Origin of the sequence: Paenibacillus sp. JCM 10914, assembly GCF_001315105.1 — a bacterium.
Taxonomy (GTDB): domain Bacteria; phylum Bacillota; class Bacilli; order Paenibacillales; family Paenibacillaceae; genus Paenibacillus_AQ.
This window is the reverse complement of sequence record NZ_BAZR01000001.1, coordinates 1-57,671: the sequence shown is the minus strand read 5'-3', so window position 1 is coordinate 57,671 and position 57,671 is coordinate 1. Positions and strand designations below refer to the sequence as shown.

Sequence of the window (57,671 nt, the reverse complement as noted above, 5' to 3'; positions counted from 1 at the left end):
CAGTATTTCTGTCATTCCTGGTATTTCTCATTATCGAACCCTTATCCAAATTCCTGAATCGTAAGGGTCTCTCCAAGCCGTTAGCTGCAGCTATATCCGTATTCCTCTTTCTAATCGTGATTCTAGGGCTCTTATTCGGAGCTGGCGTGATTATCGTAACCCAGTTCTTGAACCTGCAGGAGAACTTGCCAACATATACCGCAACCATACAGAGACATTTCTCGGAGACCTTGTTATTTCTCCAAGGCCAGATCGATTCGCTGCCGCCTGATTTGGCATTTACGATCAATGGTTATTTTGAGAATATCACGAACCTTGCCGCACAAGCCGCCGAATCGTTTTTCCATTACATCATCAGCTTTATCGGGTTCATTGGGACCTTCTCGTCCTTCATTGCCAACTTCGGTATCGCCATTATTCTTGCTTTCTTCCTCAGCATAGAGATTGGAAGCTGGCGAAGAATCACGAAGGAAAAGACGCCTAAAACGATCAAAACGGCTTTTCGCTTTCTCAAAGATAATGTATTCAAGGCCATCGGTTCGTATTTAAAAGCCCAGATGAAGCTTGTCAGCATTACCTTTGCGATCGTGTTAATCGGACTGCTGATCTTAGGAACTGGCAATGCACTGGCGATTGCGCTCATTTGTGCTGTATTTGATATCCTGCCCTTATTGGGCGTTTCTGTTATTTTTATTCCGTGGATCATTTATTTGTTCATCGTTGGAAATACCGGACTTGCTATCGGTTTGATCGTACTGTGGGCCGTTATCGTCATCTCAAGACAATTCCTTGAACCGAAAATAACCGGTAATTCGATTGGCGTCTCATCGGCGTTTCTCATGCTGTCTTTCATGATGATCTCCTTATCGATCTTCGGTATTGCCGGATTGATTCTGGCTCCGATTTTGCTTATTCTAATCAAAGAACTGCTAACACAAGGCTATCTGCAACAGTGGATTCGCCTTCCGGTTGATGAATTTGATGTATCTCCTTGGGACATGTCTAATCATCAGTCAACGCCCAAAGCGGAACCAGGTCCGGAAGAAGATGACGCTAACAAATCCGCAACCTGACCGAAAATTTCTGTCGCTTGATTGTTACTGTTAGGACTCCTGTTCTCCACTAGCACAGCCACAGCATACTGTGGTTTTTCCACAGGGCCGTATCCGACAAACCATTGGTTATTTCGGTCACGGCCCTTTACTTTGACCTCAGCTGTACCGGATTTGCCGGCTAGCTCCCATTGCCTGCGAGCCAGACTTTTGCCAGTTCCCTTTCGTACAACGTCCCCCATCCATTCCAGCAAGATTGAAGCCGTTTCCCGGGAAATACCTTGCGCGCGATTTCGCTCGGCCAGCGGCTCCGTGTCCTGAAGCAACTGTCCGTTCGCGTAATGGACTTGCTGCAAGATACGCGGTTTGGTCTTAACGCCACCGTGCAGCAAGGTTACGATCGCATTGGCGGCTTGCAGCGGGGATACCGTCACATCCCGTTGGCCGATGCCGGTCTGGACTCGAACACCTGCATCAGTTCCGGCCTCAGCATTTGAGAAGATGCTGCCTTTCTCCTCCTGATCCAAAGGAGCAAATGCTCTAAGTCCCAGAAAATCATCTGATCTCCAGCCAACGGTTTGACCAAACCCTAACGCCGTGGCGGCGTCCAGCATCTCGTGGGCTGTTAGACGCTCGGCAAGCGTGGCAAATACAACATTGCACGACTCCGCGAACCCTTCACGCAGACCGATCATCCATGTCCGTCCGTTTTCCAGCATGACATGCCGTACTTGCCGTATTCGCCGCTGCAATGGAAGACCTCGTCCGGTGAACTCAAATTATTTTCCAGTGCGGCAGCCGCAGTCACCAGCTTGAAGATAGAACCGGGTGTCGCTGCCTTAATCGCGCGATTCTCCCATTGCCCCTCTAACGGATGAACCTGTTCAGGATTATAGAAGGGTCTGGATACCATCGCCACGATATCTGCATTGCGGACGTCCAGTACGACAACCGCCCCTTCTTTCATCCCCGCGGTCTCCGTTATCGATTCAATGCCATGCTGAATATTTGCATCAATGGTCGTCTTTACTTGCAATGGGTAATATGGGTTGTCCGGTGCTTTAACCATAGGCTTGATATCCTCAATCAACTGGTTGCTGCTGCTAACCGGATAATAGACGATCGTTGGACCTTCACCACGAATTAAGGTATCCATCGTCTTCTCTAATCCGCTGGTACCTGTTATGTTGGGACTCGCTTGATAATACAAGCTCTCCTTACGCTGGCCTGATACAAACCCGAGCCATTGCATACCAGACGAACGATTGCCATAACGCTGTTCATATGGAACTACCTTTAATCTAGGCATGTTTAATTGTTGTATCTGTCCGATCTGATCCTTCGTCAAGGAGAGCGGAATCAACGAATGTTGGCCATGCCATAACTGCGGCTCCGTTAGTTTTGCCCAGCTCTTCACCAATTGATCCTCATCGGTCTTAAGGATGTGGGCAAGTTCTGAAACCTGGGGCCCTACTGAATCCAGTTCTTCTTCGCTTACGGGAAATAATACAGCGGTCCAGATCAAGCGGCCGGTAAGCGGCTGACCTGTACGATCTGTAAAATGTCCGCGTCCTGAGTCCAGCACAATACCGCGCTCCCGCTGAGATACGGATGCTTCAACCATCGTATGACGACTACCGGCCATATGCTGATGTCTCATCACAAGCTGAACCCATGCCAGTCGAAGTGTCAGGATTGCGATTAGCAGTGTTAAGATCAACCATCCATATTTAATTCTCTGTTCTCGAATCAGCTTCATCCGTGATGCCCCCATAGCTATACTATATGACATCATTATTTCCATTCGCCTGATGAATCAATCAAGTCGTACATTCAGAAAAAGACCGCCAACTCCACGAATGATTGCGGAGTTGGCGGTCTTTTCTTATGTGGTACTAGAGTTGGAAACGAGACAATGTCTCTTTGAGTTTATTGGACACATTCTCAAGCTGCGTCGACAGATTAACCAATTGACTGCTGACGCTCTGCTGCTCTGTCGATAGTGAGGCCACTTCCTCCGATGTAGCAGAGGATTCTTCTGCCACTGCACTAACATTACTCATCGCTTCAGAGAGCACATTCTGCGATTCATTCAACTCATCAATCGAATGCGTTACGGAATCCAGACGGTTGATAAAGTCGACCATCTGCTGTTGAACCGATACAAAAATATCGTTGGTCTCCTTCACGGCATCCATCTGCCCTTTAAAGAGCGGATTGGCATCGAGCAGCACTTGGACGGTCTCGTTCATCTCTGTCATAATGCGGTCTGTAATCTGGCTAACCATATCAATCGATTGTCTGGATTGATCAGCCAACTGGCGTATCTCATCTGCCACTACCATGAATCCCCGACCGGCTGCGCCTGCGCGCGCTGCTCGATCGTTGCATTCAAGGAGAGAATATTCGTCTGTTTCGTAATATTCTGCAGGACATCCAACACTTTGACAACAGAGGATGTTGTCTCCTTCAAGCCATCCACCTTATGCATCATAGAACGGGTCATATCTTCGGTTTGATGTGTTTTATCAAGCAAGTCGCTCAGATGCTTCGTCCCCAGTTCACTCGAACTCTCAACATGCCTTGCCGATTTCCCCATCTCTTCATTGGCATTAACGACGATATTCATCTGTTTGGAGATGTTATTCGTCAGATCGCTTCCACGTTCAGCCTCGACAGCCAGACTGCTGGCACCGTTGGCGATTTCTTCGGTCGCTATGGCGATTTCCTTAGCCGATAGCGCCGTTTTCTTCGAAGCGTCACTTAGCTCCGAAGCCGTCTTCAGCACTTCCTGTGCCGTGTCATTCGTCTGCTGTACCAGATTCGTAATTTGCTCCATCATATCGTTGAAGCTGGCGGAGAGCTGACCGATTTCATCCTGACTTTTATGGTCTGTGCGAACGTTCAGATTTCCTTTTGCCCCTTGTTTCATCAATAGATTGAGCTTGCCGATCGGACGGGCAATCATTCTTACCATCCAAATTCCAATCAGGATAGCTACTATGACATCTATGGCAGCTACGACTAAGGTAATCGTAAGAATGCTTCTCGCATCTTTCGTTAACTCGCTGGTCTCTACAGCACCGACCAATCTCCAATCATTAACGCTCTGCGTGTTATAAACGGCCAGAATATCTCTGCCTTCCTCATCCTTAGTTCGCATGTTGTCGGTTTTGTTATCAGGATGAAGCTCCTGTGTAAATGCCCACGAGGTCTTGGAACCAACCAGGGAAACGTTACTGGAAGAAACAATCGTTCCATCCGGACTGATCAATTGCAACTCACCGTTCTCGCCTAGATCGATACCTTGCAATTGCGTATTCAAGACGGACGCATTAAGCTCAAACATGACGATATACGTTGAGGTCAAATCGTTCATGGAACCGAGTGAGCGAGCAATCGTAAAGTAAGGAGCACCGCTATTCTGCATCGTAGGTACCCAAACGACCTTTCTCTCCCCGTCCTTCAGATTCTGGTACCACTCTTGCTCATGGACGACTCTGGAGGATTCGGAGGATTGACCAGCCGCAATCATCTTCTCTGACTTGCTCGGAATCAAATAGATGGCTCGAATCGCATTGTCCGATGTGATCTGATTGGATAACTTCTCACGGATAGCACGTTCAACCGTAAATGCATCGTAATCGGATAACTGGGTTCCCGTATAATCTGTAAGCAACTTCTGCAGTTCAACATCATAAAAAATTTGTCTGCCGGCGTTCTCGTATTTATCAAGAATAATGTCGAGCTTCTCGGACGTCTGAATAATCGTCTGCTGATTGCCGGTGGCAGCATTACTCTCGATGGTGTTCTTGGCCTTATCGTAGGAGAGGTACCCGAGAACTACGACAAAGAACACAATGGCCGACAAAAAGATCAGAAACAACCGGATTCCGACCGATTTCATCGGATTCATCGGCATGCGGCTGATGGCCGTGCTCATGGATGAGATTGAAGATTTCAACTTTTGCATTCCTGATGATCCCGAAGATAATTTCTTGGTGCTCTTTTCTCCGGTCTTGCGTTCCTTCTTGGGCTTTTTGTCGCGTTGCTGGCTTTCTGACATTAGCTGTTCACCTACCACAATCGTAATATTATATGCTGATCATTCTCATGAAAAGTATGTATTACTTTTTATTTCGACAAATAGTCGTGTTTTCCTTTGGGTTTTCGCATAAAAACAGTTCTAATTACCTAGTTTCAACCAAAACAAAAAGAATCCGAAGTCCTTTTGCGGACTCGGATTCTCATTTGTGAAGTTCTATAGAACTATATTCTCTGTTCGTTTTTACGCTTTCTCATCATATCAAATGGGCGCACGGGTTGATCTACTTTCATGCGAATCAGTTGTAACGGATGTCTTGCGGCATCCAGTTCTTTCCCCTCCGCATCCTGAATGGAACCAACCGTCTGTTTGAAGAACGTCCCTTCCGGACCGAAAAATTCGATCTGGTCTCCAGCCTTGAAATAGTTCCGCTGCTGGACCATCGCGGTTCCGGCTGATTCGTCATACTCAAGCACAAGGCCGGCAAAATCATAGGGAACGGCTTTCTCTTCCGGTTCATAGATATGATCTTCATGATCCGGAGTATCATAGAAAAATCCGGTATTAAGCGGCCGATTGGCTGCTTTATGAATTTCTTCGATCCATTCCGGTTTCAATACATAGTTCGCAGGGTCAGCCATATAGGAATCGATAGCCTGTCTGTATACGTTGACGACGGTTGCGACGTAATGAATTGATTTCATGCGCCCTTCGATCTTGAAACTGTCGATTCCAACTTCGATCAGATCGGGTATGTGCTCAAGCATACATAAGTCTTTGGAGCCCATCGTGAAAGCATGGTCTTCGGACTGAAATAACGGTATTTGAGTGACGCCAGGTTTAAACGGCGATGGTGCCGCCGATGCCTGCTCCATGATCTGCTGTTCTTCCGAGATCCATTCGCTCTCTTCTCTGCCATCCTCAAACAAATCGTATTTCCATCGACACGACTGACAGCAGCCTCCCCGATTCGAATCACGATCCGTAAAGTGGTTGGAAAGTACACAACGCCCAGAAAATGAGGAACACATCGCGCCATGGATAAAAGCTTCGATTTCGATATCGACATGCTCTTTGATCGTTGCGATCTCTTCCATGCTCGTCTCACGGCCTAACACGACCCTTGGCAAGCCTTCTTCCTTCCAGAACTTCACGGCTTGCCAATTCAGCGTGGATTGCTGGGTGCTGAGGTGCACTTCAAGCTTGGGGGCAGCCCGCTTGGCGACTTCAATGATAGCCGGATCAGCCGCGATAATGGCTGCTATCCCTGCTTCCTCCAAATTCCTCAAGTAAGATTCAATGCCCTCGACATCCTCGTTATGCGCATAAATGTTGGTGGCTACAAATACCTTGGCACCGTATCTTGCTGCGAACTCAACACCTGCCTTCATTTCTTCAAAGGTAAAATTGTCGGCATTCGAACGAAGGCCATACTTCTGGCCTCCAATATAAACGGCATCGGCCCCGTAATGCACCGCAAACTTCAATTTTTCCAAATTGCCGGCAGGGGCGAGTAATTCCGGCTTGTCCAGGCGATGGCGATTGCCTTTGTATGTTGGCTGTGCCGTGGCTTCCATGCTGTCCACTCCTTAATAAACTTGTTCCTTGTAGAAAAATCCAAACGATAGCTCTCGTTCCGGATCCTGAATAGCCCGGATTTCATCCAACCATGTCTCTTGAAATGCATACGTCTTATGATCTGCTGCATACAGATCGATAGCTTGACGATAGATCCGCAGCACGAGTTCGTTATAATGTCTTGGTTTGAGCAGCGTTTCGACCTTGAAACTATCGATGTTGGCTGCCATTAATATATGCAAGTCCTCTAAGATGCAAATATCTTCGGAGCTCATAATATGCGTTCCGTTGACATCCTCGTATATCGGATACTTCTCTTCCAAGCGCTCTGCTTCGATGAGGAAGAGTCCCCGTTCCTTGCCAAGGCTTCCCTCATGTACCGGCCGGCTTGATGTGCCATATAACTATTAACCAGACGCCGCTTGGAATGATAAATGTTCGTCATGCCATGGACTTGAACCTGAGCTTCCACCTCAAGCAGCGGCTTCATCTCAGTAATCTCATCCATATTTAATTCACGGGCCAGAATGACACGGGATGCGCCTTTACCGCCCCAATAATTGGCCGTTGAATAGTTCGTCGCTGTCATTTCAGCGTTCCAGTGGAGCTTGACCTGCGGAGCCATTTCCTTCACGGTCATCAGCACGGAAGGATCGTTGAATTCAACAGCATCAACGCCCATCTCTCCAAGTGCCGTAACATAAGCAGGAAGATCCATCAATAAATCATTGGTCATCAGATTGTTCAAGCTCACGTATACTTTCCCACCGCATTCGTTTGCAAGCTGAGTCACCTGCCGTATATCCCCTACGCTTAAACTGCCTGGCAGGCGCATACCATATCGATCTTCGCCTACAATGAGCGCATCTGCGCCTGCCTCCAGATAGGAGACGGCATCCGGTATGGAGCCGGCCGTTACTACTAACTCAGGTTTCATACTCATGAGGATATCCTCCCTATTACTCTGCTGCTGTCTTCTTGCTGATTTCTATATTTTTCAAATGTTCCTGATACGTCTTGGCAAACAAATGCTCTTGTGTGCCATCCTTCTTCGTTACATAGAACAAATAATCCGACGGTTCCGGATTCAAAGCGGCTTTAATCGAATCGAGGCTCGGGCTTGAAATCGGTCCCGGCGGCAGCCCTTTCTGACGATACGTGTTATACGGACTCTTGACTTCTAGATCCTTGTACAACAGGCGCTCCTTAGGCTTATCGAGCAAATATTGGACCGTAGCATCGATTTCAAGCCTCATATCCTGCTCTAGTCTGTTGTATATAACACCGGCTACAAGCGCACGTTCTTGTTCTGCCACAACTTCCCGTTCAATCAGGGAAGCAATCGTCATTAGCTCATGAAAAGTAACTCCGCGATCTTCAAGTTGTGCCTGCCAGTCCGGGATTTCCGCCAGGCGCTTCTCCGTTTCCTTCAGCATCGTTTCCACGATGACGCTTGCTGATACATCCTTCTTCGGCAAGTTATAAGTGGCCGGAAATAAATACCCCTCCAATCGATGCCTCAGTTCTGACTCTACAGGGATTTCACCTACGATCGTCACATCGAAAGCATCAGGTTGATCCGCAAGCGCGAGAATCTCTTCCTGCTCAATGCCGCTCTCGCGAGCAATCGCTTCAGCCATTTGCCGTATGGTATATCCTTCCGGAATCGTAAAGCGAACCATCTCTTCCGGTTTCACTTCCCCATTATTCATCTTGGACAACAGATCCTCGATTGGAGTTCCCGGGTTAGCTTCATACGTACCAGCCATAAGCCTGCTACCTTCGTTGGTGAGCTTCAAATAACCCTTAAGTATGAGAGCATTCTTAATGAGCCCCTTCTCCTCCAGCAGGTCCGCTATGGAGGAGGTGCTCATACCAGGTTCAACCGTAAATTCGACGGGCGCATCTGCGGTGGGGACAGGCTGCAGAGCATTCCATACATAGAACAATGCACCTCCGGCAATAAGCATCAAAGCCAGCAGTACAAAAGCCAGTTTCTTCAATACACTCATCCCTTCGCACCAAAAGGGGCGGACTGCTCCGCCCCTTACTGAACTATCACTTGGAATTTCAATACAACTTATGTTTTACCGATGGGGAACGTCGATCCTAGTCTTCGTCACCTTCCGGAAACGTTAATTCATCATAGAGCTCGGACACGTTCTCCCATTCCTCGTCATCATCGATGGTAGCAAGCTCCAATCCGCCTTCTCCATCTATTACGATGCGAAGTACCTCGTACTCCTCATCCGTGCGGTCCGGTTGTACCAATATGGCATATCCCTGACCATCCACTTCAAATTCGGCGGCAATATCATATACCTCGATATGTCCTTTATCGTCTTCAAGCTCGACGGTCTCGCCGAATGCTTCCCTCAGCACTTGAGTCCAGACGATATTCTCTACCGAAAAATCCGTCATTACTCGTCTCTCCCATCCAGCTCCTCAACGAGCGTATTGAAGGTCTCCTCGACGATAGCCCATTCCTCATCATCCTCGATCATGAATAGCTTCAGATCGTCTCCGTCTTCCTCGTAGCGGAATGCATACACCTCATCGGTCTCTTCATCAGCCGCTTCTCTTGGAACAACCATCATATATTTCGCATCCGAGCCATCCACCTCGAATTTCATGATGACTTCAAATTCTTCTTCGTGACCCTCATCATCGGGAATATAAATAATTTCCGGTTCTTCTTCAATACCCATGTACTCATTAGCCATAGTTATCACCCTCACCTTTACCTTTTAGAATCCAAGTAGTTTTGCAAAATCAAGCTTGCCGCCATTTTATCCACAACCTGTTTTCGCTTCTTTCGGCTGACATCGGCTTCAAGCAATGTCCTTTCGGCGGATACTGTTGATAGCCGTTCATCCCAAAGGTGAACGGGTAAGGACAGGGATTCCCGCAATGTACTTGCGAATTCCATGCAGATTTCACCCCGTGGACCGATCGTGCCATTCATATTCTTGGGCAAGCCCACCACAACCTCACCAACCTCATGTTCCTTAACAAGTTCGGCGATCCGGTCAAGCTCACCTCCATCACGGCGGCGTTCGATAACTTCAAGCCCCTGGGCCGTCCATCCGAACACGTCGCTAATGGCAACACCGATTCTGCGGTCCCCGTAATCCAATCCCATGATTCTCTTCATCCCTGCATGCTCCTAACGGTGACTGGCTAAATAGAACCGGACCAGTTCTTCAATCAATTCATCTCGCTCTTTCTTCCGGATCAAACTTCTGGCATTGTTGTGCGAGGTATATAAGCTGGATCCCCAGACAACAAATACCCTACGATTTGATTAATCGGATTGTATTCCTTCTCTACTAGCGAATCATAAACCGACAGTAGAATGTCTTGGGCGGAAGCTCCTTCTCATCACCTTTTACATTGAACTTGACTGTCTTATCCATGGAGTCCATGTGTGACACACCTCGCTTCTTCAAAGAACATGTTTACCATGCTTCGTCGAATGAATATTTACCAGCTTGATCTAGTTATATCATACCATAACCCTCAGTCTCTACGGAAATCCAAAGCGAAATATTTAGAGAGTGTTCCAAAAAATTCAGAATAGCATACAGCAAACGCCTGGGCATCATCTGCTGTACACGATTCAGCAACACCTATTATACGCCTTTGGCTACCAGGTCCTCCGCATGTTGCAGCGCTTGGGCAAGCTTGGCAGCATCCTTACCGCCGGCCTGAGCCATATCCGGACGACCGCCTCCGCCTCCGCCGCATATCGAAGCCACTTCCTTCACCAGCTTGCCTGCATGGTAACCTTGCTTCACCAGTTCTTGCGGAACCGCCACAACGAAATTCACTTTATCCCCGGCTTTGGAGCCCAGTACCAGAATCGTGTCTGTCAGCTTCGCTTTCAGTTCATCTGCAATGCTGCGCAGGCCGTCCATGCTACCTGCCTGTACTTCCGCCGCAAGCAGCGAAACGTTGCCCACCTGCTTCACTTGGCCGGTTAATTGGCTTGCCTCGATCGCTCCAAGCTTACCTTGCAGTGACTCGTTCTCGCGTGCGAGTTCCTTGATCTGCTGATGAAGTCCCTCGATCCGCTTCGGTACGTCTTGCAGATTACTCTTAAGCAGGCTCGAAGCTTGCTTGAGCAGATCCAGTTGTCCTTCCACATAACCATAAGCGAAACGTCCCGTTACCGCTTCAATCCGTCGTACCCCGGAACCGATGCCGCTCTCGCCCAGCAATTTGAAGATGCCGATCTGGGACGTATTCTCTACATGGCAGCCGCCGCAAAGCTCAATGCTGTAGTCGCCGACCTGGACCACCCTAACCACATCCCCGTATTTCTCGCCGAAGAGTGCCATCGCGCCCATTGCCTTCGCTTCGTCAATGGCTTTACGCTCAATAACGACAGGTACGCTCTTCCACACCTGTTCATTCACGCGACGCTCAATATCGGCGAGCTCCTCTGGCGTGATGCTGCCAAAATGAGAGAAGTCAAACCGCAGACGCTGCGGCTCTACGAGCGAGCCTGCCTGGTTTACATGATCGCCCAGCACTTCTTTCAAAGCTTTGTGCAGGAGATGCGTCGCCGTATGGTTCTTCACGATATCAATGCGCATGCGAGCGTCTACTTGGGCCTGAACCGTATCGCCTACTTTCAGTTCCCCCAGCTCCACCGTTACGAAATGGACATGCTGACCATGGGGAGCCTTGAACAGCCCTTCCACTCGGGCACGAACACCCCCGCCTTCAAGTACCCCCTGATCGCTCACCTGACCGCCGCTTTCTGCATAGAACGGCGTCGCATCCAGGATGACCTGACAGGTCTCGCCTTCTCTGACGCTGTCGGCAAAGCTGTCGCCGCTAACAATGGCGAGCACTTTCGCCTCGCGGACGGTGTCATTATATCCAACAAATTCGCTTTTAACCGTATACTCGGATAGAACACCGCCTTGAATCTTCATACTTTCCGTCTCTTGACGTGCTGCACGTGCGCGTTCCCGCTGCTCCTTCATCGCGGCCTCAAAGCCATCGCGGTCTACCGTCAATCCATGTTCGGAAGCATAATCTTCCGTCAGATCGAACGGGAAGCCGTACGTATCATATAACTTAAACGCATGGCTGCCGCTGATAACTGACTGTCCTTGCTTTTTCGCTTCGGCACTCATATCGGCCAGGATGTTCAAACCATCCGACAGCGTCTTATGGAACTGCTCCTCTTCCGTGGCGATGACCTTCTCAATGAAGGCACGCTTCTCAACAACCTCTGGGTAATATACACCCATGATATCGCCAACCGTCTCTGTCAAAGAGTACATAAACGGTTTGTCCAGCCCAATCACCTTGCCGTAACGGACCGCACGGCGGAGCAAACGACGGATCACGTAACCGCGTCCTTCATTCGAAGGCAACACGCCATCGCCTACTGCAAATACTACGGTACGTATGTGGTCAGCAATGACCTTCAAGGCCACGTCATACTCGGCAGTCTCATTGTATTTCACACCGGCCAATTCAGCCGTTCTCTGAATAATAGGCTGGAATAAATCGGTATCAAAGTTAGAGGCTACATTTTGCAGAATCGATGCAAAGCGCTCAAGGCCAGCACCCGTATCGATATTTTTGTTGGGGAGCGGCGTATAACTGCCGTCCTTGTTCAGGTTGAACTGGGTAAATACGAGGTTCCATACTTCCAGCCAGCGCTCATTCTCTCCGCCAGGGAACATTTCGGATTCTGGTGCGCCCTTGCCGTACTCTTCGCCGCGATCATAGAAAATCTCCGTACACGGACCGCAAGGTCCTTCGCCGATCTCCCAAAAGTTGTCCTGCAACTTAATGATGCGACTCTCGGGCAGACCGATTTTTTCATTCCACAGCTTGAACGCTTCTTCATCCTCGGGGTATACCGTGACCGACAGCTTCTCAGGATCGAAGCCGATCCATTTCTTGTCCGTCAAGAACTCCCAAGCCCATGTAATGACTTCTTCCTTAAAATAATCACCGATCGAGAAATTGCCCATCATTTCAAAGAACGTGTGATGACGACGGGTTTTACCTACGTTCTCGATATCATTCGTACGAATGCATTTTTGCGAGTTGGCGATCCTTGGATTGTCCGGCTTCACGCGCCCGTCAAAGTAAGGCTTCAGCGGTGCCATTCCTGCATTAATCCATAACAGTGACGGATCATTATGCGGAACGAGCGAAGCACTCGACTCAATATTGTGGCCCTTCTCGGCAAAAAACGCCAGCCATTTGGAACGGATTTCACTAGCTTTCATCTCTACGATTCCTCCAGTCATAATATACGGATCAAATATCCGAACAACAAAAAAACGCCCCTGATCATGATCAGGGACGATTGTTCTCGCGGTACCACCCTGGTTATCGTCCACAGCTGGCTCCCAATTCAAATCGGGAATGCGCGGGCGATCGCCTCGTAATCGCTGATAACGGGGACGACCCGGTGAATTTGGTTCACTCTCAAAAATTAGCGTTCAGCTTGGGCACTTCCAGGTTCTCGCAGCCATACGGTCGATTACCGTAAGGAACCTGTTCTCTGGGCAAGGCACACGCAGCTTACTCGATTTTCTCATCGATTTACACGTATTCATGTAATATTTCAAGTATATCTAGGCTGAAATGATCTGTCAATGCACGGCCCGCTCCTGAGCAGATGAAGCTTAATTCGTCTTCCTCCGCACGAAATAATTAAAGAAATGCTGCAACAGTACCATAATGACCGCGAACACGGGGACCGCCAATATTAATCCCACCGTTCCTGCCAACTCTCCCCCTACCAGCAGCGCGAATATAATGAGCAATGGGTGCATGTGCAGTTTGCGTCCGACGACCTGTGGCGAGATGACGTTGCTCTCTAGCGTCTGACAGATCATGTTGACGACGGCGACCAGCAGCACCATTTTCCACGATATCGTAGAGGCCATGATCAGTGCCGGGGCAGCCCCAAGGAAGGGCCCCAGGTAAGGAATGATATTAAAGACTGCCACGATGCTGGCCAGCAACAGCGCATACGGCATGCCGATAATGATGTATCCCACATAAGCAAACACACCGATGATCAAACATACGAGGAATTGTCCCCGGACATAATTCCCGAGGGCCGTATCAATCTCCTTAAGCAGCGTTACGATCGATTTGCGATGGGTTCTGGGCAAATAAGAAACGGCCGTCCGCTGAAACACCTCGAAATCTTTTAATATGTAAAAGATCAGAAACGGAACGATTAGAATGTTAAACAGCACGTTGATTGTATTTCCGATATTGTCCATGAAAGCGGAGATGCCTCCGGCGAGTCTTCCTTCCATCTGAAAGAACCAATTATTCATGCCGGTCCGCACACCTGGTGGCAAAAGTCGGCTATCCAGATTGCTCATCAGACTCTGTGCATTCATGGTAAGCTCAGGCAAATGTTCATTCAACTCTTCAAGCTGGCGGATCAACATCGGGATCATATTGATCAATATCACGGCCAGCGATGTCAGAAAGACCGCATAGATCAGGAGAACCGCCATGCTGCGCGGTACTTTACGGTCGGAGAGCATGCATACAATCGGATTGAGCACATAAGATATGATCATAGCGATCAAGAAAGGTGCCAATATAGCCTTGAGAAACCGATAGACATCCATAAACAGCGGCCGCAGCAGCCAGATAAAATATAAACAGATTAGTCCAAGCATCAGCCAGACGAGAAATCGGAACCACTTGCTCTCCGTCAGCCGTTCCACAGGGAACCCTCCTTATTAGCAGACCTACCCTGTAGTATATGTACAAGCATGGAGATTTAAACTTAAATTTACCAACCTCATCGCACAAAAAAGACCCCCGCTTCTGCCTACGGGCAGCTGCAAGGAGTCATGTTACGTCTCAATATTATGTACGCGTACTTAAGAAGACGCGTGTATTTGAGGAAAATCCGACTGCATCTCGTCGCCGAAGAACAGATCGTCGAGCGAGCTGAGCGTGCCGTCCTCTTCTACTTGGTATACGGACATTTTCTCGCCGTTCACCGTCAATTCAATAAAGCATCCCCAGCAGTAAAATTGGTGGGAGCCGATCTTTCCGATATCTTTGGAACTACAGTTTGGACATTTCATCCTACCTCACCCTATCCGTTCACAGAATTAATGGCTTTTTCCAGACGCTGTTCGCTCATCGGGGGTACCATCACGGCATGTTCACCGATAGCCATTTCCGCTGTGCAAGGTAGCCATTTGCGACCTTCTATCAAATCCGATACAAAACCATCGGATATTTCGAGCCCTAGTATTGTATTGCCCTGTTCCTGCTCAAAATAAACATCGGAAATGCGCCCGAGTAGAATTCCGTCCTCTGTCAGGACCTGCATTTCCTTCAGTTTACGCTTGCCCAGCAAGTACGTAAGCGGTATTTCAGTGGCGCCCAGCTTGCGGACAGCCTCTTGACTGCGTATCATGACGGCATCTTCCCCATAAGCCACAATGTCCTCCCAAGCGACACTTTTGACATTGGAAGAAAACAGAGCTTTGCCGTCCAATTCCAGCCCAGTGATAACCCAGTGTTCATCTAGTATAAAATCGTGGATTTTACCAATTTCTTTACCGTTTTCCACGTCGAATACAGCCAGTCCAATCAATTCTTGAAGTTTCATATTACAGTGGACACCTCCTCATCCTTACCATAAATTAGAAATCAGGCAGAAGTCACGACAAGGTGACACCACTGATCCCTCCAGGATGAAATGGATGAACGCATACCCCCCGTCAGTAGAAGGAGAAATCCCTTAACATCTATTTACGTAACCGATTAAGGATGGTTCCAATTTTTTGGGCGGTGTACTCCATTTCTTGAGTAGTATTACCCAAACCGAAACTAAAACGAATCGCAGAGCGTAAAACAGGGTCTGAAAGTTTCATTGCCAGGAGTACATGGGATATTTCGAGAGATCCCGACGTGCAGGCGGATCCGCTTGCTGCCGCAATTCCTTCCATATCGAGGTTCATCAGCATCGTCTCTGTTGTGGTATCAGGAAAGCTGATATTGAGTATGTGAGGTAGGTAATGCTCCAAGTGTCCGTTGATTACAAAAGAATTCTCGCCAATCTCACGGCGCAGACCGTTCAAGAGCGCCGTTCTCAATTCGTCATAATGTTGTACACGTACTTGCCCTGCTGCGGCAGCCAGTTCGACCGCCTTCGCAAACCCCGCAATGCCTGCCATATTCTCCGTACCGGCACGTCGCTTCTTCTCCTGCACTCCCCCGAATAATCGAGGTGACAGGCTTATTCCTCGGCGAACGACAAGTGCGCCTACGCCTTGAGGGCCATTGATCTTGTGAGCGGAGAAGCTCCACAGATCTACAGGCATGTCTCGGCAAGAGACAGAAACCGAGCCGAGTGCCTGAACCGCATCAGTATGGAAAATGACGCCATGGCTGCGGCATAACTCTCCGATCTCGAATATGGGCTGAACAGTGCCAACCTCATTGTTCCCATACATAACCGTAACTAAGGCGGTGTTCTCTTGCATGGCATCTTCAATCGCCTTCAGGGAGACCCGCCCCATGGCATCCACCGGGATGTACGTTACCTCGCAGCCCTGCCGTTCGAGTTCATGGCAAGCATGAAGAACCGCATGATGCTCAATGGCGGAGGTTATGACATGACTGCCCTGCACCCCGATCTGTTCCATTACACCGAAAATGGCCAGATTATCGCTCTCGGTTCCGCCCCCGGTGAACACCAGCTCGTCCGGTTCACAGCCGAGCCAAGATGACAGTTGATCGCGTGAACCGTTTACGATGCGTTTGGCCTCCCGGCCGAATCCGTGCACGCTGGACGCGTTGCCGAACTGATGGGTCATCACACTCATCATACGCTCGGCTACTTCCGGATGGACCGGAGTTGAAGCTGCATGATCCAAATACACTGATCTCATGTTGTTCACCATTTAAATATAGAACATATAGTTGTCGGCAGCAGATTGTTCATGGTAGTTGATCAGATAATCGAGCGTGGTCGAATCCAGAACTTCGGCAATGCTGTCGCGTATGCGCAGCCACAAATCCCGCTTCGCCGGATCATCCTCCTCCGTGAAATCAACCGGAGAGATCGGGCCCTCCAGCACACGGATTACATCTCCTGCCGTGATCGTTGCCGGATCCCTGGACAGAATGTAGCCGCCGTACGCGCCGCGGATGCTCTTGACCAGACCTGCATTTCGAAGAGGTGCGATCAGCTGCTCCAGATAATGCTCCGATAGCTGGTTCTTCTCTGCAATGCTCTTAAGCGAAGTTGGACCTTCTCCAAACTTGGCAGCCAGTTCCATCATGATGGTCAATCCGTATCTTCCTTTTGTTGATATCTTCAAAGGTGACACCTCTTTCGAATAATTGTATATCGTATATGTCATGTACATACGTTGTAAGTGGAGAAATGGCGTCTTACGGCACGCGAACAACGGACTGGATCCGAAATTCTCCGTTTATCACCGTATTCCGATCATTACCCTCAGCTTATGGTAACATATCCTGAACCCCAATGGTTAATATTCAGGTGCTAAAAGCAAAAAAATGTTCTCCCTGAGTGGACAAAGCTGTGATGTGAACCGACGCAAAGTGTGTTAAAATACCTCATGGGCATAATTTAATACGAAAATGGTGATAACGATGTCTAGTGATAATCAGAACAAGCGGATCGTTGTCGGCATGTCGGGGGGCGTTGACTCCTCTGTAACGGCATTACTGCTCAAGCAGCAAGGCTACGAAGTGATCGGCATCTTTATGAAGAACTGGGATGATACCGATGAGCTAGGCTACTGCACGGCCGAAGCCGATGCAGAGGATGTGCGCCGCGTATGCGAGCAGCTCGACATTCCCTACTATACCGTTAATTTCGAGAAAGAATACTTCGATAAAGTATTCTCCTATTTTCTCGATGAATATAAAGCTGGAAGAACACCGAATCCCGATGTCATGTGCAACCGCGAGATCAAATTCGGGGAATTTCTGAACAAGGCGATGGACCTTGGCGCCGACTATGTCGCAACCGGTCATTACGCCAGAGTCGTGAACGAGGATGGACAATATCGACTGCTGCGCGGAGTGGACAACAACAAGGATCAGACCTACTTCTTGAACGCCCTGAATCAAGAGCAGTTGTCGAAGGCCATGTTCCCGATTGGGCATCTGCCGAAGCCGGAAGTGCGCCGTCTTGCTGAAGAGGCAGGGCTGTATACCGCCAAGAAGAAGGACAGCACAGGTGTCTGCTTCATCGGCGAACGCAACTTCAAGGAATTTCTCGGACAATATCTCCCCGCGCAATCGGGGGACATGGTGGACATCGTAACCGGAGAGATCAAGGGCCGTCATGACGGCCTCATGTACTACACGCTGGGTCAACGCCAGGGACTCGGCATCGGAGGCTCCGGCTCTGGGGAACCGTGGTTCGTTGCGGATAAGAATTTGTCAGAGAATATTCTGTATGTCGTTCAAGGCGATCATCCAAGTATGTACTCGACCGGACTGATTGCCTCAGGAATCAACTGGATTGCAGGTCAGGATTCTATGCCCAAGAATGCTTTCACCTGTACAGCCAAATTCCGCTATCGTCAGCCCGATCAGGAAGTCACCTTGACGCCGCGAGCAGACGGAACACTGCATGTCGAATTTGCGAAACCGCAAAAAGCGATTACGCCTGGACAAGCGGTCGTCTTCTATCAAGGCGAGGAGTGTCTTGGCGGGGGCACGATCGAGTCTGCGGACAAAGTTCCTTATTGATCAGTGGAAGATTCGCTAGCCGACAGGCCAAATTGGCTTCAGCGAAACAACAATGAAAAAAATGCACCTCCAATTGTACGTGTACCGGAATTACGGTGACGTGCGGGAGGTGCATTTTTCTTCATGCCGTCGTTACCTTCAATGGTGAAGCCTTTTCTCCTGCTCTACTGGAGATAGCCACTGCACGAGCCCGAAGGCTAGAAGCGATAAACCTGCAAAGAGGCCACCGACCCAGCCGACATGGACGATGGAGCCTAAATCGATGACCAGCCCGCCGGCGATGCCGGCTAGTCCGATCCCGAGGTACATGGTCGATGTGCCGAAGGATAGAATCATGGAAGCATGACTCGGTTTCAGCGCAATTAAGTAGGAATTCATAGCAGGATTGTATGCCCACCCCGCAAATCCCCACATGATGCAAGCGATAGCAGCTAATAACGGCGCTGCCTTGCCGGTGGGTAGCAGCATCAATGCGGAAAATAAGGTGAGCAGCACGGCAAACGCAGTCAATGCGCTTACTAACGTTTTTCTCGCTCCGAAACGATCGGTCGCATAGCCTCCGACCAGATTGCCTGCGATACTTCCTATGCCGAGCAGGACAAGAAACCACCCGATCATGCCCGGACTCGCATCGGTAATCTCTTGTAGGATGGGCGAGATGTACGTGTATACCATAAATCCGCCCATCCCACCGAATATGCTGACGCTCATCATTAAAAGTATCTGCGGGTTTAGCGCCGCTAGGCGCTCCTTCATGCTGACATTCGGCGAACTCGCCACGGAAGGCAGCATCCATTTCACGCCGAACCATGTGAGAAGCCCAACAAGCGCGACCATCAAAAAGGTCATCCGCCAGCCGAACAACGCCCCAATCCAGGTACCGATCGGCACGCCGAGCACGATACCCACGGTCAGACCTGCCGTGATGAATGACAATGCCTTTCCTCTTTTTGCGGGTGGAGCCAGATCGGACGCTACGGCCATCGCCACTGGAGTGAACATCGCAGCTGCCAATGCCGTAATTATACGAGCAACAAGCAGCCAGGTAAAAGAAGGTGCAAGAACAGATAGAGCGTTTGCCAAGGAGAAGAGAAGCATAGACAGCATCAACAGCTTTTTTCTCGGATAATGTGAGGTCACTGTACCCAAAATCGGGGCTCCTAGGGCATAAGCTAAAGAAAAAGACGTCACCAATTGCCCCGCAGCTGCCACACTGACGTTGAGATCCGCAGCGATGACAGGCAATATGCCTGCAATAACAAAATCATCAGTTCCAATAATGAAGGTTCCCAAAGCCAATATTAAAATGCGAAGATTCACTTGTGAAACACCTCGCTCATTTGCTCAAGTTCTTTTTCTCTCCAGAACGCTAGCAGGTTTTTCAGTTTAGATTCAACTTCCATCAAAATCTTGATTTGCTGCTGTGTGTCTTTGAGCTTATCTTCATATAAGGTGATAGCTTCGGGTGCACACCTAGGCGAAATCGATGAAGTGCAGTCTATAATGGGTTGAATCTCATCCGTACTGAGCCCAAGATCAAGGAATAGTTGGATCGTTTTGACTCTATGGACATCCGTTTCTCTATACTCCCGATATCCGTTATCAAGACGTACTGGAGCAATTAACCCCTTTTCTTCATAGTAACGAAGAGAACGGATACTCACACCGGTTTGAACAGATAACTCTCTGATACGCATTCATATACCTCCTTCCTCATGACTTCGGTTTCAAAATAAATATAAAGTATGACATCGTGTGAGGGTCAATAAGAAATTCTAAACAAGGGAACCGTGGTTCGTCGCAGATAAGAATTTGTCAGAGAACATTCTGTATGTCGTTCAAGGCGATGAGTGCCTCGGCGGCGGAACGATTGAAACGGCAGATAAAGTGCCCTACTAATCTGCTGGTCCAAACTGAAGAGCACACACTTTACGCGGCATGGTCCGCTAAGTGTGTGCTCTTTTTACATTAACGAAGTACAAATTCTACTGCGACTCCCCGATCAACACTAGCCACGACGTCAATCAAACGCTGATTCGAACTGCCTCGAAATGGAAGCGAGACATCCCTTTGTTCCAGCATGAACTTGCCATCGACGATCACATCGCACAGTATGGCCAATTCGCGCTGCCTCGGCTGCCTCATCAACGCTTCAAAGGTAAATCCCGTATAGGCCCATACATTTTTCCCGGGACAAGCCGTCTTGAGTTTACTCACAAACGCCGCGCATTCCTCCGGCGAAAAGAAAGGGTCCCCGCCGCATAAAGTCACGCCATCCAACAAAGGGTTGTCCTTAATATCCTGAAGTATGCCCATGGCGATCTCTTCCGTAAAAGGCTCTCCCGCTGCGAAATTCCAAGATTCCGCATTGAAACATCCGATGCAAGCATGGCGGCAGCCGCTCACGAATAGAACCGCCCGAAGTCCCGGACCTTCATTGATGCTCTCAGGAATATATCCGCAGATATTCATAGATGCTTCACCCGGTCTTCAACCTCCGCCTGTTTCGCCGAATTGAAGCGCTCCGTATAATTGCCCGTCAAATATCCCGTTACCCTCCGCAGCCGCTGGAAATGACCATCCGCTTCTAGAGCACCGCATCCAGGACAAACACTTCCGATCATGCCCTCGTATCTGCATGCCGGACAACGATCAATCGGATGGTTAACAGAGAAATATCCAATATTCTGTAACAAAACAAATTGTACGATACCCCTGAATGCAGCCGTATTTTGCCTAGCATTACCGTCCAGCTCCACATACGAGATGGCTCCTGCATTACACAGTTCATGAAAGGGAGCCTCGGAACGGATCTTACGGTAGGCCGCCATCGGGTAATATACCGGAATGTGAAAAGAATTGGTATAATACTCGCGGTCCGTCACACCTTGGATCATCCCGAAAGTCTCCTGGTCCTGCTTCGTGAATTTCCCTGACAACCCTTCAGCCGGTGTAGCAAATAACGAGATGTTCAGATCATGCAATTCACTGGCATCATCACAAAATTGACGCATATGCCTGATGATCTCGATTCCCAGTCCATGGCTGGTCTCATCCTCCCGTGATGCTTCCCCGTGAGCGCCTTCAAACATTCAGCCAGACCGATAAATCCAAGCGCTACAGTCCCATGTTTAATGAGCTCACGCACCTCGTCCTCCGGAGCCAATCTCTCGCCTCCTTCCCACACCCCCTCCCGCATCATGAAATCGGAAGCTTTAGCTGGCTGCTCTGCCTGCAGTTCAAAGCGGTGAATCAATCCCTCGAGTGCAACCGTCATATAACGATCCAACTGCTGATAGAATTGCTTCATATCCGGCCAATGACGTCTGCTTCAACGATGCCATTGTCAATACCAAGCCGCACCAAATTAATCGTGTTAAAGGACAGATTGCCTTTGCCACTCTGATGATTTCTCCCAAACCGATCGGAGATCGTCCGGTCCTGCAACCCATGGTCGCTATGATCGTGTTAGGATCGTCCGGATTATAATGGGCTAGATTAAATGTTGCGTCCACGTTGACAAAATTGGGATAGAGGCGGCGGCTGGAACACTCAATGGCTTTCAGGAACAGATCGTAATTCGCTTCCCCTTCCGCCTGGTTTATTCCTTGCTTGCACTGGAATATATGTTGCGGGAAAATCGGTGTCTCTCCACCGCCTAGACCTTGCAGCGTTGCGTCCAGCAGTGCATCCGAGACCATTCTTCCCTCGGTTGATGTGCACATACCGTAATTCAGCGAGGTAAAGGGAATTTGCCCGCCAGCCCTGCTGCTCATCGTATTTAAATTATGGATCAGGGATTCCGCAGCCTGCTTAACTTCATTCACCGTTTCGGTATATGCGTAATGGTAAACTCGCGGGTAAGCTTCTTAAGCTGCTTATTGTTCAAGTATATTTCACAATCCGGAGGAAAATCGCTTACCTCAGCAGCCCCTTCATGGCCAGCCTCACCAAAGTACGCAGACCCTTTTCGAAAATGTCGACGAAACGATTTGCCGACATACGGCGCCAAATCCCAGTCGATTTTATTGCCGGATACGCCGCCGAATTGACTATTCTGCTGGCATTGAAATATGATGGCTACCTGTGCCATCGCTGTCATAATGCTCTGCGGAGGCCGCACTGATCCACTGCCTGTACTAAACCCATTCGCCAAAAGCCGATCAAACGGAATGAATATACAGTTCGTCGTGCCGAGTGCGTATTGGTCCAGGTCATGCACGTATACATAACCTTCCTTTACCGCAAGCATGAGCTCGGCAGGCACAACAAAACGGCTCGCCATCCATTTGGCGTATTCAGAGCCGATCCGGCTCATTTTACCGCTGAAGGACTCCCCGTTCAGATTAGCATTCTCCCGCAGCAGATCCAGATTGGCCGCTCCAATTACGTCCTTGCCGATCTTGTAGAGCTCTCCCCGCCGCATCCGCTCTACATCGCGGGTTTCCCGGTAATGCCGATATGCAGCAGCCACTGCTTCATAACCGCTATTATACAATTGCTGGACAACGAGATCCTGAAGCGACTCTACACTAACCTGCTCTGCACCTGTAGTGGCATGAGTAACTTCCTCCCCAACTCGTATGGACACTTCCTTATTAGAAGCTCCATCGACAGCTATAAACGCCTTATCTACCGCCTTCACAATTCGCCCTAAATCGAAGTCCACCGAGACTCCATCTCTCTTGATCACTTGCATGATTGCCATCAGCTCCTAGCTTATCGGATTCAACACACTACATATAGGAATTTATATTAAATATAATTCTATATATAGATTTCGACCGTGAAATAGATCACAGAATATTAAGTTTTGCAGGACACTGCACAAACTCTTGTTGAATCTTGAGAGAAAAAATAAGGAGCCTTGCTGAATTACAATCGTAATTCACAAGGCCCCTTTATTTTAACTATCACGAAATCAGCTCTCCACCGGTGGCATCGGCGTTGGTGTTGGATTGGCATAGCCGCTGCCGTACTTCTCATCGATTGCGTTCCGAATCTCGGTTAAACTCATACCTTCACTGCTCATCTTGGCCGATTCGACGGCAATGTCCAGGCATACTCCGCAACGTGTACCATGGTCATCCCATACAACGCTTCCATCTTCCCGAATCTCGTCAATGAAGCAATTCAGATTGCTCTCATGACCGGCGCTGTCCCCGCATCCACAGTAACATGGCATATATTTCAGCACGTCACTGACCTGTGCGGACAGGGCATAGATGGTTTGTAACTCGGCGGTTTGGCCGTTCAAAAAGGTCGGCAACTCGTCAATCGACCCCGTCACCTCCTGAATGTCTCCATTCACCAACTGCGTCTTGTGACCGTGCTCGTGCATCGCATCATGGCTGTCAACAACCTGTTCCTCGGCACTCTTGCCCGAGCATCCACTCAGGATTATTCCTACCGATAATAACAATATAGCAAACTGCTGCTTCCCTGTTCTCATGGCTCTTTCTCCCCCATTGATGTTAGCTCGTATTCAGATTACTTGCCTGTCCCCTCGTCTTCACGTCTTAAACGCTGGTTATGCGCGATCTTCGATTCGTTCCCCTGTTCAGTCGCCTGATAGAACACGCTGCCGGACAGCTCCTTCGGCAAATACTCCTGCCGGACGTAATGTCCTGGATAGCTATGGGGGTATTTGTACCCCACATGCCCAAGCTTCACGGCCCCTTGATAATGCGTGTCGCGCAGATGAAGAGGGACCTCAGCTGATTTCACCTCATCCATGGCTGCCATGGCATTTGAGATGGCGGATACGACACCGTCCGATTTCGGACTCTCCACGGCGAAGAGAATCGCCTGCGCGATGTTCAGCTTCGCTTCCGGCCACCCATTATTGCGGTAAGCGTCCAATGCACTAACGGCTTGTACCATCGCTTGCGGGTTCGCAAGTCCAATATCCTCGCTGCTGGCGGCGATCAACCGCCTGATGAACACCATCGGGTCCATTCCCAGCTTCTCAACCGCGTACAGGAACCAGAATAACGCCGCATCGCTGGAACCCCGGATGCTCTTGTGAAAAGCCGACAACACATCGTATTGCGTCGACTCGTCAGCCTTTACGATCGGTCTGCGGATCGACTCTTCCGCTACCTCTAACGTAATATGAATGCTGCCATCCGAATCGGGAGGCGTCGTCATGGCCGCCAGTTCAAGCGCGTTTAAGGCTCGTCTTATATCTCCGTTAGCCATCGTGGCAATATGATCCAACGCTTCTTCGCTTGGCTTCAAATCCATAAAAGCCAATCCTTTATCGCGATCGGACAGTGCGCGCTTCATAGCAATCATGGAGTGTTCCTTGATCAATGGCTGAAGTTGAAACAACGTAGAGCGGCTCATCAAGGCCCCATTCACATAGTGAAACGGGTTCTCCGTTGTAGCCCCGATGAATATGATGGTTCCGTTCTCAACGGCTGGCAGCAATGCATCCTGCCGGGAGCTGTTGAAGCGATGTACCTCATCGAGGAACAGAATTGTTTTTGTCCCATACAAGTTACGATTGCTGGATGCCTGTTCAATGACTTCCCTCACGTCCTTCACCGACGCCTCAACCGCATTCAATCGTACGAAATGCCCCTGGGTCTGCTGCGAAATAATATGTGCGAGTGTTGTCTTCCCGCATCCCGGAGGTCCGTACAAGAGAATCGAGGATACCTGATCTGCCTCAATCGCCCGCCTCAGCAGCTTTCCGGGTCCGATGATATGTTCCTGGCCTATATATTCATCCAGCGATGAAGGGCGCATTCGATCAGCGAGCAGTCTAGCGTCTCGGTCGCTCTCACGTCCCATACTGAATAAGTCCATCGTTACACTTCCTTGTCGTAAAATCCGTCAAACTGTATCATATCATATTCGCGCTGTTCCTGCTGTGGCAAGGTTGCGAACGCTTGCCTGTCATGGACGCAATAACTCACCCATTTTTTTCTTCTATAAGCCCAACTAAATCCCCCGCATAACGTTTAAATTATGAAAGAGATAAAAAAGGAGAATAAGCATGACTACTACGAAAGCGAAGCGCAAACGGAACCGGTCGATGATGAACATGGTGGCAAGCTTGATCGGAATTTTTACATATCTGCATAATTATACGCTCGTATCTGAATGGTTTGCCCCTGAGGATTTGACGGAGCAATACTTTACTCTCAAGGTGATCTTAACGCTGCTATACATCCATTTACTCTTCTCCCTGTATAGCTTGGTCCGGTCGGTGATCGTTCTCTACGAACATAAACAGGGCATTCGCAGTGACGATGATGAATTGCCCATTTGAACTATTACCCCGCAAGGAGGAGCCTTGGTCATGAAAAAAAGATTGTCTGTCATGTTCATGCTGTTCACAATCGCGATGATACTCATTGGCTGGACTTTATATCGCTTTATCGTTAATCTGGGACATTCCTATCAGATGCTTGGACTTGGATAACCAATGAAAAAAGCCCCAAAGAACTGCGTAAACGGCGCAGTTACTTAGGAGCCTATTTCGTTATACCTCTTCCTTAACTAACCATTTGCCTCCGGCCAGCCTATGGCTGTAATCTCCGAAGGTTTGCTGCTCACATAACTTGGTACAAGCGCTCCATGCAGCAGCCATAATTCATGCAGAGCGCGCGTGCAGCCGACATACAACAGCTTGGCATCCCAAGCCTTCTCGGCGTAATGCTCCGTATCGGCATCGGCTACCACTACAGTGTCAAATTCAAGCCCTTTGGATAAATAGACCGGAAGAACGGAGTATCCTCCCTGATAAGTTCCCTTGCTCCCATCGATCAGATGCAGCTCTGGCCACTGCTTCTGCAACTGATCGTGCAATTCTACAGCCTCCCGTAAAGTGCGCGTTAGTATCGCCGCCGTCCGGTACTCCTTGGCTATCAACGTCGACAAAGCACGCTGTAGATCCTTGACCCGTGTCCCCGTATCCGCATATGGAATTAGTCGAACGGCATCGCCGCTTCGAAATACCGGAACCGCCAGTAATTCACTATGCACGCCTTGATCCAATACTCCGTTAGCAAATTCAATGATCTCCATCGTGGATCGGTAGCTTCGTGTAAGTGCGAAATAAGCCGTTTCATCCTTCTGAAACAAAGAACTTATCTCTTCCCAGGCGTGTACGCCGCGGTACGCATGTATTCCTTGCGACAGATCGCCCAGGATCGTAAAGGAATGTCCTCTTACGAACATATCCAGTACGGATACCTGAAACGGAGAGAAGTCTTGGGCTTCATCGATGACAATATGGTCAAAGCGCTGTTCTCCCGTAATGTCATTCAGTAAACAATGGAAGTAGAGCAGCGCGGGCAAATCTTCTTCTCGGACTACATTCTTTTTAAGGTCTTTCCGTGTGTCTGCCAGCACTCCTGCCGGAATCGCTTCTGACAGAGTCTCTATCCAAGACCCTGTTGATTTTGTCACACCGAACAGTTGTTTATACAGCGCGATTGGTTCGAATTTGAGCCAGCGGTTTGCATATGCTTTTTCCCGTTGTGCCGCCTTCTTCTTCCGTTCCTTTAACACAGCTGTCGACGGAGACTTCTTCAACTCCATCTCTACCCAGCGGTGGAGCCTGGCGAGCAGCCGTTCTTTCCGCTTAGCAAGCGGATAGGGCTTATATTCTTGGTGGAACCACTCGGATATCGTCTTATAGTCCAGCACTGCCCCTTCCCAAGGAGAAAAATCCTCCTCTGGCAATGCCGACTCCTCTAAAGACACCACAAACCGTTGAACCAGTTCTTTCAGCTTTAACGACCCTTTATAGCGTCCGCTGACCTGATCATCAATATCCGGTGTTCCCCGGCCCGGTTCTGTTTCAAACCAACGGGCCAGCGTCTGCGTATGATCTTCCCTGGAGATCTCGATGTCCAGCAGGTCGCAAGCCCAATCGCCGAAGGTTCGCTGCTGAATATCCCCCACGCCAAGCTCTGGGAGCACGTCGGATATGTAATCCAGAAACATCAGGTTGGGTGCGAAGATAATCATCTTCTCTGCGGTAACTTGCTCTTTGTATTGATAGAGCAAATAGGCCAGTCGATGCAAAGCCACTGTGGTCTTCCCGCTACCCGCCACTCCCTGAATAATCAGGGCCGTATTCTTGGCTGCACGGATAATCTGGTCCTGCTCGGCCTGGATCGTCGATACGATGTCCCGCAGACGATTATCCTTGTTCTCACCAAGGCGATAGACCAGGAATTCATCCGACACGGCTAGCCCGTCGCCATCGCGGTTGTACGTATCCGACACACGTTCGAGGATCTGCTTACGAATGACAACGTTGCGCTTGAGATAGACAAGCCCTTCGATGATTCCTTCCGGTGCCTCGAATGAAGCCGGATCAGTGCCTCCCGTAAACGAATAAAAAAGGCTCGCCACCGGCGCGCGCCAATCAATCACCATCGGGTGATCTCCCGCCACTTCCTTGTCAAACCCCATCTTGCCGATATAGAGCGGCTTCGCATCTCCGCTTCCATTCTCTTGAAAATCCAGCCTGCCAAAGTATGGCTCGGGCAAGCTTTTGGCCAGCGCCTGACGCTTCTCTTCGCGTCCGGCCTCCAGCACCTGCTCCGTGAAATCATGACCGGTATACACCGGGATGCCCCGTAATCGCTCAAGCTGCCGGTCAATCTCCACGATAACCTCGTTAAGCCTTGACTCCTCTTCTTGATAGGCACTTTGAAAAGATTCTGACACTTTCAGTTACCTCCTAAGAAACATATTTTTTTCGTATCGAAGGTCTGGCTTTACGAACCGTGACACAAAAGGATTTCTATTGTAGCATATCTGGTCGGCATATACTAGGCTGCCAGAGCAAACGGGGACAAAAAAACACAGCACCCATGACAGGTACTGTGTTTGCATTAGTTACAGCGTGGATTAAACAGACACGCCGCCTTTTTCCAGCAGATCTTTCACCGTAACACTCACCATAATGAGTCCGGCAACCGGTGGCACGAATGCGTTGCTCGCCGGAGGTTGCTTCGCCTTGCGAATCTCCGGGGCGTTCTCGGGCACGATCTTCTCCGTAACGTCTTGTCGAGGTTTCTTCGGCTGTTCCATGGAGAACACGACCTTAACCCCTTTTTTGATGCCGTCTTTGCGAAGCTTAGTCCGCACAATGCGCGCGATCGGATCCATCGAAGTCTTCGAGATGTCCGCCACCTGGAACTGGGTCGGGTCCATCTTGTTCGCGGCGCCCATACTCGAAATGATCGGTATACCGCGACGCAAACATTCCTTGATCAAATGCACCTTGTAGATAATCGTATCCGATGCATCAATGACGTAATCCAGTTCGAATTTGAACAACTCTTCATACGTTTCTTCGGTGTAGAACATGTTCAGCGCAATCGCTTCACATTCCGGATTAATCAACTTCACCCGGTCGACCATTAGATCGGCCTTCTTCTGGCCAACGGTTGTAGTCAGCGCATGAATCTGGCGGTTGATATTCGTAATGTCCACCACGTCTTTATCAATCAGGATGATCCGTCCAACCCCGGTGCGGGCCAGAGCTTCCACCGCAATGGAGCCCACGCCACCGATTCCGAGTACGGCCACCGTACTGTTCTTCATAATATCAAGACCCTCTGGGCCAATCGCTAATTCCGTTCGTGAAAATTGATGCAGCATATCGTTGGCAAACCTCCTTTAGCGCACGCCGGTGAATTATTTATCTTCGCCCGGTTTTTTAGCAAGCTTGATATGCAACTGCTGGAGCTGACCGCCATCGACTTCCGATGGTGCGTCCATGAGCAGATCGGTCGCACTTGCCGTTTTTGGGAATGCAATCGTTTCGCGCAGGTTTGTACGGCCTGCGAGCAGCATCACCAGACGGTCGAAGCCAAAGGCAATCCCGCCATGCGGAGGCGTTCCGTATTCAAACGCGTCCAGCAGGAACCCGAATTTCTCATGAGCTTCCTCTGGCGACAAGCCCAAAGCTTTGAACATTTTCTCTTGAATTTCGCGCTGGTAGATCCGCATGGAGCCGCCACCGACTTCATAGCCGTTCAGAACCAGATCATACGCCTCGGCTCTTGCAGCCAATGGATCGACTTCCATCAGTTCCAGGTCCTCATGCTTCGGACGGGTGAACGGATGATGCTCGGCTACATAGCGCTTCGCTTCTTCGTCGTAACTGAACAGCGGGAAGTCGAGTACCCAGGCAAATTTATATTCGTTGTCGTTGATCAAGCCAAGCTCGCGCCCAATCTTCAGACGCAGCGCACCCAGCACATCAGCAACGACTTTCTTGGTGTCGGCGGAGAACAGCAGCAAGTCACCATCTTCGGCGCCTGTACGTTCTCGTACCGCTTCAATCTCCTGCTCGCTGAAGAATTTGACGATCGGCCCTTTGAATTCGCCTTCCTTCACTTGAATCCAAGCCAAGCCTTTCGCACCATAACGCGCAGCGTATGGTCCCAGATCGTCAATCTCTTTCCGCGTCCACGTTCCGCATCCCTTGGCATTCAAGACTTTGACTTCTCCACCCTTCTCGATCACGGAAGAGAAGACTTTGACGCCACTGCCGGCTACGATATCGTTCATCTCGATCAGTTCAAGACCGAAGCGCAGATCCGGCTTGTCCGAGCCGTATTTGTTCATGGCCTCGGCATGACTGATGCGTTGGAACGGCGTTGCAAGCTCCACACCGATCGTTTCTTTGAACAATCGAACCATCAACTGCTCCATCATGTCGAGCAAGTCGTCGCGTTCCATGAAGGACGTCTCTATGTCGACCTGTGTGAACTCCGGCTGACGGTCAGCACGCAAGTCCTCATCGCGGAAGCAGCGAGCGATCTGATAATAACGCTCAAGACCACTAACCATTAGCAGCTGCTTATAGATCTGCGGAGATTGCGGTAACGCGAAGAATTCACCGGCATGCACACGGCTTGGCACGAGATAGTCGCGCGCACCTTCCGGCGTGCTCTTCGTCAGAATTGGCGTTTCTACATCGACAAAGCCTCATCGTCCAGGAAGTCGCGGAAGATTTTGGACGCTTTGGAACGAAGCATCAACGTTTTTTGCATTTCTGGACGACGCAGGTCCAAGTAACGGTGTTTTAGGCGAAGCTGTTCATCGACTTCCACGCCGTCCTCGATGAAGAACGGAGGCGTTTTGGCTGCGTTCAATACTTCGATGCTCGTAACCTGAACTTCGATTTCGCCTGTCGGCAAGTTCGGGTTGAACGTTTCCGGGTCGCGCTTCACGACTTTCCCCGTTACCGCCACTACGTATTCGCTACGCACTTTATCGGCTAAGGCCAAGGCCTCGCCGGAGAAATCCGGATTGAATACGATTTGCATGATGCCGCTGCGATCGCGAAGATCGATAAACAGCACCCCTCCAAGATCCCGGCGGGTCTGTACCCAGCCGTTAAGTGTAACGGTCTCTCCAATGTGTGCTGTGGTCAGATGACCGCAATGGTGTGTCCTTTTCATCGATTATCATTCCCCTTAAGTATATTTAAATCGCTGTACGCGACATTTAAACAAGTTCCTCATGCAGACGGTCGAGCCGTACCGTTCGTTGCTTGCCGGTTTCCATCGATTTCAGTGCGATTTCTCCACGCTCAAGTTCATCATCACCCAAGATCGCGGTATACCGAGCTTGCATACGATCCGCCGATTTCATCTGGGCTTTCATCTTGCGTCCTAGATAATCTCGCTCAGCCGATACCCCTTTGCCTCTGAGATCGTATATGATCTTGGCAACTTCCTGTTCCGCTGCTTCACCGAGTGCAACCAGATACACATCAAGTGGTTTAACGGCCGATAGGTCGACACCTTGATGCTCCAAGATCAACTGGATGCGCTCAAGCCCAATCCCGAAACCGATGCCCGGCTGATCCGGTCCGCCAATCTGGCCGACCAGGCCGTTAAACCGACCACCGCCGCCTACTGTATCGATGGCACCAATTCCTTGCGCCTTGAATTCAAAAGCCGTATGCGTATAGTAATCCAGGCCTCGAACAAGTCTCGGATTGATCTCGTACTCGATTCCCATGGCATCCAGATACCCTCTCACCTTAGCGAAATGCGTGCTGCACTCCTCATCCAGACTATCCAGAATCGATGGGGCACCATCAAACTTACCCTGATCCTTCTTGCAATCCAATACGCGGAGTGGATTTCGCTCCATTCGAGATTGGCAGTCAGAACAAAGATCTTCCTTCATTGGCTCAAGAAAGGCAAGCAGCGCTTCTCTATAGGCCGCCCGCACCTCAGATGTTCCTACGGAATTGATCTCGGCTTTCACACCGTTTAGACCTAGTTCCTTATAAAAGGTATATCCTAGCGCGATTACTTCAGCATCCACGGCCGGCTCAGCTGTTCCGAACACCTCTACCCCGAACTGATGGAACTGGCGATAACGTCCAGCTTGCGGACGCTCGTAACGAAACATAGGTCCAAGGTAATATAGTTTGGTGACATCCGGCTCTCCGTACAATTTGTTCTGCACATAAGCCCGAACCACACCAGCGGTTCCTTCCGGACGAAGAGTCATGCTGCGATCGCCCTTATCCTTGAAGGTGTACATCTCTTTCTCCACGATGTCGGTCGTCTCTCCGACCCCGCGTTTAAATAATTCCGTCTGTTCGAAGATCGGAGTGCGAATTTCCCGATAATTGTATCTGCGGCACAAATCCCGAGCCTTCTCTTCGATCCATTGCCACTTCTCCACGGCCCCAGGCAAAATGTCCTGTGTGCCGGTTGGCTTCTCAAATCTCTCGTTTGCCATCCATAATCCCTCCGAGTTAAACTAAAAAATCCCCCGTCCCGTTGTCATCGACAACTGGGACGAGAGATATCATGTACATTCATCACCCGTGGTACCACCCACATTCCGAAAGCTGACACACATGAAATATAGTGGGTCATTCCTTCGCTTCATCCGTTTAACGCCCGGCCGCGCAGTTCGGCTACTGTCTATCCCACTGGTATGCCCAGTGCTTGCTTCGCCGTCTGTTCTCGGGGAGGTCATTCGTCCACTCATCAAGCGAATCCTTACAGCCAAGGGATTCTTCTCTGTTCTTGTGGGGATGGATTACTTGTTCCCGTCATAAAATCTTGTATGCATAACTATAGTTTATCCAAAACATTATATTTTTAGATTCTAATGAACCGCCGCGCTAAAGTCAAGCAACATCTCATAAAAACACGAAAATGCTCAGAAAAAGAAAGAGACCTGCAGCCGACTGCTGCAGGTCCAAAACATTATATTATATAAAAAAGGGGGTCATGCTGTTATTATAAACAGACAATATTAAAGGAATATTGAACAAACATTACATTTGTGTTACAAGCGAGAAAGCGCTTTACGGCAAGGTAACCCCTACCACTTCTTTATCCGTTCCAATGCAGCGTTTATTCAAAACGCTCGACGTAGGCGTTATTCGCTCTAAGCTCATGCACGATATTCTCATAGTCTTCATCTCTGACTTTTACCGATAACGCATAACTTAGATCACCATAATCACTATCTGTAACATCCGCTTCGCGCCATCCTGTGGTCGTCTCAGCGTCTTGGGCGTCATCCCCGTCTACCGCTCGATCCTCGGCGATATCACGTTCCCTGTTGGTTGCACCCACAATGAGTCCTGGTGCGCCTACAACCCCGCCTGGAGCGCCAATCGTAGTTGCCCCTGCGGTGGAGCCAGCTGTACCCGAATTGGTCCATGGAACGATGGGAACCAGAATATTACCGCCACTGCGGATACGGTTCTCCAGCCTCCCTACTTCAAGATGTTCCGTATTGTAGGTTAACAGCGTCGTTCTTGCACCTTCAGCATCATCTTCCGTCCTGAAATAAGCTTGAATTTGCTTAGACATATCCCATTCCTCCTTATATGATTATGATCTGTTTTCCGTTATTCCTTGATGTCTTACAATGACTTAAGAAGTTCCCGAACAAAAGCCGGTTCGTCTTTTGGCGTGCGGGACGTAATAAAGTTCCGATCCACCACAACTTCTTCGTCCTTGAAATTGGCGCCCGCGTTCTCCATATCATCTTGTAACGGTGGGTAGGATGTAATGGTCCGTCCCTTTAACAACTCTGCGCTTGCCAGAATTTGTGGTCCGTGACAGATAGAAGCAATCGGCTTGCCCGCCCGGTCTGCTGCAGTAACGAACTGCAATATATGGGAATCCAGACGCAGATTCTCTGGAGAAGATCCGCCTGGAATAACCACCGCATCATAATCATTCATATTCACGTCAGCAATCGCCTTATCAATGGTGTATGAGGCTTTGCCTTGTTTCCCTTTAACTTCTTGGCCTTGATTGAGGCCGATTATATCAGCTTGATGTCCCGCTTCCTTGACAGCGTCGTAAGGGGATTTCATTTCGGAATCTTCGAATTGATCGGCTAGTAGAAATGCTACTTTTTTCATTTGGCATATCTCCCTTCACTTGTCTTCGATTTGTTATTACCCTGTATTAGCTTTTTTTATAACAGTTGTTGATGTGATGTCTTGGTGAAAAAAATGCCATCCTCGGTATCATTACAACAAAAAAGCCTGTAGAGCAATCGCTCCCAGGCTACGGAATAAGGTGCTTATATTTCGTTTACGATCTTGCAAGCAACGCACGTGGACGTCCTTTTTCCACTGTCTTTTGAAATGGATCTGTAGATATGGCCGTTAACTTATCCGTATGGGCCAGCTCTCTCATATCGGCCGATCCGATGATGGCCGGCATACGACTGCACAGCGAAGATTTGGGGGAATGCCGCACTCAGCATCAATCCTTTACACGTGGAATCATGAACAAGCCATTATCCACAAAGGATGCCCTCCTTCGCACCAAACGATGCATCATCTTCCTTCGCTCAGCTGTCAATCGATAAAGTAACCGGTCCCCAGTTGACCAGCTCAACATCCATCATCGCGCCGAATATCCCTGTCTCCACTTGCAACCCTTTAGCTGCCAATTCACGGTTGAAAGCCTCATACAAGGTTTTTGCCATGTCAGGCTTCGCTGCGGCCATGAAGTTGGGGCGTTTGCCCTTGCGAACGTCGCCGTACAGCGTGAACTGCGATACCGACAAAATTGCCCCGCCTACATCTTGGACACTGTGGTTCATTTTGCCTTCATCGTCTTCAAATATGCGCAGTCCAGCCACTTTGTCCGCCAGGTATTTAGCATCCTTCTCTTCATCTTCGTGCGTTACGCCAACAAGTACCATCAACCCGATGCCGACTGAGCCGACCACTTCGTTATCAACCGTTACCTGGGCGCGTTTGCATCGCTGTATCACTACTCTCACGTACCTTGTTCCCCTTCACTGCATAATTCGATGAACGGTGTATACATCCTTTACCCGCTTGATTCGCTCCACAACGGACTGAAGATGGTCTGTATTTCGAATCAAAATCGTCATATGAATCATCGCCATCTTGTTCTTATCCGATCGACCCGTCACAGCGGAGATATTGGTCTTGCTCTCCGAGACGGCCTGAAGCACTTCGTTCAACAGTCCGTTGCGATCGTGGCCGGTCACTTCGATATCCACGCTGTAATTCGCTTCGATGGCCGACTCCCACTCTACCTCGATCACACGAGCGGCATCTTCACCTTCGCCTGTCGCTGGAAGATTCGGACAATCCGAACGGTGGACCGATACGCCGCGTCCGCGCGTGACATAGCCAACGATATCATCGCCTGGTACGGGGTTACAGCACCGCGCAAAACGAACCAGCAGATTATCAATCCCTCGAACTCGAACGCCATTGGTCGGACGGCTACGCTTCTCGGCCGGCTTGATCTCCTTCATCTCGGAGGTTAATTCCAACTGATTGGCTTCCTCTTGTTCCTTGCGCAGCTTCTCGGTTACCTTAGTGCAGATTTGAGCGGCTGTGATCCCGCCAAAACCGACCGCCGACAGCATATCCTCAATATCATTAAAGGCGAATTTCTTGGCCGCCTCCATTAGCTTATCATCGGTCGTCCATTCCGAAACTTCGAGACCAAGCCGCTTAATCTCGCGCTCCAGCATCTCGCGACCTTTCTCTACATTCTCTTCCCGCTTCTCTTTCTTGAACCATTGCTTGATCTTGCTGCGAGCATGCGAGGACTGAGCGATCTTGATCCAGTCCTGACTCGGACCGTAAGAATGCTTGGAGGTCAGAATCTCAACGATGTCTCCCGTCCGAAGCTGATGGTCCAGCGGAACGATCCGTCCGTTAACCTTCGCACCAATCGTTCGGTTGCCGACTTCCGTATGAATCCGATAAGCAAAATCAAGAGGCACCGAGCCGGAAGGCAGTTCTATAACCTCTCCCTTTGGGGTGAATACAAATACAAGATCTGAGAAAAAGTCCATTTTGAGTGACTCAACAAATTCCGAAGCATCCTTCGTCTCATGCTGCAGCTCCAATATTTCCCGGAAAAAGGTCATTTTATTGTCGAAACTGCCACCATTACCTCCGGATCCTTCTTTATAAGCAATGTGCAGCAATACCAAATTCGGCCGTGCGATGCATCTCCCATGTCCTAATCTGTACCTCTGTCGGTTCCCCGTTCGGTCCCACCACCGTCGTATGCAAGGACTGGTACATATTCGTTTTGGGCATAGCAATATAATCTTTGAATCGTCCGGGCATCGGCTTCCAAAGCGTATGAATAATACCTAGTGTGGCATAACAATCTTTGATGTTGTCCACAATAATTCGAATCGCAAGCAAATCATAAATCTCGTTGAACTGCTTGTTCTTCATCGTCATTTTCTTGAACACGCTGTAAATATGCTTCGGTCGGCCAGACAGATCCGCCTGAATGCCCATCTCGCCGAGCTTCTCATTGATGCAGACGATAACGTTATCAATATATTGCTCCCGTTCCGCCCGCTTCTTGTGCATCAGGTTCGCAATACGATAATATTGCTGAGGATTCAAATAACGGAGGGCGATATCCTCCATCTCCCATTTAATCGCGGATATACCGAGTCGATGTGCAATCGGACAGAAGATTTCAAGCGTCTCGTAAGAAATTCGGCGCTGACTTTCCTCCGACTGGTACTTCAGGGTCCGCATATTATGAAGCCGATCGGCAAGCTTAATGACGATCACACGAATATCACGCGCCATCGCAATAAACATTTTACGATAATTCTCATTCTGCTGCTCTTCCTTGGAACGGAACTGGATACGTTCGAGCTTCGTCAAGCCGTCCACCAGCATAGCGCAGGTATCACCGAACTGTTCACGGATCTGCTCCAACGATACCGTCGTATCCTCAACGACATCATGCAGCAACGCAGCAATAATAGACAACGTGTCCATCTGCATATTGACGACGATGTCCGCAACCGCAAGCGGGTGTAGAATATAAGGTTCTCCCGATTTCCGCACTTGTCCGTGGTGGGCTTGCTCCGCAAATTGATACGCTTCCTGAATGCGGAGAAGATCGGGTTCTTTTGTATAGGCGCTGGCCTTTTCGAGTAATCGCTCTATGCCCATGTTGGAGTCCTTCTCTTCCCTTTCTATAATAAAATGGAACCCGCCTTAACCAACCATGCAGGTTCCCTCGTGAATGTTTTCCTATCATTATGACGCTTGTGACGGTTTACGTCAACATACGGGGCAATTGAACAGTCATCGCAGTATTTTGCTTCTACAGCGAGTTGAACGCACGTTCTGAAGATTTTTTTGTCGAAGTGAAGAAATAAATGTTGAAAAAACGAACAATAGTATTTAATCTATTAAAGATCGTACGCGAACGGTCCTATATTTAAAGCCCTAATGAGGAGTGAAATGCTTTGCAACGTGAAATTCAAGTTGATGAGAAACTTCCGTTTGGCCCCGGGTTCCTACTGAGCCTCCAGCATTTATTCGCCATGTTCGGAAGTACGGTGCTTGTACCCAACATCTTCGGTGTGGATCCCGGCATGATCCTACTGATGAACGGTATCGGTACCTTGCTCTACATCCTATTATGTAAAGGAAAGATCCCGGCTTACCTCGGCTCAAGCTTTGCGTTTATAGCTCCGGTTCTGATTGTACTGGCTGACGACCCCGACGCCAACTATGGTAAAGCGCTAGGTGCGTTTATCGTAACCGGTATTATTTTCTGTCTGGTTGCCTTGATCGTGAAATATGCTGGCACAAGATGGATCGACTTTGTCTTCCCTCCGGCTGTAATGGGTGCGATTATCGCCATGATCGGTCTGGAGCTCGTACCTGTCGCCGCCGGAATGGCCGGTTTCTTGCCAGGTGAAGGTGAATCCATCGACCCTAAAGTAATTACCGTATCGCTCGTGACTCTTGGAGTCACCGTATTCGGATCTATCTTGTTCCGTGGTTTCTCCAAAATTATTCATATCCTGATTGGTATTGTTGCGGGTTATGGTCTTTCTTTCATGCTCGGCATGGTGGAAACAGATAAGATTGCTGATGCAAATTTCTTGTCAGCTCCTCATGCAACACTCCCGGTATTTGATATGGCCGCTGTACTAACCATTATCCCAGTTGCGATCGTCGTTATCGTAGAACATATCGGGCACTTGTTGGTAACCAGCAATATTGTAGGCAAAGACTTGTCTAAGGATCCTGGTCTGCATCGTTCTTTGCTAGGTAACGGAATATCCACCATTCTGTCCGGCTTTGTCGGTTCAACGCCTAATACCACGTATGGAGAGAACATCGGCGTTATGGCACTCACCAAAGTATACTCGGTATTTGTCATTGGAGGGGCGGCGGTCATCGCCATCATCCTGTCCTTCTCGGGCACATTCTCAGCGGTTGTAGCGAACATCCCTACTCCGGTTATGGGTGGCGTATCCCTGCTGTTGTTCGGTGTCATCGCAGCATCCGGTCTTCGAATCTTCGTGGAACAGAAGGTCGATTTCTCCAAAGCCAGCAACATGATCCTGGCTACGATTGTACTCGTAACCGGTATCAGTGGCGTCACCCTCAAGCTTGGTGAAACTGAGCTCAAAGGTATGGCCCTGGCTACCATCGTCGGCGTGCTAATGGCCCTGTTGTTCAAAGTATTTGAAATCACGGGTTTGTCGAACGAGAAGAACGACGAAGCTCCTGCAACAGAGAAAACACCAGATGTATAATTAATATGCAAACAAGCAGGCCGTCTCCTAAAGGGTGTTCTACCCTAACGGAGACGGCCTGCTTGTTATTTCCCGGGAAAATCTGTACAGCTTATTCGTATTTCATTAACGTGAACACGTCGATACCATCCAGCTTCGCGCGACCGTTCAGATCGGCTAGCTCAATCATAAATGCTGCCCCTACGACATTGCCGCCCAATTGACGGATGAGATTAATCGAAGTAGCAATCGTTCCGCCTGTTGCGAGCAGGTCATCGGCAATCAGAACGTTCTGCCCCTTCTCGATCGCATCGGTATGCATCGCCAATAGATCTTTGCCGTATTCGAGATCATACCCCACTTCTATGGTCTCGTACGGGAGTTTACCACTCTTGCGAATGGGGGCAAAACCAACGCCCAATGCATAAGCGAGCGGCGCACCGACCACAAAACCGCGTGCTTCAGGACCCGCAATCACATCGATTTTGAGATCCGCAACCAGCACCTTTAGCTCCTCAATCGCTTGGCGATAAGCCTCGCCATTCTTAAGCAGTGTGGTAATATCCTTGAAGCTGATTCCAGCCTGCGGAAAGTCGGGTATAACTCGAATATAATCTTTAAAATCCAAAATAATCTCCTCCTGAGAATTGTTACGGCTATGATACGCCTCGTGTTTTATTCATCATCCACTGTGTTAACTGTTCGGTGTTCGCGAACAACAGATGCTGCTCCATGTCAGCCAGATCGCTAAGTTCTCTGAAATGGCGCGACGTTTCCAGCGGCTTCTTCTCCGGCTTCGTTATAAACGCAACGCTACCCTGCTCGCGCTCGATAAATGCCAACTCCTCAAATACGTCCAACATCTTCGAGAGCATACGTGATGATAACGATGTCTGCTTATGGAGCGGTCAATAACTTCCTGCTCGGGCAGCAGTACGGCAGTAATACTCGCCAGTGTGACATACAGCTTCTTGAATTGCTCCCTACTAGGGACAAGGAGCCGCTCCTGTTGATGACGAGGTGACTTATACAGCATGAACATGTTCGGCACATCCTGAAAAGTGGCCTTTAGAGCATCCAACTGCTCGGCCGTCTCCGGAACATCCATCACAAACAATACGGATAAATCCTGTTGATTCGTCTCAGCCAATGTATTATCCGGCAAAATGCCAGCATTTCTATCATATACCCAAAGGCATAGATCATACAATTGGCTTTTTATTTCCGCTTGTGAATCTTTTGCGTACACGACAGCCGTACGGGAAGCCGTACAGCGAAGATGCGGTTCCAACTCCGTTCTCCACCGCTGAATTTCATTCAGTGGTGCCGTGACTCCCCGATAGTCAAACACTTGTTGCTGAGTCGCACGAATATCCTGTATCATCAATTGGACTTTCCGGTTCCCATTCCACTCATTGATCGACAACTCACCAAGCACGTCAACAATGGCACCTACCGGCAGCACATCTGCCAAATGTCCCCAACCGAAGGCAACGGCATCCACAACCTCACGCTTCTGTTGTAGCCGTAACTTCAGATGTTTGCCTTCCTTGCCAATCTTCTTCGCTTCCTTAATCGCCACATTGCGAACCACCAGTTTTGGAACAGCATTGGCCATGCCAAATGGACCTAAACGTTCGAACTGTTCGATTACCGACAAGGAGAGCTGCGAAAGGCTTGCTTCTAGATCTGCCTCGCAAACCGCAACTAAATGCTCCTCCTGAAGAACTTTATGCCCATATTGATGCAGTCGGTCCTCAAATTCGTTCAAGCGATCCTGATGAAGGCTCATTCCCGCCGCAGATGGATGCCCGCCAAAGTGATCCATGACGTCACGACAGGAGTGTAACGCCTCATAGATATCGAAATCGGGGATCGAGCGAGCGGAGCCTTTACATGTCCCTGTTTCAGGATCAATACCGAGAATGACGACAGGTCGATAATACCTCTCCAAAATTTTGGAAGCTACAATCCCAACGACCCCCACATTCCAGCCCGTACCTGCTAGTACAATGACAGGAGGAATGTCCTCGCTGCCCCAGCGGGTTTGAACCATAGCCATGGCTTCATTTACGATGTTCTCGACCACTTGCTGACGCTCTTTATTTAGTCCGTCCAGTTCCCAGGCAAGACGCTCTGCTTCCTCACGTTCCTGCGTCGTAAGGAGGGTTACTGCACGACCAGCATGATCCATCCGCCCACTGGCGTTAATGCGAGGAGCCATGGAGAAGGCTACATTCACCGAAGTAACTTGCTCTACATGAACCCCTGATACCTCGAGCAAGCTGCGAATTCCTGGACTGCGGGTATTACGCATCGATTCAATTCCGTGTTTGACCAGTACCCGATTCTCATCGATAAGCGGCATCAAGTCTGCGATGGTCCCGATAGCCACGATTTCCAGCCATTCCATAGGAGGCTGACCCACGAGCGCTTGTGCCAGTTTGTAAGCTACACCTACCCCTGCCAGGCCCTTGAACGGATATGGACATGCGGGAATCTTCGGATTAATTAAAGCATAGGCGTTCGGTAATATTTCCGGTGCCTCATGATGATCCGTAACGATCACGTCCATCCCCAGTTGGTTCGCGTAATCAATTTGATCCACCGCACTAATGCCTGTATCTACGGTAATAACCAAACTTACTCCTTGCTGATGCGCCCAGTCAAGCGCATGATTATGAAGCCCATACCCCTCATTTGAACGATGCGGAATATAGATATCATAAGAAGCACCCAAATATCGCATCAGGCAGATCATAAGTGATGTGCTGGATACGCCGTCCGCATCATAATCTCCATAGATTAGTATATGCTCCTGGTCCTCTATCGCTTTACGTATACGAGGCACTGCTTCCCTCATGCCCAACATGAGATAAGGATCATGCGTCAGTTCGAATGCACCGTGCAAAAACTTATGTCCAACCTCCACGGAATCAATTCCTCGTGAAGACATGAGCGTTGCCGCTAGCGGCGACAACTGAAGTTCACTAGCCAGCATATCTATGGTGGCTGACTGTGGTGGCTTAATCCGCCATTCGTATTTGGAGTACAGCACAGGGACTCACCTTCCTTTATCTTGCCTCTTCTCTAACCTGTTGTCGAATCAAACTCTTTACTGCCGCAGAGTCGGCAAATCGTTATCCATTAATTCCACATTCGATTTATATGGATAACCCGGTTCGTACGGGACAACCGTAATACTCGCATCCGAAACCAGAAGGAAGCGATGCGTCAACAGCTTACGGATCCGTTCTGCAATCTCCTGAGCCTCCAGAACCGTTGTTCTCGGATTTACCGTTACTTTTACTCCGATATGAACTTGGTGCATTTGACCAAACTCCTGGACTTTCAGCTCCTCAACCGTAATAACGCCATGTACTCGCTGGATGGTATCCATGAATTCAGGTTCATGCTCATGCCGCTTTTCCTCGATCAACGTACCATAGACAGATTGAACGATCAGTTTGTAGCCTTTTCGGATAACGAGACAAGCGACCAAGATGGCTGCAATAGAATCCATATACAATAGAGCTGATAATCCAAAATACGAGCCGGCCATGGACAAAGAGACGCCTAACAGCACAGTAAGCGATGAGTATAACGTGAACCGGTGATCAGACACAAGGGAAAGATATCGATGATCCTTGTTTCGCTTCAAATACCAGTATTGATATTGAAATACCGCCTCGTTAACAGCCAATGCAATCAGCGCCGTGAACATCGGGGATAAATCAGCCTTTTCGTTTAGATCAGCTGTTTCAATTCCACTACTAGCCATGAGCTGTATCGCGGATACGATGATTTGAAGCCCGCCCATGATCAGCAGCACAGCGAACAAAATCGATATCACTGGCTCGGTCCGGCCCGTGCCTGTCCTCTTATCACGAGCTGCGCCTTGCTTAAATAACGGTATCGCCGGCAGCTGGTTCAATAATTGCGTAATCGCCGTTGCCGCTGAGTGCAATGCATCTCCGAGTAAAGCTTTACTGCCAGATATGTAGCCGGCGAATCCTTTGCATATCGCCAGTGCAAAATCAGTTACAATGCCTGTCCAGAGCACAGTCTCCGTTTGATGCCAACGTTCATTGTTCACTTGAGGCCCCCCTCAATCGGTCACTCTCGATCTACGAAGAATCGTACAGCTAACTTTAGAAAGCCGCGTCGCCATCGACGCGGCTTTCTAGTATAGGATCGTTCTGTAACTAAACTATACCATCAACAGCCAACGGATCAAATTTCAATTTTATCTTTGTTCGGTTTCGGCGGTTTTGGTTTATCGCTATTAACGTTACGACGTTTCAATGTGAGCCACAACGGACTCGCGATAAAGATCGACGAGTACGCACCGAAAGCCAAACCGATACAGATCGCCAGCGAGAACATTTGAATCGACTCTCCGCCCATAATGAGCATGAAGAATGCTGCAAAGAACACAGATAACGCTGTATAGATGGAACGGCCAATCGTTTGGGCCAAGCTCTTATTTACAAGCTCCTTCAGATCAGAGAAACGCTTAACTTTGGTGAACCTCAGGTTCTCTCTTATTCGGTCGAAGATAACAATTGTATCGTTGATCGAATAACCAATAACGGTCAGAACGGCAATAATAAACGTTAAATTGACTTCGAGTCCGAGAATGGAGAACACGCTAATGACGACGAACGCATCATGCATGAGCGCGATGATCGCAGCAATCGCAAAGCGCCATTCGAACCGAATACTTACATAGATAATAATTCCGATACAGGAGAGCAGGACGGCATAAATCGCATTACGACCTAGTTCCTTTGCCATCTCCGGATCGACGGTATTAATTTCGAACGTAGCCGTTTCATCCAGTGCCTCGACGCCGGCTCGAAGCTGAAGATCCTGATCTTCCGTAAGCACCTCGCTGAAACGAATATTAATTCGATCATTACCCGGTGTTATACTCGCTTCATCACCGATGCCAATCTCGTCAAGGATAGGCTGAATCTGTTCCTGCGTTATCGCTTGTGACAAGGAGATGTCGACATTGGATCCCGACCGGAAGTCAACGCCATAATTAAACCCGCGAGTCAGAAGAAAAATTAATCCCAAGATCGTTATCGAAATAGAAATTATATAGAAGATTCGGCTCTTTCCAACAAAATCAATATTTTTGAATCTCTCATAGCTCACGAATGTCACGCTCCTTTACGCCGTAATGACTCGGTTTTCTAGCCCAACCGATGCTCACCATCTGATTGAGCAAGAAACGGGAGAAGTAAACGTTCGTGGCAATACTTACGAGAATCTCCAAAATCAACACAATAGCAAATCCTTTAACAGCCCCGGTACCAAATGCGAACATGACGGCTGCAACCAGAATCGTCGTCAGGTTCGAGTCCGTAATGGCGCGCAGAGAGGATTTCCCCCCTGATTTAACGGCTGAAGGAACGCTCTTGCCTGTCTTGATCTCTTCTCGGATACGTTCATAGGTTATAATGTTGGCGTCCACTGCCATACCAATACCAAGGATGAACGCTGCGATACCTGGCAGGGTCAATGTGAAATCAGCCCAGACAAAGATCAGGATCAGCAGCCATGTATGCAGTATAAGTGCAAAGCTCGCGAGTAAGCCTGGTACGCGGTATCGGATGATCATAAACAGCAATATGGCTACAGACGCAATCATACCGGCTTGTAGTGTTTTATTAAGGGATTGCATACCGAGTGTGGCACCCACACTCTGGGAATACTTCTCGACCAGCTTAAGTGGCAAAGCCCCCAAGTTAATCGTATCGCGAATCTCCTTCGCCTCATCAAGAGTATAGCTGCCCGTAATTTGAGCACTGCCATCGGTCAGTACAGCTTGTACTGTCGGAGCGGACAGCAATTGATCATCCATAAAGATGGCCAGCTGTTGCCCAAGCAGACGCTCGGTAATTTCAGCGAACTTCGCTTTACTCTTTACCTTTATATCAATCATGGGCTGATTCAGTTGATCATAAGAAACAGAAGCACCGTTCTCAACGAATTCATCTCCGCGGAGTTCAATCTTACAAAACTCCTCTCCTTCCTCACAACCGTAATTGCTTCGGAACGTAAGGTTGGCAGGTTCCTTCATCGTCTTACGGACTTCAGCCTCATCCGTAACCCCGGCCACTTTCAACCGGATGCGGTTGGTTCCCTCTGGTGTAACCTCAGGTTCCGAGGTCCCCATCGCGTCTGCACGTTTCTGCAGACTTTTCGCAGTTTCTTGTAATGCTTCTCTAGTTACTTGCTGACCTTCCATTAACGGCTCTGCTTCATACAGAATCTCAAAACCGCCCTTAAGGTCCAAGCCCAAGCGGACGTCTTTCAGCAAGCCTGGAGTTGTAACGGCCATTAAAACTGTAATCACGAGCACGAGCCCGACGAAACTGATCATTCTTTTCATGCCGTCCCTAGTTCCCCCTTTTTACTCAATATTCCTATTATAGCGATGTCATATATTCCAGTCAATTTATCAAACATGTCGGACAAATGAATCGCTTCTTTCACCTGCAAGCCAAAAGGGACCTCTTCCATCAATCGAAAGAAGATCCCTTATATGCTGATATTGTCATATAATTCATCAACGCCGTAGCCTTCAAAGATAAAATGTCGTTGACTAGCTTATGGAGGGATGGAGTGCCTTCCTTCTCGTACTTGCTGTTCACACAATTCCAAATATCATCGGCGGTAACATACTCATATCCGATCAGGTGAAACTCCTCGACCTTGCTGGCACAGATCATTTCAATTGCACTCAACCATTCTGATTCATTCAAATATTCCGGCTCCATACCATTCCTCCTCCCGGCTGGTTTCTACATAAATTCGACCTGGTACACCTCATTCCCTCTATTCGTACCACGTCCCTTCTAAAAAGTAAAGTCATCAGATGGGACAGGTTAGGCATATTCATAAGAATAACGAACCTGTTACGTTGTCATTTCCAGTCTTAAATCAGGGAGTGGGTTTCACAGTGAATAAGCAAACATTTATCCAAGGGACGCTGATCTTGCTGGCCGCAGGTATATTAAACCGGCTGCTTGGCTTTATTCCCCGAATCGCCCTCCCCCGGATTATCGGGACTGAGGGAGTAGGTATTTACCAATTGGGTTACCCCTTTTTTATTGTGCTTGTCACCATAATTACGGGTGGGATCCCCCTGGCCATTGCCAAAATGGTCGCGGAAGCAGAAAGTGCGGGGAAGCCGGAAAAGTCACGGCATATTCTTCAAGTTAGCCTGCTCTTTGCCGTTACAGCCGGGGCTCTGTTTACCGTCCTAAGTCTGGCCCTTGCACCTTGGGTTACTTCGGTTCTGCTGCCGGACGAGCGTGTTTTTCAAACCTTTATCAGTATGACTCCCATGTTGATCATTATCGCGGTTTCGTCCGTGTACAGAGGCTATTTCCAAGGCAAGCAAAACATGATTCCTTCAGCAAGTTCGTCCGTTATCGAAACCATTGTCCGCATTGCTTGTATGTTGTGGTTCGCCTATCTGCTAATGCCCAAGGGCATTGCATATGGCGCAGCAGGAGCAATGCTAGGTACAGCCGTAGGGGAATTAATCGGTATGATCGCCATACTCGTGCAATATTACGGGGAGGGACGAGGAACGAAGCGACTCCTACCTAAACCGCAAACCCCTCCAGCGCCGGAGCAGCAGCAGGAGGGGTTGTCAGACAAGCTTCCGGAGCCAGGCATCCTAAAACGCCTGATCCGAATCGCTTTACCGGTTACGGGTGGTAAAATGGTAGGTTCTTTCTCCTATTTACTTGAAACCATTCTGACGAATCGAAGCCTCGCCCTAGCCGGGATTGCTACTTCCGTGGCAACGGCCCAATATGGAGCGCTTCAGGGCATGGTTATCCCCCTGTTACTGCTGCCCGGCGCATTGACGGTTTCACTGGCTATCTCACTCGTACCGTCCCTTTCCGAGGCAGCAGCACGCAATGACCGTGCAACGATCCATAAGCGAATGAATCAGTCTTTGCGGCTCGCCCTCGTATCTGGCGCTCCATTCGCGATCATCATGTACGTACTTGCCGAGCCACTCTGTCTGCTGCTGTATGACAATCAAGAAGTTGGGAGCTTGCTCAAGATGATGGCTCCATTCGCTCTGTTTCTTTATGTTCAGTCACCGTTACAAGCCGCCTTACAGGCGCTAGACCGACCTGGACGCGCGCTTACCAACACACTGATTGGTGCTGTGATCAAAATGGGACTCATCCTATACTTGGCTTCCAATCCGCTGTTTGGAATCAAAGGAGCCGTTATCGCAATTATCGTCAATAGCATGACAGTGACGTTGTTGCATGGGTTCAGTTTATCCAGGCTTATCGGGTTCCGTTTCCCGGCACTCGATTACGTCAAGATCGGTGCGGTGATGATCATCATGGGTGCCTGCACGCTGTACGGTTATCAGCATCTTCCGTTTAACGGCATTCCTTGGCTCCAGTTCTTGGTCTCCGCAACTGTTGGAATGCTGATTTATTTCGTTGTCATTTTCTTGACCAAACTTGTCGCTCCTCGGGACTTTGAGCGCGTTCCGGTTATTGGCATCTGGTTCAGCAGGTTTAACCGGCGTTAACTCCGGTCTTTGCGATCAACATAAATTCTTCCTCTATGATCGATTGAGCACAAGAATACATCTTTGAAATCTTTAACTCCATGCTGTTGAATTTCGTGCTTTAACCAGAAACGTGTCTTCTCGATAAGCTCTAAATTATCGTCCTGCACCTTACCATCCAGAATAAGCGGGATCGGAAGTCCCTCGTAGCTGATTTTGTGGTACGGTATGTTGACCTTAGTCTCAGACGAGGATGAACTTTCACCTTGCAGTCGGTCCGCTCTGGCGGGTTCTGCATCGCGTGGATCCTCTTCGGCTTGATTCCAATTCTCGTCGCGATCCCTGCGAATGACCGTGAGCTGGCCCGATGTTTCAAGAATCGCAAAATCAACATCTTCGATGCTGTCGATATCTTTACCTCGTAATTGCAGCATCAGATCATCGAGGTTGTATCGCTGCTTGGCCATCTCTCTACGATGCAGTTTGCCCCTGGATACGAGCACACTTGGCTTGCCTTCAGCAAGCAATCGTATACTGCGGTTTTTCAGGCTGATATAAGCAAGGCCCACTTGGATGGCAACCAATACTGCAATGGGAGCAAGCCCCTCCCAGATGGGTCTGTGGATATCTTCAATGACAAATACGGCAATCTCTGCGATCATGATCGAAATGACCAGATCAAAGATGGACAACTTTCCGATCTCCCTTTTACCCATGACTCTCATCGTAATAAAGATGACCACATACATCAGAATGGTCCGCAGAATCAGAATAGTCAGATGAGACACAAACAATCCCTCCTAGCTTGTCGAACATTCTCATGTACAGCTATTCTGACCTACGGCACTACTTCCCATTCGAACATCAAGAATAAATTAATGGTAATGGAGCTTAGTCAAGGAGGAATATGTCCAGTCTGTACTATTCGCACAGGCTTGGCCATACAATGTAAATAATCAAGATTATGTTTAGGGGGATGATTCATGGAACCGATTAGACGCGTATTCACCTTTAGAATAACCAACCCGATTCTTTCAGGACTCTTCTATTCCTTCTTCTGGATGTTTATCGGCGCATTCGCACTTTCACTTCTTCTATGGAGCAGCGGTTTGGCCGAAGATGACTTGTCGTTCTACACGTTTCTCGTACATGCCATAGCTTCGTTATTCGGCGGAATCGTGAGTGGCAAACGTGCGGGTAGTAAAGGTTGGTATTACGGATGTCTTACCGGTCTGTTATACGGCGTTACCCTACTCGTTATCGGTTTTCTCGCGTTGGACAGCTCCCTCTCCCTGTCGGATCTGACGCTGCTGGCAGTCGTCTTTGCAGCAGGAGCAATCGGTGGAATGTTTGGGGTTAATTTGAAGAAATAAACCGCTGCTGCTCCTTCAAATAGCAAAGGCTGGATCCCGATGGGGACCCAGCCTTTGCTGCCTGTTAGGCTATGTACGTCTACCGTACTTTAAGCATCTGCATTTACGCTATGACTAACCGAGCTGCGATCAAACGTCAGCTTCGTTACATCATTCACTTTGAGCACCACAATATCATCGGTAATCTCCGTGATCGTGCCATGAAGCCCTCCGATTGTGACCACTTTATCGCCTTTGGACAAAGCACTTAGCATTGCGTTTCTGGTCTTCTGTTTCTTCTGCTGTGGACGAATAAGCAGGAAATAGAAGATAACAAACATCAATACAAAAGGCAAAATCAATCCGATAATGCCACCTTGACTACCCGCATCAGCTGCGATATTAAAAGTTTCAAACATTTCTTTCCCCCCTTTCCAAGACTTATCATGATGGCCATGATCTTACTTTAAAACCCTTTTTTGTTATCGTGAAGGCCGTACTTATCAAAAAACTCGTCGCGGAAATCAAGCAGACGGTCTTCCATAATACTTTGACGCACATTACGCATCAGATTGAGCAAGAAATGCAGGTTATGATACGTCGTCAATCTCAAACCGAACGTCTCGTCACTCTTGATCAGATGGCGCAAATATGCACGTGAGTAGTTACGGCAAGTATAGCAGTCGCATTCCGGATCCAGCGGTCCGTAATCCCTGGCATATTGAGCATTTCGAACGACAAGACGGCCTTGACTTGTCATCGTTGTCCCGTTACGGGCTATCCGCGTCGGAAGCACGCAATCGAACATATCCACGCCACGAATCGAGCCTTCAATCAACGCATCGGGTGATCCGACTCCCATCAGGTAGCGAGGCTTATTGTTCGGCAGCAGGGGTACCGTGTAATCCAGCACTTCATACATGAGCTGCTTCGATTCTCCCACACTAAGTCCACCAATAGCATAACCCGGGAAATCCATGGAAGTCAAATCACGGGCACTCTGACGGCGTAAATCTTCGTGCATCCCCCCCTGAACGATTCCGAACAGCGCTTGATCCTCTGGTCTGGCGTGGCTCTTCAGACAACGCTCAGCCCAGCGCGACGTTCGCTCAGTAGATTGCTTTACATATTCATACTCCGCCGGAAATGGTGGGCATTCATCGAAGGCCATCATAATGTCCGAACCCAGCGAGTTCTGAATTTCCATCGCTACCTCTGGCGAAATAAACAACTTGTCGCCGTTCAGATGAGAGCGGAAATGCACGCCTTCCTCTGATATTTTTCTCATTTCTGCCAGACTAAATACCTGAAACCCACCACTATCCGTTAAGATCGGCCGATCCCAGTTCATGAACTTGTGCAGTCCACCTGCTTCCCGTACGATATCATGCCCAGGTCGCAAGAAGAGATGGTACGTATTACTGAGAATGATATGAGCGTCCATCGCCTTGAGTTCTTCCGGACTCATTGTCTTCACCGTAGCCAATGTGCCCACAGGCATAAAGGTCGGTGTCTCGATCACACCATGCGGGGTATGCACTCTGCCGAGCCTAGCGCCCGACTGCTTGCAAGTTTTTATATGTTCGTAAGTAACAGCTGCTGCCATTGTGATAACCAACCTCCGAAATTAATAGATAAACATCGCGTCGCCGAAACTGAAGAAACGGTACTCCTGTTCTACAGCTTCCTCGTACGCCTTCATAATATGCTCTCGTCCGGCCAGTGCACTCACCAGCATAACCAGCGTAGACTTCGGCAGATGAAAATTCGTAATCAACGCATCCACCACTGTAAATGCATAACCAGGATATATGAAAATGCCGGTCCACCCGCTGCTCTCGCGCAAAGCTCGCCATTCATCTGATTGCCAACTGTCTCCAGCGTTCTGCAGGACGTTGTACCGACCGCGATCACCCGGCCGCCTCTGTGTTTGGTCTCATTCAGCAAATCCGCGGTTTCTTGAGACAACGAATAATATTCCTCATGCATGACGTGATCCTCAACCTGCTCGACAGACATCGGACGGAACGTACCCAATCCTACATGCAGGGTAATAAACGCAATGTCGACACCCTTGCCCTTGATCTGATCCAGCAACTCCTCCGTAAAGTGAAGTCCTGCTGTCGGTGCTGCTGCAGACCCTTCATGACGGGCATAGACCGTCTGGTAACGATCTCGATCATCCAGCTTTTCCTTGATGTATGGCGGTAGCGGCATTTGACCCAGTTCATCGAGAATTTCCTGGAAGATGCCCTCATATGAAAAGAAAAGGGTGCGCGCACCCATATCTCCTTCTTCTTCGATCACGGCTCTTAATTTACCGTTACCAAACGTAATAACACTGCCCTTTCGCAGCTTCTTACCGGGTTTAACGAGCGCTTCCCAGCGATTATCTCCGAGACTCTTAAGCAGAAGCACCTCCGCTTTGGCACCAGTATCTTCCTTCTCGCCGAACAATCGGGCCGGGATCACCTTCGTATCGTTTAATACGAGCGTATCCCCGGAACGGAGGCTGCCTACGATATCAGCGAACGTCTGGTGTTGCATATCTCCGTTCTCCTTGTTCAGTGTCAGCAGTCTTGAGGAGCTTCGTTCCAATAAGGGGGTCTGCGCAATTAATTGTTCGGGTAACGCAAAATCATATAAATCCACATTCATATCGGTCAGTCCTTCGTAATAATCGTGTTGCGGTAATAGTGTTCGAGTATCTGCTTATAATCATACCCTTCGTCCGCCATTCCTTTGGCACCCCATTGGGACATGCCCAGACCATGGCCGAAGCCTTTACCGGTAAATTTAAAGCCGGATGAATTCTCGAGCGCCCGCGCTTTCCCATCGCCATTCAGTACGACGGTGCCAGCCCCTTTGACATTGCCTTTGCCACTGGCAGATATCACGGCTACGGTTTGTCCACCCGATACGCTAGTTGTTGCACCATTCGCGCTCAATACAGTATAACTTCCGGTCGGTTCAATATCAAACAAAGTGCTTGGCAATCCGTTAAAAGCGGACCGGTACATATCGGGATATCTCACATCCAGAACTTGACCGTTCGCTTTAACCGTAAGTGCACGCCCAGAAGGACCTCTCTCTGCAACCTCCAGCGATGAGATCACGGACGGAAGAGAGTTTGTCGTCTTTCCATTCAAAGAGCTCAGCAACTGTTCAGACGTAAAAGGACCACGAACCCATTCATAACTGTTGGATTCTGCTACCTTGTCCAGGATGACCGCCGTCTCCCCTGGGTTCAGCTTGGCAACAGGTTCGACAGCAGACTGTATCAGCGGCAATGGCCTTACATTCGTATCCTTCGCGGTTACGGTCAGATACCCCAGTCCAGCTGCAGTTTGATTGCCTGTCTCCTTGGCGTTATCCGCTCTCACATAGCTTGAACCCCGTTTGGTAGCAGCACATGATACCACTTGTTCAGTGACGCCTGTGCCGAGGCATCACCTGAACTCTGAACGGAGGTAAGTACATCATGCCGATTTCCCCAGATCTCGACCGCATCGGCTGTAATGCCCCCGCTATTCGATGAAAATACCGTCTCGACCAATCGGCCATCTTTCTTCACGACCTCCCCTTGAGTCGCATCGACTGCGGCAATTATACTATCGTATTCGTGCGATGTACCGTAGTAAGCCTGGCTTAATGTAGTGTCCACTACGTGGGCTACTTCGAATTTATTCCCCTGGAAGAGCGCGTAACTCCGTGCAGCTACCGCTTGTGCTTTCAAAGCCTCCGCTCCCCATGAGGACGGCACCTCGGCTCCCACAACCGAATATAGATACTGCTCCATCGGCAGCTCATTCACCAAATATAACTGGCCATTCTTCTGACCGACCTCGAATGACCCGCGATATGTACGTTCCGATCGTTCCTTGACCTGAATGCCTGAGCCGTTCCCGCTAAGCTGCAATGTAGACGATTCGCCGGAAAGCATATAATGCGACTGTTGCTTCGGGTTCACGAGATTGGAGCTGACATCAGTACGAATAATGAGGCCTGGTGTGCGTGGATCAACTTCGACTAGTCCACCGCCGGCAGTCCTCTGGATCTGTGCCAGTTCGGAGCGGCTGGCAGCTTCGCCTACCCATACCTCATAAGTTACACCAGTCCCTGTTGGTACCAGGACATTGAACGCATCTAATCCAGCCCCAACATATGCTGCCCGCGCCGATTCTGCTTGCGCTTCCGAGCCGTAGGCTCCGGCAGACAGATGCCATCCACCGCGAACCGTTGGGGTCTGTCCGTTCAGTTGAGCGGCCACGGCTGTTGTTGTTCTGGCGGCAGCATCGGAAGCAGCTTTATCAGAAGCATACATGCCCGTGTAGAGCTTATACACTTTGCCATCAGCAAAAACCATGGGCTTGTCACTCGTGGCCTGCAATTTTTTAGCAGCCTCGGATACAACACTCCAATCTGTTGTCTCAAGCACCTTGACCCGGTAAGAATCCACACTGAATCTTGTCGGCTGATTGGATGCGATTCTCAAGGCTTCTTGTCCGGTTCCAAATGAAGCTGTCATTGCATTACCGGAATGTAAGGTAATCGCGTTCGTTGTTGACCTGTACTGGCTTCCCAGATCCAGGAACATGGCCACGCGAATAGAATCAGTGCCTGCTGCCGCTATAGACGACATGGGGGTACTCCAAATGCTTCCGGCGACTGCTAATGCAAGCAGTCCTTTCATCGTGCTTCGGATCATTGATTTCGTCCAATTCCTATCCATTATACGTATTCCTCCTGTAGCTTGTAGGATATGATATGGGGTTAACCCCGAGCTTCGGGAAGCGGTATCCCCAGATGGTGATAGGCCGCCGGTGTTACGACACGCCCACGTGGCGTGCGTTGCAAGAAACCGATTTGCAGCAAGTATGGCTCATACACATCTTCAATCGTCTGGCTTTCCTCGCCGATCGTAGCCGCGATTGTATCGAGTCCAACCGGACCTCCGCGGAAGCTGCGAATCATCGCGCTTAACATCTTGTGGTCAATCAAATCCAGACCAACGGGATCGATCTGAAGCAATTTCAGGGCATCTTTCGCTATCGCAGGTGTAATCATCCCATCGCCTCTTACCTGAGCAAAGTCACGCACCCGCTTTAGTAAGCGGTTAGCAATGCGCGGCGTTCCGCGTGAACGCAAGGCGATTTCGTCAGAAGCCTCGCCTAATATTTCAATTTCAAGAATATCAGCGTTACGCGAGACAATATAACTTAATTCGTCCACCGTGTAGAACTCCAATCGACTGACAACACCGAATCGATCCCTTAATGGAGCTGATAGTAATCCTGCTCTGGTTGTCGCCCCGATTAAGGTAAACGGAGGCAGGTCGAGCCGGACCGATCGTGCGCTCGGCCCTTTTCCGATCATGATATCCAGCGCGAAATCCTCCATGGCGGGGTACATGACCTCTTCTACCGTCCGATGAAGGCGATGAATTTCATCAATAAACAGAACGTCGCCTTCCTGAAGATTCGTCAGCAAGGCAGCCAGGTCCCCCGGCCGTTCAATCGCAGGGCCTGATGTCGTTCGCAAGTTGACCCCGAGCTCGTTGGCGATGATATTCGCCAACGTGGTTTTACCGAGTCCCGGGGGACCGTACAACAGCACGTGGTCCAGCGCTTCCTTGCGCATTTTGGCCGCTTCTATATAAATTTTTAAATTCTCTTTGACTTGATTCTGTCCGATATACTCTGCCAGAAAACGAGGACGCAGGCTAAATTCAACCGCCTGATCCTCCATCATCAGATTCGCTGTAATGATTCGATCATCCATCCGTTTAATTCACTCCTCTTCTGCAGGCGATTTAACCGGCAAATAAATGCTGCAGTGCCCGTTTCATCAGTACGTCGACTGTGTCTCCACTTGCTGAAGAATCCTTCATCTTGATCCATACCTTATCCAGCTCACTATCTGTATATCCCAGTGCCTTCAAGCCCTCTCGTGCTTCGGACCATGCCGAGTCATCGTGCTGCTCCTCCATCTCATGAAGTGCGAACAACCCGGTATGAATAGCTGCATTCCCGAAGCCTTCGAGCTTGTCCTTCAAATCGAGGATCATACGCTGAGCCGTCTTCTTCCCAATTCCCGGCAGCTTCACAAGAAAAGAAATATTCTCTTGGTAGATAGCCGATACGACATGTTCGGGAGAACCGCCCCCAAGAATACCGAGCGCCACCCGCGGTCCAATTCCTGACACCTCAATCAATTTACGGAATAACTTTTGCTCATCCCGGCTCGGGAACCCAAACAGCAGAATAGCATCTTCACGTACGTGGTGGTGCGTGTATACCGTCACAACCCCTTCGGTCTTGGCAAAAGCATACGGGTTCGGGCAAAACACGCGATACCCTACTCCTTGAACATCAAGCACGATATACTCACTCTCTAAGTGAACGACCTGTCCACGTAAAAAATCAATCATTTTCGCAATACCTCGTTTAACTTGGAATTAAGTGTATAGGAGTGCGCATGGCATATCGCTACGGCTAAGGCATCCGCCACATCGTCCGGCTTAGGAACGCTCTGCAGCTTGAGAAACATTCGGACCATCTCCTGAACCTGCTTCTTCTCGGCCTTCCCGTAGCCCACGATGGCTTGCTTCACCTGCATGGGTGTATACTCAGCAATGGGAAGCCCCCGCTGCGCAGCCGCGAGAATGAGCACCCCTCTGGCTTGAGATACAGACATTGCCGTCGTTACGTTACGATTGAAAAACAATTTCTCGAAGGCGACAGCCTCCGGTTTATATTGATCAATAAGCTGAATCATACCATTATAGACGTGTTGAAGCCTCTCTTCATCCGGAGTATGGGCTTCTGTCTGAATGGATCCATATTGTACCGGGGTTACTTTACTGCCGACTTTATCAACGAAACCAAAGCCGACGATCGCAATACCCGGATCAATCCCTAAAATACGCAAAAATTATCTCTCCTCTGATGAAGCGAACATATGTATCGTTATCCCATTATAACAAAAGATCAGCCGTTCGTTGAGGAAAAAAAATAGCGGTACAGAACTTTGCTTCTGTACTCGCCATTTTATCGGAATGAGTTCATTCCATATTTAAGGATTTCGTTTCATTACATTCTCAGACATATCCCGCGCATAATCACTGAAAGTGGATAATACGCTGTTATACTCTTCAATGTCTTGTATACGAATGCCTTCCTCAAGCTGCTTGACAACATCCTGTGGCAGTGACGATTCCATCGAACCGACATCCAATTGAAAAAAAGTACGCAGCACCTTCTCTTCTTCCGGTGGTCCGTCAAACAACGTCAAATTCCCCTGCATATCGACGCTCATATAAGCTTGTCGCTTGCATGCAGGTGACAGATCGGATACGGTTTGCTCCAACCAGACATCACCATGATCATCAAATCGCCCCTGCCACAACGGATTACGATTCATCAATTCATAAACCCCGTCCGCGCTCAGGCGGCCCATATCCTGTTCTTCAACCCCACAGACATAGCTCGTGCGCAGATGAACGTTCTTCTTTGTCTTGGACTTATTCAACTGCTGCATAAAGGCGCGTTGTTGTTGGATACGATCTTCTTCTTTATCCTCTTCAATCTGAAGATAATTCATCGTTTCTACCGCCAAAGGTCTCTTATCTGTAGGACCGGTAAGCAGATGCTTCATCTGTTCTTTCATACTCTGACCAGACCATATGGCTACTCCGGCAAGCAGTAGAATGACGCATGTCCAAATCGCCCTTCTCCAGCGTCTCCAGCGTTTCTTGAACAACTTTTTCATGTAATGAAAACCACTCAAGGCAATCCCCTTCTATTCCAATGTTTTTCCTATTGTGACCAGGGATTTGCCAAATTATTCAGAAGGGATCATGCATTACCTCTATGAGGACAAATAGGTAAACATAAAGAAGACTGTTATCCATGATCGGATAACAGTCTTCTTATACAATCGGGATGACACGATTTGAACATGCGACCCCCTGGTCCCAAACCAGGTGCTCTACCAAGCTGAGCTACATCCCGTTAATATATGCCGGTGAAGGGACTCGAACCCCCACGGTTTCCCTCACGATTTTGAGTCGCGCGCGTCTGCCAATTCCGCCACACCGGCTTAATATAAAGTAAAGGCTATTTATTTTTTTAAGAAAATGGCACGCCCTGAGAGATTCGAACTCCCGACCTTTTGATTCGTAGTCAAACGCTCTATCCAGCTGAGCTAAGGGCGCATAATGGAGCGGACGACGGGAATCGAACCCGCGACCCTCGCCTTGGCAAGGCGATGCTCTACCGCTGAGCCACGTCCGCAATGAAAATATGTAGTTGCTTGGTTGCCATTCAATAAAAGGTGGTGAGCCATGAAGGACTCGAACCTTCGACACCCTGATTAAAAGTCAGGTGCTCTACCAACTGAGCTAATGGCTCTTATCAGAGTGAAACTAATAAGAATGGCGGGATACTCTCTCTTCGTTCGAGACTGCGAAGTCTAGACTAACGATGTGAATGCTCCGACGAACCCATTAATGGATTCTCATCCCTGGAGCTTGTAAAGAATGGCGGAACTGACGGGATTCGAACCCGCGATCTCCTGCGTGACAGGCAGGCATGTTAGGCCTCTACACCACAGTTCCATGAGGCAATATCGCAATAAGCGATATAAAATTGGTTGCGGGGGCAGGATTTGAACCTGCGACCTTCGGGTTATGAGCCCGACGAGCTACCGAACTGCTCCACCCCGCGTCATTAAAAGGGTTCTTCAAGTATTTTATGGTGGAGGCTGAGGGGTTCGAACCCCCGACCCTCTGCTTGTAAGGCAGATGCTCTCCCAGCTGAGCTAAGCTCCATATATATGCGTACTCTAGTTTAACGATAAAGTATGCTCCGACGAACCGTGGTGGTTCTCATCCCCAGAAGCAATGAAATTTATGGTGACCCGTAGGGGATTCGAACCCCTGTTACCTCCGTGAAAGGGAGGTGTCTTAACCCCTTGACCAACGGGCCATAAATGGCTCCCCGAACAGGACTCGAACCTGTGACAACTCGATTAACAGTCGAGTGCTCTACCAACTGAGCTATCAGGGAATATGTATCGCTTGGCGGCGTCCTACTCTCCCGGGACCCTTCGGTCCAAGTACCATCGGCGCTGGAAGGCTTAACGGTCGTGTTCGGTATGGGTACGCGTGGAACCCTTCCGCTATCGCCACCAAACGTATATCAGGATTCGGCATCGCCAAATGCCGTAATCACCCTCATTGCCTGTATAACTTGTACACCAGCAATTCAGTCTTGATCACC

Annotated in this window: 45 protein-coding genes, 10 tRNA genes, 1 rRNA gene and 9 pseudogenes (1 of these 65 running past the window's edge); 7 read left to right on the top strand and 58 right to left on the bottom strand. The window is 49.2% G+C overall.

The window, feature by feature from the left end:
* Positions 1-1,073, top strand: the 3' portion of a protein-coding gene (gene ytvI, locus JCM10914_RS00305) for a sporulation integral membrane protein YtvI (RefSeq protein WP_023956033.1). Its footprint begins 112 nt before the window's first position; 1,073 of the gene's 1,185 nt are visible here — the last part of the coding sequence; its start codon lies beyond the left edge, outside the window; the stop codon is at positions 1,071-1,073.
* Here the strand turns inward: ytvI and JCM10914_RS31615 are convergent.
* From JCM10914_RS31615 to cymR, 16 genes and pseudogenes are all read right to left on the bottom strand, one after another.
* Entirely contained in the window at positions 1,010-1,804 is a 795-nt protein-coding gene (locus JCM10914_RS31615; RefSeq protein ID WP_370570212.1) for a penicillin-binding transpeptidase domain-containing protein, read from the bottom strand. The genes ytvI and JCM10914_RS31615 overlap by 64 nt on opposite strands.
* A complete protein-coding gene (locus tag JCM10914_RS31610; RefSeq protein ID WP_023956031.1) occupies positions 1,744-2,811 on the bottom strand; it encodes a penicillin-binding transpeptidase domain-containing protein in 1,068 nt (355 codons plus the stop codon). The genes JCM10914_RS31615 and JCM10914_RS31610 overlap by 61 nt, the downstream gene beginning before the upstream one ends.
* A gap of 136 nt (positions 2,812-2,947) precedes the next feature.
* A pseudogene (locus JCM10914_RS00295) lies at positions 2,948-5,118 on the bottom strand (methyl-accepting chemotaxis protein).
* Between the two features lie 203 nt (positions 5,119-5,321).
* Positions 5,322-6,674, bottom strand: a complete 1,353-nt coding sequence (locus JCM10914_RS00290) for a U32 family peptidase (protein WP_023956026.1) — start codon at positions 6,672-6,674, stop codon at positions 5,322-5,324.
* 12 nt (positions 6,675-6,686) lie between these two features.
* Positions 6,687-7,618, bottom strand: a pseudogene (locus JCM10914_RS00285) (peptidase U32 family protein).
* A 16-nt stretch (positions 7,619-7,634) separates the two neighbouring features.
* Entirely contained in the window at positions 7,635-8,678 is a 1,044-nt protein-coding gene (mltG, locus tag JCM10914_RS00280; protein ID WP_036716836.1) for an endolytic transglycosylase MltG, read from the bottom strand.
* A gap of 106 nt (positions 8,679-8,784) precedes the next feature.
* Positions 8,785-9,096, bottom strand: coding sequence for a DUF1292 domain-containing protein (locus JCM10914_RS00275; protein WP_023956019.1), 312 nt, complete (start codon positions 9,094-9,096; stop codon positions 8,785-8,787).
* Positions 9,096-9,398 (bottom strand): DUF1292 domain-containing protein, encoded by a 303-nt coding sequence (locus tag JCM10914_RS00270; RefSeq protein ID WP_023956017.1) that lies wholly within the window; start codon positions 9,396-9,398, stop codon positions 9,096-9,098. Before JCM10914_RS00270 ends, JCM10914_RS00275 begins: the two co-directional genes overlap by 1 nt.
* A 17-nt stretch (positions 9,399-9,415) precedes the next feature.
* Positions 9,416-9,829 (bottom strand): Holliday junction resolvase RuvX, encoded by a 414-nt coding sequence (gene ruvX, locus JCM10914_RS00265; protein WP_023956015.1) that lies wholly within the window; start codon positions 9,827-9,829, stop codon positions 9,416-9,418.
* A 12-nt stretch (positions 9,830-9,841) separates the two neighbouring features.
* Positions 9,842-10,100, bottom strand: a pseudogene (locus tag JCM10914_RS00260) (IreB family regulatory phosphoprotein).
* 207 nt (positions 10,101-10,307) lie between these two features.
* Positions 10,308-12,935, bottom strand: coding sequence for an alanine--tRNA ligase (gene alaS / locus JCM10914_RS00255; protein ID WP_023956013.1), 2,628 nt, complete (start codon positions 12,933-12,935; stop codon positions 10,308-10,310).
* Positions 12,936-13,337: 402 nt separating this feature from the next.
* Positions 13,338-14,405 (bottom strand): AI-2E family transporter, encoded by a 1,068-nt coding sequence (locus tag JCM10914_RS00250; protein ID WP_023956011.1) that lies wholly within the window; start codon positions 14,403-14,405, stop codon positions 13,338-13,340.
* Positions 14,406-14,564: 159 nt separating this feature from the next.
* Positions 14,565-14,774: a hypothetical protein gene (locus tag JCM10914_RS00245; protein WP_036716674.1), complete on the bottom strand. Its 210-nt coding sequence runs from the start codon at positions 14,772-14,774 to the stop codon at positions 14,565-14,567.
* A gap of 11 nt (positions 14,775-14,785) precedes the next feature.
* A complete protein-coding gene (locus tag JCM10914_RS00240) occupies positions 14,786-15,307 on the bottom strand; it encodes a PRC-barrel domain-containing protein (protein WP_023956009.1) in 522 nt (173 codons plus the stop codon).
* A 139-nt stretch (positions 15,308-15,446) separates the two neighbouring features.
* Positions 15,447-16,592: a cysteine desulfurase family protein gene (locus tag JCM10914_RS00235; RefSeq protein ID WP_036716672.1), complete on the bottom strand. Its 1,146-nt coding sequence runs from the start codon at positions 16,590-16,592 to the stop codon at positions 15,447-15,449.
* A 12-nt stretch (positions 16,593-16,604) separates the two neighbouring features.
* Positions 16,605-17,024, bottom strand: coding sequence for a cysteine metabolism transcriptional regulator CymR (gene cymR / locus JCM10914_RS00230; protein ID WP_006208860.1), 420 nt, complete (start codon positions 17,022-17,024; stop codon positions 16,605-16,607).
* Between the two features lie 298 nt (positions 17,025-17,322).
* On the opposite strand from cymR, the gene mnmA reads away from it, so the two are divergent.
* Positions 17,323-18,432 (top strand): tRNA 2-thiouridine(34) synthase MnmA, encoded by a 1,110-nt coding sequence (gene mnmA, locus JCM10914_RS00225; protein WP_023956005.1) that lies wholly within the window; start codon positions 17,323-17,325, stop codon positions 18,430-18,432.
* 138 nt (positions 18,433-18,570) lie between these two features.
* Here the strand turns inward: mnmA and JCM10914_RS00220 are convergent, their stop codons facing one another.
* From JCM10914_RS00220 to JCM10914_RS00195, 8 genes and pseudogenes are all read right to left on the bottom strand, one after another.
* Positions 18,571-19,752: an MFS transporter gene (locus tag JCM10914_RS00220; protein ID WP_023956003.1), complete on the bottom strand. Its 1,182-nt coding sequence runs from the start codon at positions 19,750-19,752 to the stop codon at positions 18,571-18,573.
* Complete coding sequence (locus tag JCM10914_RS00215) at positions 19,749-20,129, bottom strand: MerR family transcriptional regulator (protein ID WP_023956001.1); 381 nt, start codon at positions 20,127-20,129, stop codon at positions 19,749-19,751. Before JCM10914_RS00215 ends, JCM10914_RS00220 begins: the two co-directional genes overlap by 4 nt.
* 271 nt (positions 20,130-20,400) lie before the next feature.
* Positions 20,401-20,904, bottom strand: a complete 504-nt coding sequence (gene nrdG / locus JCM10914_RS00210; RefSeq protein WP_023955999.1) for an anaerobic ribonucleoside-triphosphate reductase activating protein — start codon at positions 20,902-20,904, stop codon at positions 20,401-20,403.
* Positions 20,901-21,709, bottom strand: a pseudogene (gene nrdD / locus JCM10914_RS31195) (anaerobic ribonucleoside-triphosphate reductase). The gene nrdG and the pseudogene nrdD (JCM10914_RS31195) overlap by 4 nt, the downstream one beginning before the upstream one ends.
* Positions 21,672-22,259: an anaerobic ribonucleoside-triphosphate reductase gene (gene nrdD / locus JCM10914_RS31190; RefSeq protein ID WP_023955993.1), complete on the bottom strand. Its 588-nt coding sequence runs from the start codon at positions 22,257-22,259 to the stop codon at positions 21,672-21,674. Before nrdD (JCM10914_RS31190) ends, nrdD (JCM10914_RS31195) begins: the two are co-directional and overlap by 38 nt.
* A complete protein-coding gene (gene nrdD, locus JCM10914_RS31185; RefSeq protein ID WP_023955991.1) occupies positions 22,256-23,131 on the bottom strand; it encodes an anaerobic ribonucleoside-triphosphate reductase in 876 nt (291 codons plus the stop codon). The genes nrdD (JCM10914_RS31190) and nrdD (JCM10914_RS31185) overlap by 4 nt, the downstream gene beginning before the upstream one ends.
* 222 nt (positions 23,132-23,353) lie before the next feature.
* Complete coding sequence (locus tag JCM10914_RS00200; protein WP_023955989.1) at positions 23,354-23,884, bottom strand: PCYCGC motif-containing (lipo)protein; 531 nt, start codon at positions 23,882-23,884, stop codon at positions 23,354-23,356.
* A gap of 38 nt (positions 23,885-23,922) precedes the next feature.
* Complete coding sequence (locus JCM10914_RS00195; RefSeq protein ID WP_023955987.1) at positions 23,923-25,245, bottom strand: replication-associated recombination protein A; 1,323 nt, start codon at positions 25,243-25,245, stop codon at positions 23,923-23,925.
* A gap of 190 nt (positions 25,246-25,435) precedes the next feature.
* Between JCM10914_RS00195 and JCM10914_RS00190 the strand changes: the two genes are divergently transcribed.
* Positions 25,436-25,711 carry a hypothetical protein gene (locus JCM10914_RS00190; protein ID WP_023955985.1) on the top strand — a complete coding sequence of 92 codons (276 nt, stop codon included), beginning with the start codon at positions 25,436-25,438 and terminating at the stop codon, positions 25,709-25,711.
* 30 nt (positions 25,712-25,741) lie between these two features.
* Positions 25,742-25,864 (top strand): hypothetical protein, encoded by a 123-nt coding sequence (locus tag JCM10914_RS31180; protein ID WP_269433813.1) that lies wholly within the window; start codon positions 25,742-25,744, stop codon positions 25,862-25,864.
* Between the two features lie 77 nt (positions 25,865-25,941).
* On the opposite strand, the gene JCM10914_RS00185 is transcribed toward JCM10914_RS31180, so the two are convergent.
* The 8 genes and pseudogenes from JCM10914_RS00185 to JCM10914_RS00150 all read right to left on the bottom strand — a co-directional run bounded on the left by JCM10914_RS00185 (position 25,942) and on the right by JCM10914_RS00150 (position 36,892).
* Positions 25,942-28,125, bottom strand: a complete 2,184-nt coding sequence (locus tag JCM10914_RS00185) for a UvrD-helicase domain-containing protein (protein WP_023955983.1) — start codon at positions 28,123-28,125, stop codon at positions 25,942-25,944.
* A gap of 183 nt (positions 28,126-28,308) precedes the next feature.
* Positions 28,309-29,064 (bottom strand): ThiF family adenylyltransferase, encoded by a 756-nt coding sequence (locus tag JCM10914_RS00180; RefSeq protein WP_023955981.1) that lies wholly within the window; start codon positions 29,062-29,064, stop codon positions 28,309-28,311.
* Positions 29,065-29,100: 36 nt separating this feature from the next.
* Positions 29,101-30,875: pseudogene (aspS, locus tag JCM10914_RS00175) on the bottom strand (aspartate--tRNA ligase).
* Between the two features lie 46 nt (positions 30,876-30,921).
* A complete protein-coding gene (gene hisS / locus JCM10914_RS00170; protein WP_023955975.1) occupies positions 30,922-32,175 on the bottom strand; it encodes a histidine--tRNA ligase in 1,254 nt (417 codons plus the stop codon).
* A 626-nt stretch (positions 32,176-32,801) separates the two neighbouring features.
* Entirely contained in the window at positions 32,802-33,266 is a 465-nt protein-coding gene (locus JCM10914_RS00165) for a hypothetical protein (RefSeq protein ID WP_023955973.1), read from the bottom strand.
* A gap of 53 nt (positions 33,267-33,319) precedes the next feature.
* Positions 33,320-33,826, bottom strand: a complete 507-nt coding sequence (locus tag JCM10914_RS00160; protein ID WP_023955971.1) for a type 1 glutamine amidotransferase domain-containing protein — start codon at positions 33,824-33,826, stop codon at positions 33,320-33,322.
* Positions 33,827-34,263: 437 nt separating this feature from the next.
* Positions 34,264-34,701, bottom strand: a complete 438-nt coding sequence (gene dtd / locus JCM10914_RS00155) for a D-aminoacyl-tRNA deacylase (RefSeq protein WP_036716666.1) — start codon at positions 34,699-34,701, stop codon at positions 34,264-34,266.
* 15 nt (positions 34,702-34,716) lie between these two features.
* Positions 34,717-36,892: pseudogene (locus tag JCM10914_RS00150) on the bottom strand (bifunctional (p)ppGpp synthetase/guanosine-3',5'-bis(diphosphate) 3'-pyrophosphohydrolase).
* A gap of 299 nt (positions 36,893-37,191) precedes the next feature.
* Between JCM10914_RS00150 and uraA the strand changes: the two are divergent.
* Positions 37,192-38,496: a uracil permease gene (uraA, locus tag JCM10914_RS00145; RefSeq protein WP_023955963.1), complete on the top strand. Its 1,305-nt coding sequence runs from the start codon at positions 37,192-37,194 to the stop codon at positions 38,494-38,496.
* 91 nt (positions 38,497-38,587) lie between these two features.
* Here the strand turns inward: uraA and JCM10914_RS00140 are convergent, their stop codons facing one another.
* From JCM10914_RS00140 to JCM10914_RS00115, 6 genes and pseudogenes are all read right to left on the bottom strand, one after another.
* Positions 38,588-39,103 (bottom strand): adenine phosphoribosyltransferase, encoded by a 516-nt coding sequence (locus JCM10914_RS00140; RefSeq protein WP_023955960.1) that lies wholly within the window; start codon positions 39,101-39,103, stop codon positions 38,588-38,590.
* Positions 39,104-39,131: 28 nt separating this feature from the next.
* Positions 39,132-41,533, bottom strand: a pseudogene (gene recJ, locus JCM10914_RS00135) (single-stranded-DNA-specific exonuclease RecJ).
* 57 nt (positions 41,534-41,590) lie between these two features.
* Complete coding sequence (locus tag JCM10914_RS00130; protein ID WP_023955954.1) at positions 41,591-42,571, bottom strand: cation diffusion facilitator family transporter; 981 nt, start codon at positions 42,569-42,571, stop codon at positions 41,591-41,593.
* A gap of 137 nt (positions 42,572-42,708) precedes the next feature.
* Positions 42,709-43,638, bottom strand: coding sequence for a protein translocase subunit SecF (gene secF, locus JCM10914_RS00125; RefSeq protein WP_023955952.1), 930 nt, complete (start codon positions 43,636-43,638; stop codon positions 42,709-42,711).
* Positions 43,628-44,878: a protein translocase subunit SecD gene (secD, locus tag JCM10914_RS00120; RefSeq protein ID WP_023955950.1), complete on the bottom strand. Its 1,251-nt coding sequence runs from the start codon at positions 44,876-44,878 to the stop codon at positions 43,628-43,630. The genes secF and secD overlap by 11 nt, the downstream gene beginning before the upstream one ends.
* A gap of 130 nt (positions 44,879-45,008) precedes the next feature.
* Entirely contained in the window at positions 45,009-45,266 is a 258-nt protein-coding gene (locus tag JCM10914_RS00115) for a post-transcriptional regulator (RefSeq protein ID WP_023955948.1), read from the bottom strand.
* A gap of 182 nt (positions 45,267-45,448) precedes the next feature.
* Between JCM10914_RS00115 and spoVB the strand changes: the two genes are divergently transcribed.
* On the top strand, positions 45,449-47,059 hold the full coding sequence (spoVB, locus tag JCM10914_RS00110) for a stage V sporulation protein B (RefSeq protein WP_023955946.1): 1,611 nt from the start codon (positions 45,449-45,451) through the stop codon (positions 47,057-47,059).
* Here spoVB and JCM10914_RS00105 read toward each other — a convergent pair.
* A complete protein-coding gene (locus JCM10914_RS00105; protein ID WP_023955944.1) occupies positions 47,056-47,826 on the bottom strand; it encodes a DUF421 domain-containing protein in 771 nt (256 codons plus the stop codon). The genes spoVB and JCM10914_RS00105 overlap by 4 nt on opposite strands.
* 195 nt (positions 47,827-48,021) lie before the next feature.
* On the opposite strand from JCM10914_RS00105, the gene JCM10914_RS00100 reads away from it, so the two are divergent.
* Entirely contained in the window at positions 48,022-48,411 is a 390-nt protein-coding gene (locus JCM10914_RS00100) for a TIGR04086 family membrane protein (RefSeq protein ID WP_023955942.1), read from the top strand.
* Between the two features lie 89 nt (positions 48,412-48,500).
* Here the strand turns inward: JCM10914_RS00100 and yajC are convergent, their stop codons facing one another.
* The 19 genes and pseudogenes from yajC to rrf form a co-directional block, all read right to left on the bottom strand.
* Positions 48,501-48,809 (bottom strand): preprotein translocase subunit YajC, encoded by a 309-nt coding sequence (gene yajC, locus JCM10914_RS00095; protein ID WP_023955939.1) that lies wholly within the window; start codon positions 48,807-48,809, stop codon positions 48,501-48,503.
* Between the two features lie 47 nt (positions 48,810-48,856).
* On the bottom strand, positions 48,857-49,996 hold the full coding sequence (gene tgt / locus JCM10914_RS00090; RefSeq protein WP_023955937.1) for a tRNA guanosine(34) transglycosylase Tgt: 1,140 nt from the start codon (positions 49,994-49,996) through the stop codon (positions 48,857-48,859).
* Positions 49,997-50,017: 21 nt separating this feature from the next.
* Positions 50,018-51,048, bottom strand: a pseudogene (queA, locus tag JCM10914_RS00085) (tRNA preQ1(34) S-adenosylmethionine ribosyltransferase-isomerase QueA).
* A gap of 5 nt (positions 51,049-51,053) precedes the next feature.
* Positions 51,054-53,122: pseudogene (locus JCM10914_RS00080) on the bottom strand (SpoIID/LytB domain-containing protein).
* 41 nt (positions 53,123-53,163) lie between these two features.
* On the bottom strand, positions 53,164-54,171 hold the full coding sequence (gene ruvB, locus JCM10914_RS00075; protein WP_023955927.1) for a Holliday junction branch migration DNA helicase RuvB: 1,008 nt from the start codon (positions 54,169-54,171) through the stop codon (positions 53,164-53,166).
* 31 nt (positions 54,172-54,202) lie between these two features.
* Positions 54,203-54,820 carry a Holliday junction branch migration protein RuvA gene (gene ruvA / locus JCM10914_RS00070; protein ID WP_023955925.1) on the bottom strand — a complete coding sequence of 206 codons (618 nt, stop codon included), beginning with the start codon at positions 54,818-54,820 and terminating at the stop codon, positions 54,203-54,205.
* Entirely contained in the window at positions 54,817-55,320 is a 504-nt protein-coding gene (ruvC, locus tag JCM10914_RS00065; protein ID WP_023955923.1) for a crossover junction endodeoxyribonuclease RuvC, read from the bottom strand. Before ruvC ends, ruvA begins: the two co-directional genes overlap by 4 nt.
* A gap of 144 nt (positions 55,321-55,464) precedes the next feature.
* Positions 55,465-56,178 carry a BofC C-terminal domain-containing protein gene (locus JCM10914_RS00060; protein WP_023955921.1) on the bottom strand — a complete coding sequence of 238 codons (714 nt, stop codon included), beginning with the start codon at positions 56,176-56,178 and terminating at the stop codon, positions 55,465-55,467.
* A 150-nt stretch (positions 56,179-56,328) separates the two neighbouring features.
* Positions 56,329-56,402 (bottom strand) — tRNA-Pro (locus tag JCM10914_RS00055).
* Positions 56,403-56,410: 8 nt separating this feature from the next.
* A tRNA-Leu gene (locus JCM10914_RS00050) sits at positions 56,411-56,490 on the bottom strand.
* Positions 56,491-56,528: 38 nt separating this feature from the next.
* A tRNA-Arg gene (locus JCM10914_RS00045) sits at positions 56,529-56,605 on the bottom strand.
* Positions 56,606-56,609: 4 nt separating this feature from the next.
* Positions 56,610-56,684: transfer RNA gene (locus tag JCM10914_RS00040), tRNA-Gly, on the bottom strand.
* Between the two features lie 41 nt (positions 56,685-56,725).
* Positions 56,726-56,801 (bottom strand) — tRNA-Lys (locus JCM10914_RS00035).
* A gap of 129 nt (positions 56,802-56,930) precedes the next feature.
* Positions 56,931-57,007 (bottom strand) — tRNA-Asp (locus tag JCM10914_RS00030).
* Positions 57,008-57,039: 32 nt separating this feature from the next.
* Positions 57,040-57,116, bottom strand: a tRNA-Met gene (locus JCM10914_RS00025).
* A gap of 28 nt (positions 57,117-57,144) precedes the next feature.
* A tRNA-Val gene (locus JCM10914_RS00020) sits at positions 57,145-57,219 on the bottom strand.
* 83 nt (positions 57,220-57,302) lie between these two features.
* A tRNA-Glu gene (locus JCM10914_RS00015) sits at positions 57,303-57,377 on the bottom strand.
* Between the two features lie 5 nt (positions 57,378-57,382).
* Positions 57,383-57,458 (bottom strand) — tRNA-Asn (locus JCM10914_RS00010).
* 9 nt (positions 57,459-57,467) lie between these two features.
* A 5S ribosomal RNA gene (gene rrf, locus JCM10914_RS00005) occupies positions 57,468-57,584 on the bottom strand.
* Positions 57,585-57,671 lie beyond the last annotated feature (87 nt).

Coding starts and splice junctions, on each gene's coding strand:
- ruvA (WP_023955925.1), bottom strand. CDS start 54,820: ATGATTGATTTTTTACGTGGACAGGTCGTTCACTTAGAGAGTGAGTAT.
- JCM10914_RS00195 (WP_023955987.1), bottom strand. CDS start 25,245: ATGGACTTATTCAGTATGGGACGTGAGAGCGACCGAGACGCTAGACTG.
- mnmA (WP_023956005.1), top strand. CDS start 17,323: ATGTCTAGTGATAATCAGAACAAGCGGATCGTTGTCGGCATGTCGGGG.
- yajC (WP_023955939.1), bottom strand. CDS start 48,809: ATGTTTGAAACTTTTAATATCGCAGCTGATGCGGGTAGTCAAGGTGGC.
- JCM10914_RS31180 (WP_269433813.1), top strand. CDS start 25,742: ATGAAAAAAAGATTGTCTGTCATGTTCATGCTGTTCACAATCGCGATG.
- JCM10914_RS00240 (WP_023956009.1), bottom strand. CDS start 15,307: ATGAAACTTCAAGAATTGATTGGACTGGCTGTATTCGACGTGGAAAAC.
- secD (WP_023955950.1), bottom strand. CDS start 44,878: ATGAAAAGAATGATCAGTTTCGTCGGGCTCGTGCTCGTGATTACAGTT.
- JCM10914_RS00235 (WP_036716672.1), bottom strand. CDS start 16,592: ATGAGATCAGTGTATTTGGATCATGCAGCTTCAACTCCGGTCCATCCG.
- hisS (WP_023955975.1), bottom strand. CDS start 32,175: ATGGCAAACGAGAGATTTGAGAAGCCAACCGGCACACAGGACATTTTG.
- JCM10914_RS00160 (WP_023955971.1), bottom strand. CDS start 33,826: ATGAAAAAAGTAGCATTTCTACTAGCCGATCAATTCGAAGATTCCGAA.
- JCM10914_RS00180 (WP_023955981.1), bottom strand. CDS start 29,064: ATGCTGCATCAATTTTCACGAACGGAATTAGCGATTGGCCCAGAGGGT.
- alaS (WP_023956013.1), bottom strand. CDS start 12,935: ATGAAAGCTAGTGAAATCCGTTCCAAATGGCTGGCGTTTTTTGCCGAG.
- JCM10914_RS00200 (WP_023955989.1), bottom strand. CDS start 23,884: ATGAGAACAGGGAAGCAGCAGTTTGCTATATTGTTATTATCGGTAGGA.
- JCM10914_RS00100 (WP_023955942.1), top strand. CDS start 48,022: ATGGAACCGATTAGACGCGTATTCACCTTTAGAATAACCAACCCGATT.
- ruvB (WP_023955927.1), bottom strand. CDS start 54,171: ATGGATGATCGAATCATTACAGCGAATCTGATGATGGAGGATCAGGCG.
- JCM10914_RS00115 (WP_023955948.1), bottom strand. CDS start 45,266: ATGGAGCCGGAATATTTGAATGAATCAGAATGGTTGAGTGCAATTGAA.
- JCM10914_RS00270 (WP_023956017.1), bottom strand. CDS start 9,398: ATGGCTAATGAGTACATGGGTATTGAAGAAGAACCGGAAATTATTTAT.
- JCM10914_RS00245 (WP_036716674.1), bottom strand. CDS start 14,774: ATGAAATGTCCAAACTGTAGTTCCAAAGATATCGGAAAGATCGGCTCC.
- JCM10914_RS00290 (WP_023956026.1), bottom strand. CDS start 6,674: ATGGAAGCCACGGCACAGCCAACATACAAAGGCAATCGCCATCGCCTG.
- ruvX (WP_023956015.1), bottom strand. CDS start 9,829: ATGAAGAGAATCATGGGATTGGATTACGGGGACCGCAGAATCGGTGTT.
- tgt (WP_023955937.1), bottom strand. CDS start 49,996: ATGGCAGCAGCTGTTACTTACGAACATATAAAAACTTGCAAGCAGTCG.
- JCM10914_RS00190 (WP_023955985.1), top strand. CDS start 25,436: ATGACTACTACGAAAGCGAAGCGCAAACGGAACCGGTCGATGATGAAC.
- JCM10914_RS00165 (WP_023955973.1), bottom strand. CDS start 33,266: ATGTCTAAGCAAATTCAAGCTTATTTCAGGACGGAAGATGATGCTGAA.
- JCM10914_RS31610 (WP_023956031.1), bottom strand. CDS start 2,811: ATGAAGCTGATTCGAGAACAGAGAATTAAATATGGATGGTTGATCTTA.
- JCM10914_RS00215 (WP_023956001.1), bottom strand. CDS start 20,129: ATGCGTATCAGAGAGTTATCTGTTCAAACCGGTGTGAGTATCCGTTCT.
- nrdD (WP_023955991.1), bottom strand. CDS start 23,131: ATGCAAGTGATCAAGAGAGATGGAGTCTCGGTGGACTTCGATTTAGGG.
- nrdG (WP_023955999.1), bottom strand. CDS start 20,904: ATGAATATCTGCGGATATATTCCTGAGAGCATCAATGAAGGTCCGGGA.
- JCM10914_RS00275 (WP_023956019.1), bottom strand. CDS start 9,096: ATGACGGATTTTTCGGTAGAGAATATCGTCTGGACTCAAGTGCTGAGG.